Genomic DNA, 55362 nt, shown 5'->3' with positions numbered 1-55362 from the left:
GCCCACGATCACGGGCGTTCTCGAATCCATGCTCAACTTCCTCCTGTGCCCCATGTCGGGGGTTCGGCCGATGCGCCACAATCGATCACGTGCCCCGTCCTTCCAGACCGATCCTGAGCCGCGACTCCATCGTCGAAGGAGCGCTGCGCATCATGGACCGGGATGGTTTCTCCGGATTCACCCTTCCACGCCTGGGACACGAGCTCGGAGTCCGAACACCGTCGCTGTACTACCATTTCCGCGACCGGGCCGAACTGCTTTCGGGTGTGGCCCGCGGAATTGTCGAGCAGACCGCCCTGCCACCGACTCCGACCGAGGGCCATTGGGACGCCTGGTTCGTCGAGCTCGCGGTCAACTTCCGGCGAGCCGCGCTGCGTCACAGCAACGCCGTGCCGGTTCTCCTCCAGTTCCTGCCGCACGACGTCATGACCGATCTGTACGAGAACGCCGCCGCCCTGCTCGACCGCTCGGGAGATCTCGACCCCACGCACCGTCTGCTGCTTCTGGAGGGACTGGAGAAGTTGACCATCGGCGCCATCGTCGTGGAGGCGCTCCGCGCGTCCGACCAGCCCCGGGCGTTCGACAGTGTCGACCCCGCGACCCACCCACGGCTCGCCGAGGCAGGCGCGCAGAGCGCAGATGCGGAGGATCTCTTCCGGCAGACCGCGCGGACGTTCGTCCGGGGCGTGAGGAACCCGTCGAACTGACCACCCCGTGGCATGCCGGGTCGCGCACGCGCCCCGACCGGTGCACATCAAGAGCCGCCGCACGCCGGGCACCATAACCGTACAGCTTTAGATTTTCGTGGCGGGGCACGTAAGGGGCGCCCGCCGGCAGCGCGGTGATCCGCCGCTCCTTGCCCGACCATATCGAGAGTTATAGGTTCCGGCCGACGATCATGACTCCGTCGGCAGAGCGCCGAGTTTGCTCCCCTCGAGGACGTGCATCGCGTCCGCCCTAGCCTCCGTGTAGTGCGCCCGAACGGGAGGTCACGCGAGCACCACGGGTCCAGACCTCCTGCGGCCGGGCACCGCGTACCCTTTCAGGAAGGAACCCGCCGTCATGGACATCAACGGCTCCGTCGCCCTCGTCACGGGTGGCGCCTCGGGCCTCGGCCTGGCCACCACCGAGAAGCTGGTGGACGCAGGGGCGAAGGTCCTCATCGTCGACCTCCCGAGCTCGCCCGGTGAGTCGGTTGCGGCCAAGTTCGGCGACGCGGTGCGGTTCGTCCCCACCGACGTCACCGACGAGGCCCAGGTCATCACCGCCCTCGACGCCGCGGAGGAGCTCGGCACGCTGCGCGTCGCGGTGAACTGCGCCGGCATCGGGAACGCCTACAAGACCGTCGGCAAGGAGGGCCCGTTCCCGCTCGCCGAGTTCCAGAAGGTCCTCCAGGTCAACCTGGTCGGCACCTTCAACGTCATCCGGCTGGCCGCCGAGCGGATCTCCAAGACCGAGCTCGTCGACGGCGAGCGCGGCGTCGTCATCAACACCGCCTCGGTCGCGGCGTTCGAGGGCCAGATCGGTCAGGCCGCCTACTCGGCGTCCAAGGGCGGCATCGTCGGCATGACGCTGCCGATCGCCCGTGACCTCGCGAACCTCGCCATCCGCGTGGTGACGATCGCGCCCGGGCTCTTCGAGACCCCGCTGCTCGGCAGCCTGCCCGAGGACGTCAAGGAAGCCCTGGGCAAGCAGGTGCCGCACCCGTCGCGGCTGGGCCAGCCGTCGGAGTACGGCGAGCTCGCCGCCCACATCGTGTCGAACTCGATGATCAACGGCGAGACGATCCGCCTCGACGGCGCGATCCGCATGACCCCGCGTTAGTCCCCGACCTGGACCCACCCCGACGAGGAGAACTCATGAGCGTGACGACGGAGCGCCACGACGGCGTGGTGACCGTGACCGTCGACCGACCGGGCCGCAAGAACGCCCTGGATCCGGCGGCCTTCGCCACGCTCGCCTCCGAGCTGACCGCGCTCGACGGCGACACGGAGGTGCGGGTCGTCGTCGTCACCGGCGCGAACGGTGACTTCTGCGCGGGAGCCGACCTGTCGGGCGAGGACGAACGTCCGCACCCGCTGGTCGGCATGGAGGCGGTCAACCGGGCAGCGCTCGCGCTGCACCGGATCTCGGTGCCCACCATCGCGAAGGTCGACGGCGTCGCGGTCGGCGCCGGGTTCAACCTGGCCCTGGGCTGCGACCTGGTGGTCGCCTCCGACCGGGCCCGATTCTCGGAGATCTTCTCCAAGCGCGGTCTGTCCGTCGACTTCGGCGGGAGCTGGCTGCTGGTCCAGCGGGTCGGGCTGCACGTCGCCAAGGAGCTGTGCCTGCTGGCCGACGTGCTGCCCGCCGCCCGGGCGGCCGAGATGGGCCTGGTCAACCGCGTGGTACCCGTCGACGAGCTCGACGCCACCGTCAACGCCTGGGCCGGCCAGCTCGCCGCCGGGCCGCCGCGGGCGATCACCCTCACGAAGCGGCTGCTCGACCAGGTCGCGACGCTGTCGTTCGAGGACGCCCTCGACCGGGAGGCGCACGCCCAGGCGGTCAACCTCATGGGGACCGACGCCCCGGAGGCCTTCGCCGCGTTCCGCGAGAAGCGGACGCCGGCCTTCACCGGCGGCTGGGTCCCCGCGCCGCCGACGAGCTCCTGAGACCCCCGATCCCGAGCAACCCCCACCGGAGGACGACGTATGCGGACGCGATTCACCGAGCTGTTCGGGGTCACCCACCCCGTCGCGCAGGGCGGGATGCAGTGGGTCGGACGCGCGCCGCTGGTGGCGGCGGTCGCGAACGCGGGCGGGCTCGGGTTCATCACCGCGCTGACCCAGCCCACCCCGGAGGACCTGCGGGCTGAGATCCGGCGCTGCCGGGAGCTCACGGACGCCCCGTTCGGCGTGAACCTGACGATCCTGCCCGCGATCACCCCACCCCCGTACGCCGAGTACCGCCAGGTGATCATCGACGAGGGCGTGCCCATCGTCGAGACCGCCGGCGCCAACCCGGTCGATCACCTCGAGCACTTCCACGCGAGCGGCATCAAGGTCATCCACAAGTGCACGAGCGTCCGGCACGGCCTCAAGGCCGAGAAGCTCGGCGTGGACGCGCTGTCCATCGACGGGTTCGAGTGCGCCGGGCACCCCGGTGAGGACGACGTCCCCGGGCTGATCCTGCTCCCGGCCGCCGCGGACCAGATCACGATTCCGTTCATCGCCTCCGGCGGGTTCGCCGACGGCCGCGGCCTGGTCGCCGCCCTCGCGCTCGGCGCCGACGGCATCAACATGGGCACCCGGTTCATGGCCACCGTGGAGTCCGGCATCCACGACAACGTCAAGGCCCGCCTCGTCGAAGCCGGCGAGCGCGACACCAACCTGATCTTCCGACAGCTGCGCAACACCGCCCGCGTCGCCGACAACGCGGTCTCCCGGGAGGTCGTGGAGAAGCTCCAGGCCGGCGCCGGTTTCGAGGACATCCGCGACCTCGTCGCCGGCACCCGGGGCGCGAAGGTCTACGAGACCGGCGACCTCGACGAGGGCATCTGGTCGGCCGGCATGGTGCAGGGCCTCATCCGCGACGTCCCGACCTGCCACGAGCTGATCACCCGGATCGTCGCCGACGCCGAGGAGATCATCTCGAGTCGGCTGGCGGGCGCGGTCGGCTTCGGGGTCGGGGTCGGGGTCGGGGTCGGGGTCGGGATCGGCGCAACCACGAGCTGAGGCGGTCGCGTCGATCAGAGCAGCTCGAGAGCGTGGCCCGGGGACGAACCGTTCATGACGGACTGTCTCGGCCGCCCGGCACGAAGTCGTCCGGTGGCGCGGGCCAGTCCGGGACCAGATCGAGGTGGTCCTCGAGCCGGGCGGTGAACTGCGGCGGACGCTTCTCCAGGAAGGAGGTGACTCCCTCCACCGCGTCCGGCCCCCGGCCGAGGGCCGAGATGACCCGGGTGTCGATCCGGTGCGCGTCCCACGGCGACGGCGCGTCGAGCATCGACCACAGCATCCGGCGCGTCAGCGCGACAGAGGTCGGCGACGTGTTCTCGACGATCTCGGCCGCCAGCGCGCCCACGATCCAGCTCAGGTCGGCCGCGGGTTCCACACGGGACACGAGACCGCCCGCCAGCGCCTCCTCCGCGTCGAACACCCGCCCCGTCGTCGCCCACTCCATCGCCCGCGAGATCCCGACGATGCGCGGCAGGAACCAGCTCGACGCCCCGTCCGGGGCGATGCCGCGCCGGGCGAAGACGAACCCGAACCGCGCCCCGTCGGCGGCAATGCGGATGTCGGCGGGCAGCGTCATCGTCGCGCCGACCCCGACCGCAACCCCGTTGATCGCAGCGACCACCGGCTTGCGCGAGGCCGCGATGCGCAGCACGACCATGCCCCCGAGGTCACGTGGCACGCCACCGATGCTGCCGTCGGCCCCAGCGGCCGAGTCGTCGAACGTCGAGCCGCCCCCGGCGAGGTCGGCGCCCGCACAGAAGCCGCGGCCTGCACCCGTGAGCACAACGACCCGGACGTCCTCGTCGGCGTCGCTGCGGTCGAACGCGGCAACCAGTTCCCGACCCATCACCGGTGTGAAGGCGTTCAGCCGGTCGGGCCGGTCCAGCGTCACGGTCGCGATGCCCTCGGCAACCTCATAGTGGATCTCGGTGAATGTCTCCGCCGTCGTTCCGGTCATCCGCGGCCACTCCCGTAGTCGGGTCGACGGCACCGTTAGGCGCCGGGGGACCAGTTGTCACCTGAGGACCTCAGTGTCGTGCCGCTGCAGGTCGGGCCCGTGGTCAGCCCCGGCGGGCCTCCAGCGCACGGTAGTTGCTGATGAGGTCCTTCTTCAGCTGGCCGCGCGGCTTGACCTCGATGCCCTCCTCGACGGCCCAGGCGCGGATCGTCTCCCGCTCGGTGCCGGTCAGGCCGTCCCGGCCGCGGGGCTCCTCGCCCTCGGTCGAGGCGGCGGGCGCGGTCGCGGCTGCCGGCTCGGCCGGAGTCGAGGCCACGGGCTCCGCGGGGGCGGCCGGCGCGCTCGACGACGATCCGCCGGTGGGCAGGAGAGCCGGGTCCCCCGCCTCGAACGCCTGGACCACGCGCGACGGGATCCGGCCGCGCTCGGCCAGCTCCACCCCGTGCTCGGCGGCCCAGGAGCGGATCTCGACGTTGGTGCTGCGCGAGCGCACCGCCCCCGCGCCGGACGGGGAGGCGGGGCGCGCTGCCGCGGCGGCCGGGCGGGAGCTCTGCCGGCCGCCGGTGCGCCGCGCGGCCGCGACGAACGGCGCCAGGATCTCGCGCAGCGCCGCGGCGTGCTCGGTCGTCAGGTCGATCTCGTAACCGACGCCCTCGAGCCCGAAGGAGACGCTCTCGTCCGCCGTCGTGCCGTCCAGGTCGTCCACGAGGGTGACCAGGGTTCTCGTCGCCATCGGTGTCCTGCTCCTCTCGATCTCCGGATAGGAATGGCGTCGAACCGGTGGCCCTCGCCGGCGGCGGGAACGGCCGCCGTCCACTGATCAACGATCCCGGCCGTGATTCGTAGCAGAATCGGCGACGACCGGCGCAGCCGGGACGATGTGTGCGCCATCACGAACCGTCGCGACCGTTTCCGGCGGAGCCCGTCAATCCCCCGCGGGACCCGGTCGACGCAGGAACAATCGGGTCCAGGCGTCGACCAGGTGGCCGGCGAACCGCTCGTGGCTCCATCCGCGTCCGCCGACGAGCAACAGCCAGTACTCCGGCCCGTTCATGCTCCACACGATGTCCGCGACATCGTCGTCGGAGAGGTCGTCGCGCAGTTCGCCGGTGGCGCGCAGATCTGCCGCGAAGTCCCGCATGTTCCGCGCCCGCCGTTCCGTGATCTCAGCCCACAGGGCCGCGGAATCCGGGTCGGTGGTGGCGGCGTCGCGCAGCGCGAGAAACACCGGGGCGAGCCGGGCCTGGATCACGACGAGGGCCCGGGCGTAGGTCTCGATCTTGGCGGTGGCCGAGGAGGCGGCTTGGACGCGCGCGACGTAGTCGCGATCCTGCGCCGGGACGGCGTCGTCGGTCCCCGAGATCGCGGACTCCAGCACCGCGCGCAGCAGCGCGGGCTTGCGCCCGACGCTGGCGTAGACGGTGTCGACCGCGACCCCGGCCCGGCGCGCGACGTCCGCCACGGTGCTGGCCGCGTACCCGGCACCGACGAAGGCGTCGCGAGCGGCGACGAGCACGGCCGCGCGGGTCGCCGCGGCCTGCTCGGCACGCCGCGGCGAGTGGTAGCGCCGAGGAGTCCCTGCCACGCCCGTCCCGTCATGTTCGTCCGATGGCCATTCGGGTCAAAGTTACCGTAGCAGTCCGGTCGCCCCTTGACGGAGGCCGTGACCAGGGGGAACCTCATTTCGTCCGATGCTAGTTCGGACGAAAACCGGACGATGGAGGTCCGCCATGTCGAGCACCGCACCACCCACCCCGGCCGGACCGGGACCCGCGACCGACGACGTCGTCGTCTCCCGCGCGGCCGGCTCCGGCGCCGCGACCTGGGCGATGGGATCGCTGTTCGAACGCCTCGCCGGCGCCTCGGAGACCGGCGGTCAGCTCGGCGTATCGGTGGTGACCCAGCCGCCGGGCGCGGCCAGCCCGCTGCACGTGCACACCCGGGAGGCCGAGGCCTGGTACCTGCTCGAGGGGTCGATGACCTACTGCGCGGGCGAGCAGTTCGTGTCGATGACGGCGGGCGACTTCATCTACCTGCCGCGCGGCGTCCCGCACGCCTTCCGCACCGGCGGACCGGGCCCGGCCCGCTTCGTCGCGCTGACCGTGCCGGGGTCGCTGATGGACCTCTACGACGAGCTGGGACGCCCGGCGACCGAGCGACGCGTGCCCACCGGCGACGTCCCCGCACAGGACATCGCGCGCTGGATGGAGCTCAGCGCCGCCTACGGCATCCAGGTGGTCGGGCCGCCCATCCCGGCGGTCGAGCCGTGACGGCGCGACGGATAGCCGAGTCCCCGCTCGATCTGGCGGGCCGGCTCGTCCGCGACCAGTTCGCCGTCATCGAGACCGGTGACCTGGCGGGGGCCACTGCCACCGTGACCCCGGACTTCGTCAATCACCGCTCGGTGCACGAGCCGTTGTCCGCCCGCGACCGGGGCCCGGACGCGTTGCGGGAGACCGCGACGTGGCTGCGCCGCGCGTTCAGCGACATCCGCTTCGAGATCCACGAGCTCGAGGTCGTCGAGGACCGGGCGGTCGCGTGGGTGACCATGCACGGGCGTCACACCGGACCGCACGTCGTGCACGACTCCCCCGACGGCGCCGTCACCGAGGTGTTCCCGCCGACCGGGCGTGCGTTCGCCGCCCGTCAGGTGCACTGGTTCCGCATCGCCGACGGCGCGATCGCGGAGCACGACGCGGTCCGCGACGACCTGGGCCTCGCCCGGCAGGTCGGCTGGCTCCCGCCCCGGCCGACCTACGTCGTGCGCATGCTCGCCGCCCGACGCCGCGAACGCCGGCTCGCCCGGTCGGGCTAGAGCTCGGCGCGCCGGTCGGCGATCGTCCTCGCGATGTCGCGGATCTTGACGTTGAGGTCCTGCGAGGCCTTCCGGAGGATGTCGAAGGCCTCGTCGGCGTTCGTGCCCCGGCGCTGCATGAGGATGCCCTTGGCCTGGCCGATCACGTCGCGGGACTCGAGGGCCTCGGTGAGCTGGGCCGAGCGCAGCTTCTCGGCCTCCAGACCGCGCGCGGCCTGCACCGCGACCGCGGCGTGCGCGGCGAGCAGGAGCATCGCGTCGCGGTCGACCCCGGCGCACCCCTCGTCGTCGCGGAAGTAGTAATTCAGCGCCCCGAGGCGGGGCGGATCCCCGCCGGGGAACATCCCGGTGGAGCACAACGACCGCATCCCGAGCTCCGCCACCCGCGGCCCGAAGCGCGGGTAGCGGTCGTCGTGCGCGAGGTCCGGGCACGACGTGAATCCGGTGCTCGACGTCGCCGTGGCCTCGACGCACGGACCCTCGCCGGTGCGGTACTGGATCTCGTCCGCCCGCGTGGCGAGCGGATCGGTCTCGACGGGCGTGTGGAAGCGACCGTCCGACTCGAGCAGGGTCACCGACACCATGGCGACGCCCGGCACCAGGCCCGCCGCGCGGTGCACCACCCGCTCCAGGACACCGACGACCCCGGTCTCGGGCGGCACCGTGAACAGGTCGTGGCTCAGGCCGATGAACTCCTCGCCCAGCGGCCCGAGATCGAGCTGCCCCAGGGCGGCGGGACTCCCCTCGCCGTCCACCCGTCCGTGCTCGGCCTCGTGATCGGTGAATCGGGTACGGGCCGCCTGCCACTCCTCCTCGGACGCCATGGCGGTCGCGATACCCCCATCGCCGTGTCGTGTATGCGTGGAACACGCCATCGCCGCGCGACGTGTGGTGGTCCAACCGGACCGGGTACCTCGGTCTCACATCGGCGCGAGTGCCCGGGCGCCCGGCCGGTGCAGGTCCTGGCCGGTGCAGACCGGGCCGCCGGCAGGACCGTCACCACCACCCCACTCCCGACCACCGACCACCGGGCTCGACGAGGTCGTCTATCGGATCCACGCGCTCGAACCGGAACTCGGCGGGTGGAAGCGGCATCTCCCCAACCCAGGAGGCCGGGACGAACGGCGTGAAGCCGAGTCCGTCCGGGCTTAGAATGAAGATCCGCAGAGCTACTCGGCGAATGAAGATCCGCAGAACTACTCGGCGACGACGATCCGGTGACTCCACCGGAACACGCGCAGGGGCCGGTCCCGGTGGACGACGGACTCCCCGGTGCGCCGGAAGTGCTCGTAGTGCGGGCCGCAACAGACCTTCACCGCCTCCTCCGACGGCGGGACGAACCGGATCCGCTCGCTCTCGGGGACGCTCAGGGGTTCGCCGCCGATGAGCATGGTGTTGCCTTCGAACTCGGACATGACCTTCGCTGCCTCCTCGGACGATGTCCACTGCCGCCTTCGAGTGTGATCCGGACAACGGTGGGCGTTTCCCCAGTTCCGCCGCGACCTCATGACCGTCGGGTCGGTGTGGGCGTGAGCGGTAGCCTGGCGACGTGCCGGCCGCCTCGAGCCCTTTCCAGGTGTCGCGCGAGCAGCGGCGGGACATGCTCACCCGGCACTTCGTCGGGGCGGTCGAGGAGCTCCTCGAGGAGCACGACGAGTCGGGCCGGGCGAGGACCTACGGCGAGCTGAGCGTCGAACGGATCATCACGGCGGGCGCCATCTCCCGCTCGACGTTCTACAGCTACTTCGACGACAAGAACGACCTGCTCGAGGCGATGGCGACCGACGTGATCGCCGAGCTCGTCGGCACCGGGGCGTCGTGGTGGCAGCTCGAACCGGGCGCGACGAAGGAGCAGTTGCACGACGGCCTGCGCCCACCCCTGGACACCTACCGCGCCCACCGGGCGATCCTGGGCTCGGTCGTCGAGGTCGCGACCTACGACGCCCGGATCCGCGCCCAGCAGCGGTGGCTCGTCGACAACGTCGTCGACTCGCTGACCACGCACCTGCGCCGCTGGCAGGACGCGGGCGCCGTCGACCCGGCGCGCGACGCCGCCCGGACCGCGCAGTGGATCATCTGGATGCTCGAGCGCGGGCTCTACCAGCTGGTCGGTCCCGCGGACGGCCCGGAGGTGGACCGGCAGCTCGCCGCGCTCACCGACGTCGTCTGGGCCGCGCTCTACGCCTGACCGGCCCGCTGCCGCCGGTCCGGTCATCATCGAGGACGCCGGTCGCCACCCGGCCGTAGGCGAGTCGGCCGACCCGCTCTCATCGCGGGTACCCGCGGGTGCTTCGCGCCGAATGGTCCCGAGCGACCGAGGGAGTAACGGTCGTTCACGCCGGGGCGGCCATGTCCTGGCGCGACTCGCCCCAGGAGCCGCGACGGACCCATCACCACTCGCCGTCGCCGTCGTTGGTCGGACATCGGAGTCCGTCCGCCGCGCGGGGCAGCGCTGGGACGACCCCACGACGTCGGGCGCAGGGAGAGGTCACGAGGATGGCGGCGAAGTTGCCGGGTCGGTGGAAGTCGGTCGTAGCGCTCGGTGGCGCTCTCAGCGGAGCTCTTCTGGCGGGCGGCGGGATCGCGGACGCCGCATCGGCACCCGCCCAGGCGCAGGGCGCCGAGGTCGTGCCCGCCTCCTGCGGGCAGACGGTCACGGCCCGCCAGGGCGACCTCGTGGAGGTCCACCCGGAGGTCGGCCGCGCCCAGCGCTACGTCGTCAGCGGCCAGCCGGGCACGGTGCAGCACATCCAGCCGGGGATCGGGCAGCCGTTCTGCGACGTGGCCATCCAGGTCGCCCAGCCCGTGATGATGGTGGCCCCCGCACCGGCCTACACCGTGCCCGTCGCCCCGGCCGCCGCCCCCGGAGCGGCCGTGGCGCCCGGGACCGCCCCGGCACCGGGCGCCCCGCTCGCGGCCGCAGCGCCCGCCGCCCCCCATGCCGCCGCGCCGGGGATAGCTCCGACCGCCAAGGCCTCGAAGCGCTCCGCCGCGACCCGCGCGCCGTCGGCCGCCGTGTCGGACGTGCCCCTCACCGCCGCCGCGCCGGGGGCGGCGCCCGGCGCGCTGCCGCTCACGGCCCCGGGTGCGTTCACCGGAGCGGCCCCGGCCGCGACCGCCCCGCCGGCCGACCCGGCCGCGCAGGTCCTGCCCGCCAGCGAGGCCTCGAAGCTGACCCCGCCGGCGAACCGCGACGGACTCGGCGTCCCGGTCATCCTGGCGCTCATCGCGGGTGCCGGCGTGGCTGCCGGCGGTGTCCGGGTGGCGATGACCCGCCGGGCCGCCAAGGAGGACGCCGTCCGCGGGGCGGTTCCTCCGCGGCCGGAAGCTCCGTCGGAGCTCTCCCTGCCCGAGGCCGACCTCCGGGCGGCGCACTCCCTCGACGCCGAGCCCACCGGGACGGTCTCGCCCGACGAGTACCCGACCGAGATTCACTCGCCGATACCGCGCTCCTACGTCGGCCGGCACAGCGCGGACGAGTCGGAGACGGCCACTCTTTCCCGCGTCTGAGTCGGGGCGGGGTCCGCCGCCGGAACCACGTCAGACGATCTTCGGTCAGCTGGAGGGCCATCCATCCCGACGATCGTTCGCTCCCGTCAGGGCGTCGCCGGGCGTGCCACGTCGAGGAGGGGCGAGACCGAGCCACTCGTCTCGAAGACGTCGAGAGCCCGTTCGAGGTGATCGGCGATCGTGCCGCCGAGGCGTGCCTGTCGGCGGAGGGCCGCGCGGTAGATCGAGACGATGGCCCCCGCGGCCACCATCGACATGACGTCGTCCTCCGACTCGGCGCCACGGACCTGCTCGAGGTGAGCCGCGATCCCGGCCTGCCACTGCTCGAGGTGCTCTCTGTAGACGCGCGCGAGCGCCGGCTCTCGGTGGATCAGCCGCGTGCGCGTCGCCGCGAAGTCGGGGTCGTCCGCCTCCCAGGCCGTTGCGTGCCGCAGGAGGCCCTCCCGGATCGCGGACCACTCGCCGCCCGCGATCACCGTCGCCATCCGGGTCGAGAGGACGTCCTCGCTGTCGTCGAGGTCGACGAAGAGGGCGTCCTCCTTGCGCTCGAACAGGCGGAAGAAGGTGCTCGCCGAGTAGTCGGCGGCCCCCGCGATCTCCTCCACCGTGGTCGCCGCGAACCCCTGCGTCTCGAAGAGCCGGGCCGCAGCGCGGGCGAACTCCTGCCGCGTGCGGGAACGCCGCCGATCACGAGCGCTCACCGGGCTCTCCTTCCTGGGATCGCCTGCGTAGGGGCATCATGGGAAGCCACCACCATAAGGAGCGTCGCTCGCACGTCTCCGGCCCCGCCTCCAACCCGTGGTCGCGACCGGCACGACGAGGAGCACGGCGATCGAGATGAATCCGCGGATCCCGATACGCTCTGCGCCGCACGACGGTGGAAGCGGGATGCGAGGGGGACGTTCGTGACCGAGAGCCTCGGCTCGTCGGCCGAGTCCACCTCGCGACCCCTCGCGGACGCACGCCGTCCTCGCGGCCGCCCTCGTCGGGACATCGACCGGGACGCGGTGGCCGATGCGGTGGCCGAGCTGTTCGCGGAGGGCGGCTACGACGCCGTGTCCATCGCCGACACCGCCGTGAAGCTCTCGATCTCGCGATCCACGCTGTACCGCACGGTTCCGACGAAGGAGGAGCTCCTCGGCATCCTCTTCGAGCGCGGCACCCGGAAGCTGACCACGGAGGCGCGGGAAGCGGTCGCCCGTCAGCCCGAGTTCGGCGGCGAGCGGCTTCGCGAACTGGTCCGCATCCAGATCACAGCCGCGGTGCAGATGCGCGACTACATCTCGGTGTTCTTCGGAGGTGCCCTGCCCGGCGAGGTCCGCGGCCGTTGGCGGGAGTGCACCCGCGAGTACGAGAACCTCTGGCACGAAGTCGTCGAAGAGGCGATGGCCGCCGGCCTGGTGGAACGCGCCGACCCCGTGGTGACGACCAACCTGATGTTCGGAATGTGCGTCTGGGTGTCGCGTTGGTATCGGCCGCAGGGGTCCCACTCCGCGGACGACATCGCCGATGTCGCGATCGGGCTGCTTCGGCTGGCAGGACCTGCCCGGCCCGGTACCGAGTCGACCTCGTCCTGAGATCGTCCTCACTCGCGCGGTCGATTCCCCGTCCGGCCCGGTGTCGACGTCCGTGTGAACGACCGTGAATGACTGAGCATCGCCGGCGGTCCGGAGGCGATCGTCTGGGGGAGATCGCGTGAGCGGCCACCCGAAGGCGCCACACGCCGACGAGCACTGCACTGAGATGAGCAAGCGTTAACCTGTGACCATGGCGCGCGACGCACTGATTCTCGATGCCGCGGAGCGTCTCCTCGACCTCCACGGTTACGCCGGGGTCGGAGTGGACGCCATCGGCATCGAGGCCGGAGTGAGTGGTTCCGCGATCTATCGGCACTTCTCCGGCAAGGAGGAGATCCTCTCCTCGCTCCTCGATCGTGCTGTCGACGATCTCCTGATACGGCTGGGCTCCCCCAAGACGGACCCGGACGAAGAACTCGAGCACCTGATCGACGTGCACGTGTCGTTCGCCCTCGAACGTCCCCGCCTCGCCGTGATCTGGTCGCGGGAGGAGCGCTGGCTCTCGGATGCGGTCCGCCGGATCTACCGGCGTCGTCAGCGGCCGTACATCGACCGATGGGACTCCGCCCTGGCGGCGTGCTACCCGCACTGCCGCCGGGAAGAACTGACCACCGTGCGGGACGGCCTGTTCTGGCTGTTGCTGTCGTCGGTCCTCACGCCCGCCCGCCGGTCCGAGCCGGGCGCCGAGAGCATCCTGCGCGGAATGGCCCTGGCCTCCCTCACCGCGCTCGTCCCCGAGACCAGTTGATCGGGGAGGGCCGCCACATCCTGTCAACCCGGCGGCACGAGAACGTTCGCTGATGGCCCGGCGACCGGAGGGGAGGCGATGCGCTCCAGCGCCTCGAGGTCGTCGGCCAGCCAGCCGAGCCACCCCCACGCGTCGACCAGCCGCAGCGCGCGGACCGGGTGCTCCGCCCGGTCCGGGAGGTCGGCGACCGCCTCCAGCCCGGCGTGCACCAGTCCCGCGGGCGGGCCCGGGACCGCGTGCGGGTCGTCCTCGCGGCGGAGCACGACGGCCCAGCGGTGGTAGCGGTCGGCGACCACCTCGACGTCTCCGCGCAGCCGCGCGGCCAGGTCGGGCCACGGCACGGCGTCGTCGGGAGCGGGCGGATCGGTGAGGGCGCTGCGCGCGCCGCGGCAGACGCGGTGCACGACGCCGAGCACCGCCATCCAGTCCAGATCGTGGGCGCGGGCGGGACGGCGCTCGGAGCGGAACTGCGTGTACGTGGCCTCGTAGCGGGTGATCTCCGTGCTCATCGCCGACAGTCGGCCGCGGACCACCTGGCGGGAGGTCGTCCCGGCGAGCCACTTGGTCGTGCTGTCGACGAGGTCGGCCGCGACGTCGAGGCAGCGCCCGGCGGCCCGGCGCACCTCCCCGTGACCGCCGGCGGGCCACACCGCGGCGCCGACGACGAGCCCGATCACGGCGCCCAGGACCACGTCGACCACGCGCTCCGGCCCGAGCCGCCACGTCGGCGGCGAGAGCTGGGCGAAGAGCACCGCGACGACGACCGTGAAGCACGCCTGGGAGGCGATCACCCCGGCGAACCGCCCCGAGGCGACGGCCACCACCACGATCACCGGGAGCAGGGCGGCGGTGGCGACCGGGTACGGGCCGACCAACAGCACGAGGCCGATCGCGAGCGTGCCGCCGATCGTGGTGCCGATGATGGCGGGCAGCATCGCGGCCCGGGTGGAGGCGGCCGAGGTCCGCATCAGCGTCAGGGTCGCGAGCAGCACCCAGAAGCCGTGGGCCACGTCCAGTTCGCCGGCCACGAGCCGGGCGATCGCGAGCCCGACCCCGAGGCGCACCGCGTTCTGCAGGTACACCGAGCGCAGCGTGAGATGGCAGCGCAGCCGGCGCCACCACAGCAGCGCCGGCGGCGCCCCGGCGTACCAGAACGGGCCCTCGGCGGGGTCCTCCCCCGGCACGGCCGACGCCGGGACCCCGTGCCGCGGCGCGACGACGACCCGGGCGGCGAGCACCACCAGCCGCTGCTCCTCGGCCACCTGCGCCACCGCCACCGAGGTCTCGGCCCGCCGGACCGTCTGCTCCCCCGGGCCGAAGATCGCCACCGCGTGGACCCGGCGGGCGGTGAACGCGGCGCGGGCCGCATCCAGGTCGTCGAGCCCGGGCAGCGGGCGGCGCCCGTCGAGCGCGGCGGCGACCTCGCGCAGCGACTGCGCCGTCGCCGCGAGCATCGCCGTCGGCGCCTCCGGATCGGGGCCCGAGCGGCCCGTCACGGCGGCCGGGGCGAGGTCCTCGAGCGCCTCGACGCGGCCGTACACCGCCCGCAGCGCCGCGGCCAGATGGGTCAGTCCGCGGTCGGCGGCGCCCGGCCCGGTGGGGCGCTCGTCCACCGGCACCTCGCCGAGGCGGAGACGCTCGGCCGCCCGGGCGGAGTCGCGGCGGGCGCGGGCCAGGGTGTCGCCGCCGACCGGGAGGGCCTCGAGGAGCGCGCCGATCGCCCGGGCGGCGTCGGCGGCCCGGCGGGCGAACGATCGCGGCACCGCCGGCGGCAGCAGGAACCGGTCGGCGAGCGCGAGCAGCGCGATCCCGATGGTCAGGCCGGCGATCCGCAGCGGGATCTCCCCGGGGGTGAACGGCGGGAAGGACGGCAGGATGTAGAGCAGGTGCAGGCCGTTGACCACCCCGGCCGCCCGCGGTCCGCCCAGGGCCAGCAGCGCCACCGCCACCCCGGCCACCAGCACCCCGAGGGTGGCCGCCCAGGTGGTCACCGCGAGCAGCGAGCCGACGGTCACCAGCACCGACCCGAGGAGCCAGCACGCCAGGATCGTCCGGGTGCGCTGCGCCGGGGTACCGCTGACCTCGGAGAACACCCCGAAGCCGATCACCCCGAAGACCGCGTACACCGCCACCGTCGGCTGGTCCAGGGCGTAGCGGCACACCAGGAAGCCGATCGACGCCGCGACCGCGATCCGCACCGCCTTGCGGGTGGCGGTCAGCCCGGGGTCGTGGCGCAGCAGCCACCGCAGGACACGCCGCATCGCGTCATCGTGCGCCCCGGCGCGGCGGGGCGACAGCCCCCGCCAGGCCCAGTCGGTGCCGCCCTCAGCCGACGCGGGGCGGACGGTGGCCGAGGCCCCGCGAGACGGCCAGCGCGGTGGAGCGCACCACCTGCGCGTAGGCGCGCGGCGGCGCCGATCCGGCCGGCACCACGACGGAGACCGCCGCCAGGGTGTGGCCGAGGCTGTCGCGCACCGGGGCCGCGACCGACGACACCGGCGCGGGGGACGACCGCTCGAACACGGCGACCTGGTGGCGCCCGACGTCGTCGAGCCGGCGCCGGACACGCTCGGCCGCCGCGGGCTCGAGGGCCGCGAGGCAGCGGGACCGCACGGTCGCGGGCGCGCCGGCGAGCAGCACGAGGCCGACCCCGGTGTCGTCGAGCGGCATCCGCCCGCCGACGCGGTAGTCGATCTCGACGGCGCCCCGGGACGAGAGCCGCTCGACGAGCAGCGCCTCGTCACCCTCGCGGACCGCGAACAGCACGTGCTGGCCCGAGAGCTCGTGGAGGTCCTCGAGGTAGGGCAGCGCCACCTCCCGCAGCCCGTGGCTGCGCGGCGCGAGCGAGGCGACCTCGAAGAGCCGGAGCCCGACGACGTAGCGGTCGTCGGCGTCCTTCTCGAGCGCGCCCCAGGCGAGCAGGTGCCCGGCGAGCCGGAACGTGGTCGACAGCGGGATGCCGGTGCGGCGGCTCAGGTCGGCCAGGCTGTGGGCGCGATGCTCCGCGTCGAACGCGGCGAGCAGGGCGAGGGCGCGCACCACCACCGGGTCGCCCTCGGCGGGCCGCTTCCCCCGGCGCACCGGCGCGTCCATCGACCGAGCCTGGCATGCCGGTCAATGGAAGGGCCCGGACGGGCGCGCGGCGCAGGTCACACCATGGGCCGCGCCGGACCACCGACGATCCGACGACGAGGAGCCCCGATGACCGCAGAGTTCGTCACCCCTGCCGCGGGCGGCGGATCGCCGCTGCCGGGCAAGCCGCTGCCCTACGTGCTGGAGGCCGGCGAGGGCGAGCGCGCCCACCTGTTCGACCAGCTGTTCACGGTGCTGCTCTCCGGCGACGAGACCGACGGCCAGTTCGGCGTGTTCACGATGGAGGCCCCGCGCGGCCAGGCCATCCCGGTCCACTCGCACGCCGACGTGCACGAGATCTTCTTCGTGCTCGACGGCAAGGTCCGCGTCGTCGTCGAGGACGGCGACGGCGGGCGCGTCGACAAGGTCCTGACCACCGGCGACTTCGGCTACGTCCCGGCCGGGCACCGGCACACGTTCCGCGTCGAGTCCCACCGGGCGCGCACCCTCGGCGTCAACACCGGCGGGTTCGAGCGGTTCTTCGCCGCCGCCGGCGAGCGCACGTCCTCGACGATGCCGCCCGCGCAGCCCGTGGTGCCCTCCCCCGAGCAGCTCGGCGACGCGGCCCGCCGCTACCGCAACGAGTTCCACTTCGATGCCCACCTCATCGACTGACGCGCCGCCCGCGCCCGCAACGGCCCCGCTCCCGCCGGTGGCCCGCGACGGCGGGCTGCTCACCTGGCGGGCCGCCGAGTACGCCGTCGTGCCCGGCTTCCGGCCGCTGCTGCTCGACGTCGTCCGGCCCGACTCGACGGCCGAGGTCCCGCTGGTGGTGTTCGTGCACGGCGGCGGCTGGCGCACCGGGAGCCGATCCGGCATGGGGCCGATGTTCGCCGGGTGGGAACCGTCCCCGTTCGCCGAGCTCGCCGCGGCGGGCTTCGCGGTCGCATCGGTCGACTACCGGCTGTCCGGTGAGGCGTCCTTCCCGGCGCCGCTCGACGACGTCCGCGCCGCGCTGTCCTGGCTGGCGGAGCACCGTGAGCAGTTCGGGCTGACGGGGCGCCGGGCCCTCTGGGGCGAGTCGGCCGGCGGCCACCTCGCCGCTCTGGCCGCGCTGACCGGCCAGGACGTCACCGCGGTCGTCGACTGGTACGGCCCGTCCGACCTCACGACGGTGGCCGCCGACGCCGTGGCTACCGGCCGCTCGATCACCGACCCGGGCGCGGCCGACTCGCGGGAGTCGCTGCTGCTCGGCGGCCCGGCCACCGAGCACCCCGACGCGGCCCGGGCGGCGAGCCCCGTCGCGCACGTCCACCCGGGCGCCCCGGCGTTCCTGCTCCGGCACGGGACCGCCGACCGGTTCGTCCCCACCCGGCAGTCGCAGCGCCTCGCGGACGCGCTGGCCGGCGTCGGCGCCGAGGTCCGGCTGACCCTCGTCGAGGGCGCCGACCACCTCTGGCTCGGCGACCCGCAGGCCGCCCGCACGGCCTTCGACGACGCCGTCGCGTTCCTGCGGCGCCACCTCACCCACTAGGTCCCGACGCACCCGTCGTCGTACGCCCACCCCGTCGTGCCCGCTCCAGGAAGGAGACCGGCCATGCCCCACCACCCCGTGCTGATCGCCGGCGGCGGCCCCAGCGGTCTCGCGGCGGCGCTCGAGCTCGCCCGGCACGGCGTCCGCTGCGTGGTGGTCGAGCCGCGGGTCGACGTGACCACCGACCGGCCCCGCGCCAAGACCACCAGCGCCCGCACCATGGAGCTCTTCCGCCGGTGGGGGCTCGCCGACCGCATCCGGCGGGCCGCTCCCGTCCCGGTCTCCTACGCCCAGGACGCGGTGTTCTGCACCCGGCTCGCCGGGCGGGAGATCACCCGGTTCCGGAACGCGTTCGGGATGCACGCCGGACGGCGCGAGGAGGTCGCCGAGAGCGGGCAGCAGATCCCGCAGCCCGTCGTCGAGCAGGTGCTGCGCGACGCGGTGGCCGCGCTGCCGACCGTGCAGCTGCTGCTCGGGCACCGCGTCGTCGCGGCGCACGACGGCGAGGACGGCGTCGTCGCGACGGTCGAGACCCCGGACGGCGCCGAGATCGAGCTGCGGGCCGACCGGCTGCTGGGCTGCGACGGGGCGAACGGCGTCACCCGCGACGCCGTCGGTGCCCGGTACGAGGGCCGCAGCGGCGAGCTGCCGAACCTCAGCGTCACCTTCAGCGCGCCCGACCTGGAGCGCCTCGTCTGTGCCCGCGCGGCGCACTACTGGGTCCTCGGGACCGACGCCGCCGGAATCGTCGGGCGGATGGATCTCGACGGGACCTGGTGGACCGTCGCACAGGGCGTGCGCTCCGGCGTCGACCCCGAGGCGCTCGTCCGGCGCCTCGTCGGGGTCCACCTGGACGTCACGGTCCGGGCCACCGATCCCTGGTCGGCCCGGATGCTGATCGTGGACCGCTACCGGGGCCGGCGGACGTTCCTCGTCGGGGACACCGCCCACCTCAACCCGCCGTGGGGCGGGCACGGCTACAACACCTGCGTCGGCGACGCCGTGAACCTCGCGTGGAAGATCGCGGCCGTCCACCACGGCTGGGCCGAGGAGGCCCTCCTCGACAGCTACGAGGCCGAGCGTCGCCCCGTCGCCGCCCGCACCATCGACGCCGCGGGCGCGCAGGACTCGCGGCTCGCAGGCTCGTTCGCCCACCTCGAGCTCGACCTCGACGGGCCGGTCGGGGCACGGCGCCGGGCCGAGGTCGCGGACGCCGTGTCGGTGAAGCGCGGCGAGTTCCACTCGCTCGGGCTGGTGCTCGGCTACCACTACGCCGGGTCGCCGGTCGTCGTCGACGACGGCTCGCCGGTGCCGCCGGACGCGCTGGTCGACTACCACGGGTCCGCACGGCCCGGGGCGCGGCTGCCCCATCGCTGGCGGCCCGACGGGTCCTCGCTCTACGACCACCTCGGCCGCGGCTTCACGCTGCTGCGCCTCGACGGGCGATCTGACGTCACCCCCGTCGTCGACGAGGCCGACGCGGCCGGTGTCCCGCTGCGCGTGCTGGACGCCCCCGACCTCCCGGACGCCGAGGCCTACGGCGCCCCGCTGCTGCTGGTCCGTCCCGACCAGCACGTCGCCTGGCGCGGCAGCGAGCCCGCCGCGGCGGCCGCCGCCCTCGCCACCGCCCGCGGCGCCTCCCGCGCGCCGGCCCGCTGTCGCTGACCCCGCACCACCCGTCGTCCCGATCCCGCATCCCGAAGACCCGGAGCCCGTCATGAGCCTCACCTCCGATCCCGCCGGAGCCACCGACCCCGGCGTCGGCGCACCCACCGACGCCGTCGTCGACCCCACGACGTCGGGCCCGCCCCGCGGGCTGCTCGTGGCCCTGGCCGCGGGTGCGGTCACCGCGCCGCTGGCGAACCTCGTCCCCGCGGTGCTCACCCTGCCGCTGGCGGCCGCGCGGATCGATCCGGCGGGGGCGACGTCGCTGCTCTCGCTGGTGGTCGCGATCGGGTCGATCTGCTCGCTCGTCGCGTTCCCGGTGATGGGCCGGCTGTCGGACCGCACGACGAGCCGGCTCGGCCGCCGTCGTCCGTACCTGCTCGGCGGCGCGGCGCTCACCGCCGCGGGCGGGATCGTCACCGCCCTCGCGGGGAGCCCGGCGCTCCTCGTCGTCGGCTACGTCCTGACCTCGATCGGCTTCAGCGCCACCTTCGTCGCCGCGACCTCGGTGATCCCCGACCAGATCCCCGCCGGGCGTCGCGGGCCGGCGTCGGCGATCGTCGGGCTGGCCCTGCCGGTCGGTGTCCTGGTCGGGCTGTTCGCCGCGAACCTGGTCTCGCCGAACCTCACGGCCATGATCCTGCTGCCGGCGGCTCTCGGGTGCGTCGGTTCACTGGTGCTGGCGGCGTTCCTGCACGACCGCCGCATCACCGCCGCCGAGCGGCCCGCGTTCGACCTGCGCGCGTTCCTGCGGACCTTCTACGTCGCGCCGCGCTCCGCGCCGAACTTCGCGTGGGCGTGGTGGAGCCGGTTGCTGATCTTCGTGGGCGTCGCGGCGATCCAGGCGTACCAGGCGTTCTTCCTCATCGCGGTGCTCGGCTTCACGGCGGAGAACGTCGCGGGCGCGGTGTTCCTGACGACGCTGGTGCTCACCGGCCCGTCCGTGCTCGTCGCCCCGGTGGCCGCGCGGGTCTCGGACCGGATCGGGCGGCGCAAGCCGTTCGTCATCGGGGCCGCGCTGATCTTCGTCGTCGGGCTCGTCCTGGCGGCGACCGCGCACACGTTCGCCGCCTTCGTCGTCGCCATGGCCGTCCTCGGGATCGGCCAGGGCATCTACCTCGCCGTCGACATCGCCCTGGTCACCCACGTGCTCCCCGACCCGGCGAACCCGGCGAAGGACCTCGGGATCATGAACCTGGCCAACACCCTGCCGATGTCGATCATCCCCGCGGTGGCGCCGGCGATCCTGCTGATCGGGGCGAGCGTCGCGCACCCGCAGAACTTCCCCGCGCTGTTCGGGTTCGGGGCGGTCGCGGGGCTGGTCGGCGCGCTGCTGATCGTGCCGATCCGGGGAACGCGGTGACCGGCCTCCGAGGTGCGCTCCCGCGCTCGTGAGCAGTAATTGACGCCATGGCGTCACTTACTGCTCACAGGCGCGGAGCGCACCTATGAGCGGTGGAGCCAGCCGTGGACGATCATCGCCGTGCACTCGTCGAGGATCCGCTGCCGTCCGGGATGGGCGTCGGACGGGAAGAGCGAGTCCCCGTACACCGCCAGCGACATGATCATCCCGAAGCACGCCCGCAGCGTGACCTCGACGTCGACCCCGGGGATCTGGAGGTGGCCGAACCCCTCGACCCCGATCCGCTCGTACTCCGCCAGCAACCGGCCCAGCAGGTCGTCGCCGGCCCGGATCCCGTCGACGTCGCCCTGGGACGCGGCGGCGAGGTAGACCCGCAGGATCCGCCGGTTCTCCCAGAGGACCGCGTACATCCCCTCGGTCCACTCGCGGGCCGGCTTCTCCAGGTCGTCCGGCCGGCCCTGGTAGACGTCGTCCCACCGGGCGATGTAGTCGCGCATGAAGCCGGCGACGGTCCCGAGGACGACCCGCTCGAAGAGCTTCGCCTTCGAATCGAAGTGCCGGAAGATGTCCGGCTCCGAGACCCCGGCCCGGGTCGCGATGTCCCTGGTCTTCGCCTGGGCGTACCCGTGCCGGGAGAAGACCTCCAGGGCCGCGTCGAGGATCAGTCGACGGACCTCGTCGCCGCTGCGTCGCTGACGGCGGACCCTGCCCGGCGCCGGGCCGTCCCCGGAGACGTCGGTCGGGTTCGTCGTGCTCACTCCTCGATGTCGTCCCGGAGCAGGAGGCGGCCGAATCGCCGCCGACGATACGCCGACGCGCGGAGTGGATCAGCCGACGGAACCGGGCCACTCCGGCGACAGGTCGCGGGGGCGCCAGATGATCGCGTCGTAGATCTCGGCGGGGTCCCGGCCGGTGAGGACGGCCCCCGCCCACGCACCGAGGAGCAGCCCGTGGGCCTCGGGCTCGTCGAAGGCGCGCGGCTCGGTCGCGTACAGGTTGATCGCGCCGATCGCGTCCGGGGTGGGATCGACGGCGTCGACGCGGCTGCGGGTCCAGGGGATGGCGACGGACACGCAGGAGCGGATCCCGAGCGCGCCGGCGGCGGCGCTGAACCGGGGCCAGGCGCGGCCGGCGTTGTCCCCGGCGAGATCGTCACTGCTGACGACGGCGACCTGGTCCAGCTCCAGGGCGTCGAGACCGGGGCCTTCCCCGAGCGCGTACTGGGCGGCGTCGAGCGAACCGGCCCGGCCGGTGGCCGCGGGCGTCGAGTACCGGCGACGCCCGTCCTCGTCGGCCTCGCCCACCGACGCCACGCTGATCGAGCGGCAGCCGCGGTAGACGGAGCCGGCCGCCTCCAGCAGGCGCGTCAGCACGTCGCGGTGCTCCTCGGGCGGGAGGCCGTAGCGGCCCGGCAGCCCGTCCGCCGCGTGGTTCAGCTGGGCCTCGGCGTGGACGAAGCCCGCGAACGCGGAACCCTCGTGGACACGGGCGCGGTCCTTCGCCCGGGCCATCAGCTTCGACGAGCGGTCCACCATCTCCCGGACCCGGGCGCGCACGAGCGAAAGCTCCGCATCCCGGTCGTGCCCCATCGGAGCACCGTAGGCCAGGGCGGGTCACCCGACCACACCCGTCGTGCGGCTCAGGACCTCAGGGTGCTGCCCGGGCTGACCCCGAACCGGTCGCGGTAGATGGTCGAGAAGCGGCCGGCGTGGGCGAAGTGCCACCGCGCGGCCACGGCGCCCACCGTGACGCCGGCCCCGGGACGGGCCGCGCCCAGCTCGGCGTGGGCGCGGTCGAGGCGGACACCGCGCAGGTACTGCAACGGCGTGACGTCGAGATGGCGACGGAACATCAGCTGCAGGCTGCGGGGACCGACCCCGGCGGCCGCGGCGATGTCGTCGAGGCCCACGTCCTCGATCGCGTGCCCGTCGACGTAGGCCACCGCCCGCCGCAGGGCGGCCGGTTCGTCCCCCGCCGCGTCCTCGACGGGCGCGCGGGGCACGAGCGCCGCGAGCAGCCGTTCCGCGACGTCGAGCACGGGCACACCCGCGGCCCGGGCGGTCTCCAGGAGCGCCTCGAAGGTCTCCTCCGGCTCGATCGCGAGATAGCGGCCGAGGACCGCGCAGGCGCCGTCGACGACGGCCCGGGCCCGGAAATCGACCGAGGTCCGGGACCGCCCGTCGTCGAGCACCGCGGAGGTCACGTGCTCCGCAAGCCGACGCACGACCTCCCGGGTGTCCGGGTCGAGCAGCGCCGACCCGCCGGCCGCGAACACGAGTGCGCCCGGCGTCGTCCCGCGGCCCAGCCGGAGCGCCAGGACGCTGTCGACCCCGACGGAGCCGCAGGCGATGGTGAGCGCGGGCCACCGCGGGTCCTCGCCGTCGACCGCCACCAGGTCCGCCCCGGCGAGTACCAGGGCCCGCGGACCCGTCTCGATCGCGGCCACGGCGTCCGACGGCAGGCGTCCCGACGACCACGTGACGACGCCGCCGCTGGTCGGCACGGACAGCTGCGTCCAGCGCACGGACGGGCTGACGTGCCGGGCGTCCTCGACGAGGCGTTGCGCCCGGGTGGTCTCGGCGCCCGACGACCGCGGTGCGCCGGCAGCGGCGCGGGCCGCCGTGAAGACCCCGAGGTCGGCGAGCGGCGTGCTCGGAGCCGTCGGGGCCAGGTGCGACGACTCGTCGCGCAGCGAGTCCGCGGCGCGGGCCAGCGCCCGGGCCTGCCGGCGGACCTCCCCGACATCGGAGCGGATCTGCTGGGCCTGTTCCCGCGCCAGGCGCGCCCGGCTGCGGAAGATCGTGCGGTTCTCCTGCGCCGCCTCCCCCTCCCCGGCCAGCACGTCGAGGGTGTCCACCCGATCGGAGACCGTCTCGAGCAGCTCGAGCAGGTCGCCGAAGCCGGGCGGCGCGGCAGTCGGAGGGGTGCTCATACCGTCCAGTGTGCCGGGCGGTCAAGCCCCGTGCCCTCGGCGACGGCGTCCCGCATCCGGCGGGCGCAGCGAGTGGTCTCCCGATCGACCTCGGCCTGCTCCCAGGCGCGCTGCCGGCAGGCCCGGTCGTGGAGCAGGGCGGTGCGCTGCGCCCGGACGACCCGGTGGCTCAGGGCCTCCGTCCGGTGACGGGCCAGCCGCGTCCGGATCCAGGCGCGCATCACCGCCGCGCCCTCGGCGACGGCGCGGGCGAGCTCTTCGACCTCGGCCTCGTGCTCGTCGCGACTGTCCATGGAACGACGGTACTGTCCATGGAGCGAGATGTCCCCTGAATCAGGTCGCCGGACGGTCCACCTGGTCCATCAGGACGATCGCCCCCGACGGTTGGCCGTCCCGTCCCGCCATGGGTGAGACGGCGATCGCCAGCTGTACGGTGCGCCCCCGACGGTTGATCGCCTCGACCCGCATGCCCTCGTCACCGGGTGGCGACCCGTTGAGCACCTCGCGGACCAGGGGCCGGAGCCGGTCGGTGGGCAGTCCGATGTCCAGATTGAGCAGGTGCTGACCGACCGCCTCGTCGGCGCGCAGGCCCCACAGGTCGTCGGCGCGACCGTTCCAGGCGCGCACGATCAGACCGTTGTCGACGACGATCACCGCCGTGCGCAGGCTGCCGAGCACCGCCTCGAGGAAGTCGTTGGCGTGGTCGAGCTGGGAGGTGCGGTCCCGCAGCTCGTCGTTCATCGACTGGAGCTCGTCGTTGGTGGACTGCAGTTCCTCGTTGGTCGTCTCCAGTTCCTCGACCGTGGACTGCAGCTCCTCGTTGGTCGTCTCCAGCTCCTCGACCGTCGACTGCAGCTCCTCGTTGGTCGTCTCCAGCTCCTCGACCGTCGACTGCAGCTCCTCGTAGGCGGTCTCGACCTGGCGGTGGGCGGACTGGAGCTCGGCGGTCATGCGGCGGTAGCGGGTGACGTCGGTGAAGAACAGCGCGATCGACGGGCCGTCCTCGCCCTGCACCTGGAGCGGGACGATCTGGATGTCGAAGTACAGCGTCTCCGACGCGGAGCGTGCGAACTCGCCCTCGTGCAACCACAGCGAGGTGCGGTTGCGCCGCACGTCGTCGTAGGACGACCGCAGCCCGGCGATGCGGTGGCAGAGCTCCAGCTCGGTGAAGCGCCGCCCGATCTCGCGCATCGTGATGCCGAGCTGCGCCTCGGCCCGCTGGTTGGCCTTGGCCAGGACCTCGTCCGGGGTCACGACGAGGGTGGCGACCGGACTGAGCAGCAGCGTCTCGTCCTCGAGCTGGACGTCGCTGCGGCCGCCACCCTGGTGCCCGCGGCCCAGCGCGCTCGCGAACCGGGCGGCCGGGTCGACCTGGTCGGCCTTGCGGAAGAAGCGTCGCTTGAGGTCGATCGGCAGGAAGAGCCGGGCGTGGCTGAGCAGCATCTCGGCCTTGCCGAGGAAGAGGACGCCCGAGGTGTTGAGGGCGAAGTGGAACCGCCGCAGCACCTGCGCCTGGGTCTCGGCGTTGAGGTACATCAGGGTGTTCCGGCAGACCAGCAGGTCGATCCGCCCGATCGGCGCGTCCTGCACCAGGTCGTTGCGGCCGAAGATGACACAGCGGCGCAGGTCGCTGCGGAAGGTGTAGCGGCTCCCGGTTCGCTCGAAGTACCGCTCGCGCCACGCCGCCGGCAGGTTCTGCAGCTCCTTGTCGGAGTACGTGGCCTGGCGCGCGGTGGCCAGCGCGTCCTCGTCGACGTCGGTGGCGTAGACCTTCACCCGCTGGCGGAACTCCTCGACGCCGAGCGCCTCGGCGAACACCACCGCGAGCCCGTAGGCCTCCTCGCCGCTCGCGCAGCCCGCCGACCAGACGCGGACCGACTCGCCCCGCGACTTCGGCGCCAGCAGCTGCGGGATGACCTGCTCCTGGAGCTCCTGCCAGGCGTCCGGGTCCCGCAGGAAGCTGGTGACGTTGATGAGCACGGTGTTGAACAGGTGCGTGAACTCGTCGGCGTCCACCTGGAGACGGTCCAGGTACTCGGCGAACGAGACGGCGTCGACCTGCTGCATGCGCCGCGCGACCCGCCGCCGGATGCTCGAGCGCTTGTAGCCGGTGAAGTCGAAGCCGCGACTCTCCTTGAGGAAGCCGAGCAGCGCCTCGAACTCGCCCTCGGCCCCGTCCTCCCCGTCGTCGTCGCCGGCCTCGCCGTCGACACCGTCGCCCTCGACACCGCCGCCCTCGACCTCGATCTCGATCTCGGCACCGACCTCGTCGGTGACGGACTCGTCGTCGGAGCGGCCGGGGTCCTGCACGTCCCCGACGTCATCAGTCACGTGGCTCTCCCACTTCGCGGTTCGACAGCAGATCGCGCACGAGCGCGGCGGACGCCATGGCGTCGTGGGCGGTCTCGCGGGCCCGGCTCGCGACCCGACCCGACCCGGCGGCGCCCGCGGTCGCGGCGATCCGGTGCTGCAGGGCGGACTTCTCCTCGAGGGCCTGGAGGGCGGTGTAGAGCGCCCTCTCGACCCGGTTGTCCTGCTCGGCGCGCAGGCTCTCCTCCGACCAGGCGTGGCCGACCCGGCAGCGGTAGTGCAGGAACTGTTCCTCGCTGAGGTCGAACAGCGGCCCCGAGCAGTCCGGGCACGTCAGTCCGGACGGCGGACCCGGCGGATCGCTCTCGGCGACCGCCCCGGCACCGTCGCGCGCCACCTCGACCTCGTAGGCCAGTTGCCGGCTGGTCCCGTGCCCACCCATCACCGGGCGGGCCGCGAGCTCGGTGAACAGGGCAGCCATGTCCGCCGCGGGCCGGACCAGCGCGCCGGGGATCTGCCGGAGCGCGGCGTGCGGCATCCCCGGGAAGAGCGCATCCTCCGGATCCTGCACCACGGCCGCGCCGCCGTGACGCACGATCCCGAGCAGGCCCGCCGCGCCGTCGTCGAGCATCCCGCTCAGCACCACGCCCACCGCGGCGGGGCCCGCCTCGAGGGCCAGCGAGCGGAAGAGGGGGTCGACGCCGGGCCGGTGCCCGTTCTCGCGCGGGCCGCGGGACACCGACACCCGCCCCTCGTGCACCAGCAGGTGGTGATCAGGTGGGGCGACGTACACGTGGCCGGGTCCGACCTCGTCCCCGTCACGGACGTGCGCGACGGGGAGCGCGCACCGGCGACCCAGCAGCCTCGGGAGCACGGTCGGGGCGTCGGGCGCCTGGTGGAGCACCACGAACAGGGCGGCCGGCAGGTCGGCGGGAAGCTTCGCGACCAGGGCGAGCAACGCCTCGACGCCGCCCGCCGAGGCACCGATCCCGATGTGGATGGTCCTCTGGCGCATGCTCATGGCTGGAACGCCTGCCCCTCGGCACGCTCGGCCGGGGCGTGCGATCGACCTCTGGCGCCACGGCTGATTGACCGTCCGTGGATCGGGGCATCGTAGCGTCGCCGGTCGTGTCGGCCGTGCCGCACCGGGTCGGGACTTGGCATGCTGTCCACCGAACGACCAGAGTGGCCGGAACGGGAGGTGACGATGGACGCGAACGACGTCCCCGACCAGGCCCCGGCCCATACGCAGGCCGAGCACCTGCGTCGACGGATCGCGACGCTCGCCCGGGATCTCGCGGACTCCGAGGAGAACCTCGCGTCGGTCTACGAGCAGTCCGCCCGGCTGCGCCCGCACGTCGCCGACCGGCTCCGGGAGGCGGCACACCAGGCCCGGCTCTACGCGGAGCGCGAGCGCCGCTTCGCCGGGGGGGGGGTCCGCCGCCGGAGGCGGGATGACGCCCCAGGACGCTTGACATAAACATTAGTTCAGGTTCGAGCCTGGACCGATGACAACGCACGCACCCCCGAGGGCCGTGGTGACCGGCGCCTCCCGCGGCCTGGGCCGCGTCCTGACCGAACAGCTCGCCCGTGACGGGTGGCGGGTCGTCGTCGACGCCCGCGACGCGTCCGCCCTGACGTTCGACTCGCCGTCCGTCACCGTCGTGCCCGGGGACGTCGCCGATCCCGGGCACCGTCGCCGCCTCGCCGAGGTCGTCGGGGAGCTCGGGGGGCTGGAACTGCTCGTGAACAACGCGAGCCTGCTCGGCCCGAGTCCGCTGCCGCACCTCGTGGACCATCCCCTCGACGAGCTCTCCGAGGTGCTCGCGGTCAACGTCGTCGCGCCCCTCGCCCTGGTGCAGGCCCTGCGCCCGTTCCTCGGCGCCGGCGCGCGGGTGATCGACGTGACGTCGGACGCCGCCGTCGAGGCCATGGCTGGCTGGGGCGGCTACGGAGCCTCGAAGGCGGCGCTCGACCAGCTCACCGGGGTGCTGGCGGTGGAGGAGCCGCAGTGGCGGGTGTACTCCGTCGACCCCGGGGACATGTGGACGGCCATGCACCAGGCCGCGTTCCCGGGCGAGGACATCAGCGACCGGGCCCTCCCGTCCTCGGTCGTCCCGGCCCTGCGACCCCTGATCGACGGCGACCTGCCGAGCGGGCGCTACCGGGCGGCGGACCTGGTGGTGGCGTCGTGATCCCGCCCGCCACCCGCTTCGTCCTGCCGCCGGACCGGGAGGCCACCGACCCGCCCGAACGGCGCGGGCTGGCGCGCGACGGCGTGCGCCTCCTGGTCGCCGGGGCGGACGGCGTCGCCCATCGCCGGTTCGCCGACCTCGGCGAGTACCTCGGCGCCGGCGACGTGCTGGTGGTCAACACGTCGGCGACGCTGGCCGCCGCCCTCGACGCCCGCGGCCCCGGCGGCGAGCCGACGGTGGTGCACGTGTCGACCTCGCTCGACGACGGGTCGTGGATCGTCGAGCCCCGCCGCCCCGACGGACCGGACCGCTCCGTCGTCGCCGGGGACGTGTTCGCGCTCGCCGACGGTGTGGCGCTCACGCTCGCCGCGCCCTACCCCGATCCGGACGCCGCGCTGACCCGGCTGTGGCGGGCGCGGACCGAGCCCCGCCGGGAGGTCGCGCCGTTCCTGGCCCGGCACGGGCGGCCCATCGGCTACGGCTACCTGGCGGGCGCGTACCCGCTGGCCGAGTACCAGACCGTGTACGCGACGCAGCCGGGCAGCGCCGAGATGGCCAGCGCCGGGCGGCCGTTCACGGAGCGGCTGCTGGTGCGGCTGATGGCGCGCGGGGTGGTCGTCGCGCCGATCGTGCTGCACGCCGGGGTCTCCAGTCCCGAGAAGCACGAGCCGCCCCTGCCGGAGCGCTTCGCCGTGCCCACGACGACGGCGCGGCTGGTCACCTCGACGCGGGCCGCGGGCGGGCGGGTCGTCGCGGTGGGCACCACGGTGGTGCGGGCGCTGGAGAGCGCGGCCGATCCCGACGGGACCGTCCACGCCGCGAGCGGGTGGACCGACCTGGTGCTCGGCCCGGACCGCCCGGCGCGGGCGGTGACCGGCCTGGTCACCGGCCTGCACGCGCCGGAGGCGAGCCACCTGCTGCTGCTCGAGGCGGTGGCCGGCCCCGAGCTGGTCGGGCGGGCGTACGACGCGGCCGTCGCGCACGGCGACTACCTCTGGCACGAGTTCGGGGACTCGACACTGTTCCTGCCCTGACCTGGGGGAAGCCCGTCACCGGGTGGGGGTCGCGGCGCGGAACCCGATGTTCGCCGCGCTCGACTCCGGGGTGTTGGCAGTGCGGGCGGAGGCGCGATAGCGCGCGCAGTAGGAGTGGTGGCAGAGGTAGGAACCGCCGCGCATCACCTTCGCCGACCCGTCGTCGGGACCGGTCGGATTCTCGCGGGGCGAGTGGGCGTAGTAGGTCGGCGAATGCCAGTCCGCGCACCACTCCCACACGTTGCCCACCATCTGGTAGAGCCCGTGGTCGTTCGGTCGGTAGGACTTCACCGGCGCCGTCGTGAGGTAGCCGTCCTCGACGGTGTTGTGGGTCGGGAACGTGCCCTGCCAGATGTTCAACGGCCACCGTCGGCGGGTGTCCAGGTCGTCGCCCCACGGGAAGCGGGCCCCGTCGCGCCCACCGCGGGCCGCGTACTCCCACTCCGCCTCGGTGGGCAGCCGCGCCCCCGCCCACGCGCAGTAGGCCTGCGCGTCGTTCCACGAGACGTGCACGACGGGGTGGTTGGCGCGCGGGGTCCCGTCGTCACCGGGGCCGTCGGGGTGTCGCCATGACGCACCCCGGACGTCGAGCCACCACTCGGCACCGACCACCGAGCCCAGGACATCGTCGCGGGCGCCGCGGAACGCGAGGTGGAAGACCGCCGAGGACCCGAACCGCTCGGCGTCCGTCACGTACCCGGTGTCCTTGACAAAGGTGGCGAACGCCGAGGTGGTCACCGTCGTGGCGTCGAGCCGGAACCCGGACACCGCGACCTCGTGCACCGGGCGCTCGCCGTCGGCGGGGTCGCCGTCGCCGTGGTGATCGCCCATGCGGAACGTCCCGGCGGGGATGGTGACCTGGCCCCGCCTCACTGCGAGGTCAGCACGCGGCGCTCCCGCGCATCCTCGTCGGGCACGACCACATCGTCGCCGACCGCCACGTGCACGGCCCGGATGGTGGCGGTGAACGCGGTGTCGGTCCCGGCGTAGTCCTCGGAGACCGGGGTGCCGAGGTCGACGCCGACGTCGAGGGTCTCGTCGAACGAGAAGTAGTACGGGATCGTCGCCGCCACGCGGGCCTCCCCGACCGGCCGGCCGTCGACGGCGAGGGTCACCTGCCCGCCTCGGGCGACACCCCCGCCGTCGTAGGCGAAGTCCATCCGCACCTCGTGACGACCGGGCGTCAGCGTGTCGTCGGCGCGGACCGTCGAGCGCGCGAGCCCGAAGTAGTTGTACTCGTAGCAGGGCCGCCCGCCGAGGCAGTAGAGCGTCCACCCGCCGAACCGGCCGCCCTGGGAGATGATCACGCCGGCCGCGTCGTCGGCCCCGATCTCGATGTCCGCGGTGACGCGGTGGGAGCGGTTCTTGACGTCGAGGGTGTTCTCCTCGGTGAGGCGCCGGATGCCGGCGTGGTACGTCGTCGACGTGCGGTCCCCGAGCAGACCGATACGCCCGGCCACGGTCGGGTTCTCGCGCTCGGTCACGCGGTCGTCGAGGGGGAAGACCCGGTACCGGGCGGCCTCGACGAGGAAGAGGTCCTGCAGCTCGCGGAGCCGATCCGGGTACGACGCGGCGAGGTCGCGGGACTGGCTCGGGTCGGCGTTCGTGTCGTAGAGCTCCCACACGTCCTCGGCGAACCGCTTCTGCCCGCCCGAGACCATGTCCCAGGGGATGCCGTGGCGGGTCACCGCGGTCCAGCCGTGGTAGTAGATGCCGCGGTTGCCGCACATCTCGAAGTACTGGGTGGTGCGCCGTTCGGCCGCGCCGGGATCGTCGAACGTGTAGCGCATGCTCGTGCCCTCGACGGGCTGCTGGGCGACGCCGTCGACGGTCACCGGGGCCGGGAGCCCAGCGCACTCGAGCACGGTGGGCAGGACGTCGATGACGTGGTGGAACTGGTGGCGCAGCCCGCCGCGGTCGGCGATGCCGCGGGGCCAGTGCACGATCAACCCGTCCCGGGTGCCGCCGAAGTGCGACGCGACCTGCTTGGTCCACTGGTACGGGGTGTTCATCGCGAGCGCCCACCCCACCGGGGCGATGGGGTAGGACTGCGGGCCGCCGATCTCGTCGAGGTGGCCGGCGAGCTCGTGCGGGTCGTCGACGACGCCGTGGCCCAGGCGGTGCTCGACGGTGGTCCCGACGATGCCGCCCTCGCCCGACGCCCCGTTGTCGCCGAGCAGATAGACGAAGAGGGTGTCGTCGAGCTCCCCGAGGGCCTCGAGCTCGTCGACGAACCGGCCGAGCTGGGTGTCGGCGTGCTCGGTGAAGCCGGCGAAGGTCTCCATCAGCCGGTTGGCCACGGCCGCCTGGTCCTCGCCGAGGTCGTCCCAGTGCGGCACGCCGTCGGCCCAGGGGGCGAGCTCGGTCTCGGGCGGGACGACACCGAGCTCCTTCTGCCGGGCGAGGGTGATCTCCCGCTGCCGGTCCCAGCCGTGGTCGAACTCGCCGCGGTAGCGCTCCTGCCACTCCGGCGCGACGTGCAGCGGGGCGTGCGCGGCGCCGAACGCGAGGTAGGTGAAGAACGGCCGGTCGGGGGCCATCGTCCGTTGGGTGCGCACCCAGTCGACCGCGTGGTCGACGAGATCCTCGGAGAGGTGGTAGCCCTGCTCGGGGCGCCGGGTCGGTTCGACGGGGGTGGTGCCCTCGTAGAGCAGCGGCGTCCAGTGGTTCATCTCGCAGGCCATGAACCCGTAGAAGTGGTCGAACCCCTCGCCGGTCGGCCACCGGTCGAACGGCCCGACGGGGCTGACCTCGGGTGCGGGCGTCTGGTGCCACTTGCCGAAGGCGGCGGTGCTGTAGCCGTTGTGGTGGAGCGTCTGGGCGATGGTGGCGGCGCTGCGGGGGCGCACGCCGGTGTAGCCGGGCGCGGCGGTGGCCATCTCGGTGGTGCCGCCCATGCCGACCGAGTGGTGGTTGCGGCCGGTCATGAGCGCCTGGCGGGTCGGCGAGCACAGCGCGGTGACGTGGAAGCGGGTGTAGCGCAGCCCGTCGTCGGCCAGCCGGTCGGCCGTCGGCATGCGGCACGGGCCGCCGAACGCGCTCGACGTCCCGAACCCGAGATCGTCGAGGACGACGAGCACGACGTTCGGGGCGCCGCGCGGCGGTTCGACGGGCCGCACGGGGTCGAACGCCTCGACCTGATCGGAGATCCCGAGTGCGGCGGGGACCGTCGAGGCGGTCTCCGGGAGCGGGAGGACGGTGCGCTCGGGGCTCGAGCCGCTCACGGGGATCGGCCTCCTGTCCAGGGTGACGCGGGCGACGGGACGGCGGGATCCTCCGTGCTCGCACGCCGGCCCGCTGCGTACATATGTACACTAAATGCGGACATACGTCCACACTCGCTGGCGACGTCCGATGTGTGAGTATTCGGGATCGGTGATGGGGGAGGTCGTTCCATGGCGGTCTCCTCGAACACCGGGCAGCGCCGGGCACGGGGCCCGAACGATCCCGGCCGGCGGGACCGGATCGCCGAGGCCGCGATCCGGATCGTCGCCGAGCGCGGCGTGCCGGGACTGACCCACCGCGCCGTCGCCGCGGCGGCCGACGTACCGGTCGGCTCGACCACGTACCACTTCGCGACGCTCGACGACCTGCTCTCGGTCGCGCTGCACGAGGCCTCCCAGCGCAACATCGCCCAGATCCGGGAGTGGGCCGACGACCTCGCCCCGGACGCCGACTTCGCCGCCGAGCTCGCCGCGCTGGTCCGGCTCCAGCTCGACTCCCGGCACAGCGCGACCACCGCCGCCTACGACCTCTACGTCGCCGCGCTGCACTACCCGAGCCTGCGCTCGGCGAGCGCCGCATGGGACGAGGCGCTGGCCGAGATCTTCGGCTCGCGCACCGACCCGGAGATGGGCCGGATCCTCGCGCCACTGTTCGCCGGGCTCGTCCTGCAGGCCTCGCTGGCCGACCCGAGCCCGTCCCGCCGGCAGCTCGAGGCGTGGATTCGCCGCGCGATGGGCGGCTCCCCTGCGCCATGATGTGGCGCGCACCGTCACCGCAGCACGGAGGAACCATGGCCCTGCAGGTCGTCGCCGTCATCACCGCGAAGCCCGGCTCGGAGGAGATCGTGCAGGGCGCGTTGCGGGACCTGGTCGGCGCCACCCGCCAGGAGGAGGGCTGCCTGTCCTACGAGCTCAACCGCTCGGCCGCCGACGGCGCGGTGTTCGTGACGGTCGAGCAGTGGCGGGAGCAGGCGGACCTCGACGCCCACCTTCAGACCCCGCACCTGCAGAAGGCGCTCGAGGTGGCCGGTGAGCACCTCGCGGTCCCGCCGGCGATCCACCCGCTGATGCCCGTCGCCTGATCTTCTGGGGGCCGCTCCCCCGCCTGCAGCAATGGCGCATCGCTGACATCTGACGAGCGGTGGGCGACACTCACCCGCCCGTCGAGTCGGCCGCCCCGGACCCGAACCAGCGTGTGTGCCGCGCACACGGCCAGGCCGGGCGGTGCTCCGCGCCCGAGCACCGTTGCGCCACGCACACGGCCCGGGCGCGCGGCGCTTCGAGTTCGACCGTCGTCGCGTGACGCGCACTGCCGGTCCAGCAAACGCCCGCCGGAGCCGTGTGCGTCGCGCAACGCCGTTCGGTCCGCACCGCGTCGGGCCCAGCCGTGTGCGTGGCGCAACGCCGACCCGGCCGCACACCCAACCGCACCCAGGCCGTGTGCGTCCCGCAACGCCGATCCGGCCGCAGCACTGTGCCATGACGAGCGAACGGCGCCACTCGTCGGCGCGAGCGCCCTGGCCGCGGGCCGATCGAGAATGCGGAGCCACTGACGCCCAGTGTCAGCGACGCCGCATCGCTGACACCGGGGTGACCCCGCACTAGGCCGACCTCGGCCAGAACTCCGCCCACACCCGTCCCGGCTCCTCCACGCGATCGATGTGGAGCTCGTAGCCATGACGCCGAGCGATGAGCGCCGCCTGCTCGCGGTGGTCCGCCGAGATCGTCAGCCCCACCTTGCGATCCCGCGCGACCCGCGCCGCCAACTGCCGCTCCAGCCGCGTCATCTCGGCCTCGAGCTCCACCGCAACCTCGAGTGTCATCGCCTCGTCCTCCCTGCTTCGTCGTGGGCTGCAGGACGCATGTTGACGCTGCAGAACAGCCGTGTCTACAGTCTGCGCCAGCTCATATATCAGTTGTCGCCACACGGTGTGGAGCATGTCGATGTCCCTGGTCGCCACCCCCCGAGGAACCACCGTCCTCGATCGATCACTCGCCGAGACCGACCCCGAGGTCCATGCCGCGATCGGGCGCGAGGTCCTCCGCCAGCAGCGGACCCTCGAGATGATCGCCAGCGAGAACTTCGCCCCCCAGGCCGTGATGGCCGCCCAGGGCTCGGTGCTCACGAACAAGTACGCCGAGGGCTATCCGGGCCGGCGCTACTACGGCGGCTGCGAGCACGTCGACGTCGTCGAGCAGCTCGCGATCGACCGCCTCAAGGACCTGTTCGGCGCCGAGTACGCGAACGTGCAGCCGCACTCCGGCGCCCAGGCCAACGCCGCCGTCATGGCCGCGCTGCTGGAGCCCGGAGACGCGATCCTCGGCCTCGACCTCGCGCACGGCGGCCACCTCACGCACGGCATGCGCCTCAACTTCTCGGGCCGGCTCTACGACGTCGCCGCCTACCACGTCCGCTCCGACGACCACCGCGTCGACATGGACGAGGTCGCGCGGCTCGCCCACGAGCACCGGCCGAAGCTGATCGTCGCGGGCTGGTCGGCCTACCCCCGCCAGCAGGACTTCGCGGCGTTCCGGCGCATCGCCGACGACGTCGGGGCCTTGCTCATGGTCGACATGGCCCACTTCGCCGGGCTGGTCGCGGCGGGCCTGCACCCCTCCCCCGTGCCGCACGCGCACGTCGTCACCTCGACCACGCACAAGACGCTCGGCGGTCCCCGCGGCGGCGTGATCATCAGCGCCGACCGGGACCTCGCGAAGAAGCTCAACTCGAGCGTCTTCCCCGGTCAGCAGGGCGGGCCGTTGGAGCACGTCATCGCGGCCAAGGCGGTCGCGTTCAAGCTCGCGGCCACCCCCGAGTTCCGCGAGCGCCAGCAGCGCACCCTCGACGGCGCCCGCATCCTCGCCGAGCGCCTGCTCACCGAGCCCGACGTCGGCGTCGTCTCCGGTGGCACGGACGTGCACCTGGTGCTGGTCGACCTGCGCAACCACCAGCTCGACGGCAAGCAGGCCGAGGACCGGCTGCACCGGGTCGGGATCACCGTGAACCGCAACGCCGTCCCGTTCGACCCGCGCCCGCCGATGGTCAGCTCCGGGGTCCGCGTCGGGACCGCCGCCCTGGCCACCCGCGGGTTCGACGCCGAGGCCTTCCGCGACGTCGCGGACGTCGTCGCCCGCGCCCTGCGGCCGGACGCCTCGGAGATCGAGCTCGACGCCCTGGGCTACCGCGTCGCCGCGCTGGCCGACCGCCACCCCCTCTACCCGGAGCTGCTCCCGTGACGACCACCGCCACCGCCGCCCCCGGCGCGCACCTGCCCGAACACCTGGACTTCCTCTGGCGGAGCCCCGAACCGGAGAAGGCCTACGACGTCGTCATCGTCGGCGGCGGCGGGCACGGCCTGGCCACCGCGCACTACCTGGCCCGCAACCACGGCATCACGAACGTCGCGGTACTCGAGAAGGGCTGGCTCGCCGGCGGGAACATGGCCCGCAACACCACCCTGATCCGCTCGAACTACCTCTGGGACGAGTCCGCGGGGATCTACGAGCACGCCCTGAAGCTGTGGGAGGGGCTCGAGGAGGACCTCGGCTACCCGATCCTGTTCAGCCAGCGCGGCGTGCTCAACCTCGCCCACACCGAGCAGGACGTGCGCGACTCCGTCCGCCGCGTCGAGGCCAACAAGCTCAACGGGATCGACGCCGAGTGGCTCGGCCCGGACGAGGTCGCGAAGGTCTGCCCGATCGTCAACGTCTCGTCCGACATCCGCTATCCGGTGCAGGGCGCGACGTACCAGCCGCGGGCGGGCATCGCGAAGCACGACTACGTCGCGTGGGGCTTCGCCCGCCGCGCCGACGAGGCCGGGATCGACCTCATCCAGCACTGCGAGGTCACCGGCTTCCACGTGGGAGGTCGAGACGGCGACTCCGTGACCACCGTGCGCACCACCCGCGGCGACATCGCCTGCGGCACCCTCGCGCTCTGCGCCGCCGGGCACTCGTCGACGCTGCTCGACCAGCTCGGGATCGCCGCGCCGCTGCAGTCGCACCCGCTGCAGGCCCTGGTCTCCGAGCTCCTCGAGCCGGTGCACCCGACGATCGTCATGTCCAACGCGGTGCACGTGTACGTCTCGCAGGCCCACAAGGGCGAGCTCGTGATGGGCGCCGGCGTCGACTCCTACGTCGGCTACGGGCAACGCGGCGCGTTCCACGTCATCGAGCGCCAGATGGCCGCCGCCGTCGAGCTGTTCCCGGTGTTCGCCCGGGCGCACCTGCTGCGCAGCTGGGCCGGCGTCGTCGACGTGACCCCCGACGCCAGCCCGATCGTCGGCCGCACGCCCTACGACAACGTCTTCCTCAACTGCGGCTGGGGCACCGGCGGGTTCAAGGCGACTCCGGGGCTGGGCTGGGCATTCGCCGACACCGTCGCGCACGGCCGCCCGCACCCGCTGATCGCGCCGTTCGGCCTGGACCGCTTCGTCACCGGCGCCCTCGTCGACGAGCACGGCGCCGCCGCCGTGGCCCACTGAGTCACCGCCCCCGAACCGGAGCGACACCGATGCAGCTCATCCTTTGCCCGCACTGCGGTCCCCGCGAGGAGACCGAGTTCTGCTACGGCGGCGAGGCCGGCGTGCCCTATCCCGACGACCCCTCGGTGCTCGACGACGAGCAGTGGGCCCGGTTCGTGTTCGTCCGCGCCAACCCGAAGGGCGCCTTCACCGAGCGGTGGTCGCACGCCGCGGGATGCCGGCGGTGGTTCACCGCCGTCCGCGACACCCGGACCCACCGCTTTCTCGACGTCGAGTCGATCGGCGCCTCCCAGCCCCCGACCACACCCCGGCGGTGACCCCGTGACCCGAATCGACGGCTACGGCCATGCCCTCGACCGCACCCGCACGTCGACCGTCACCGTGAACGGCCGGCGCTACACCGGTCACCCCGGCGACACCCTCGCCTCGGTCCTGCTCGCCCACGACGTCGGGGCGATCGGGACCGGTGTCAAGTACGGCCGCCCCCGCGGGATCACCGCGGCGTGGACCGAGGACCCCACCGGCCTGGTCCAGATCGAGGAGCCGTTCCCCGAGCCGATGCTGCTCGCGTCCACCGTCGAGATCACCGAGGGGCTGGTCGCCCGCGGGGTCAACGGCCAGGGCCGGCTCGCCCAGGTCCCCGACCATGCCCGCTACGACCGCAGGCACACCCACTGCGACGTGTTCGTCGTCGGCGCCGGCCCGGCGGGACTGACCGCCGCCCGACGGGCGGCGCGGGACGGCAGCAGCGTCGTCCTCGTCGACGACCGCCCGACGCCGGGCGGCACGCTCACCGGCACCGAGCGGATCGACGGGAAGCCCGCGCTCGCGTTCGTCGACGACGTCGTCGCCGAGCTCGCCGCGCATCCCGACGTCACCCACCTGCAGCGCACCACCGCGTTCGGCCACTACGACGACGGGTTCGTCCTGGCTCTCGAGCGGCGCACCGATCACCTCGGATCGGAGGCGCCCGCAGGCCGCTCGAGGCAACGCGTCCACCGCATCCGCGCCGCACGGATCGTTCTCGCCACCGGCGCGATCGAGCGCCCCGTCGTGTTCGAGGACAACGACCGGCCGGGCGTCATGCTCGCCTCCGCGGCCCGCGACCTGCTGCACCGTCACGGCGTGCTGGCCGGCCGCGACGTCGTCGTTGCCACCACGACCGACTCCGCCTACGCGGCGGCCCTGGATCTGGCCGCGGCCGGCGCCCGGGTGCAGGTCCTCGACGCCCGCGCGGAGGTGCCGCCGTCCTGGGCCGACCGCTGCGCGGCGGCCGGCGTCGCCGTCACCGCGGGCACGACGGTGCGCGGCACCGTCGGCGAGCATCGGGTCCACGGCGTGCTGGTCGGCGACGACCGGGCCGAGATGCCGTGCGACCTGCTGCTGGTCAGCGGCGGTTGGACCCCGACGTCGCACCTGGTCAGCCACGTCGGCGGCACCCTGGCCTACGACGAGGCCCTGGGCGCGTTCGTGCCCGGGGAGCAGCTCGCCGGCGTGGACGTCGTCGGCGCCGCGAAGGGCACCTTCGGCCTGGCCGCGGCACTGCGCGAGGCGGGCGGCGACGACGCACCCACGGCGCCGGAAGAACCGAGCACGCCGTCGCTCGTCGTCTGGCGCACCGACGGCGACCCGTCGCGGCAGTTCGTCGACATCGCCCGCGACGCCACCGTCGCCGACGTCGCCCGCGCGGTCGGGGCGGGCATGACCCACCCCGAGCACGTCAAGCGGTACACGACCATCGGCACCGCCCACGACCAGGGCAAGACCTCCGGGATGCTCGCCGCCGGGATCATCGCCGAGCTCACCGGCCGTCCGATCACGGCGCTGAGCCCCACGACGTTCCGGCCGCCGTTCACCCCGGTCGGCTTCGCCGCGCTCGCCGGATGCCAGCGCGGCGAGCTGTTCGACCCGGTGCGCACCACCGCGATCCACGATCGGCACGTGCGCGCGGGCGCCGAGTTCGAGGACGTCGGCCAATGGCGCCGGCCCCGCTACTACCCGCAGCCGGGCGAGGACATGACCGCGGCCGTGCTGCGCGAGTGCGTCGCGGTGCGCACCCGGGTCGGCATCATGGACGGCTCGGCCCTCGGCAAGATCGACGTCCAGGGTCCGGACGCCGCGGTGCTGCTCGACCACCTCTACACGAACCTGATGAGCAGCCTGAAGGTCGGGCGCGTGCGCTACGGCGTGATGTGCGGCCACGACGGGATGGTGGTCGACGACGGCACGGTGCTGCGCCTCGCCGAGGACCGGTTCCTGGTCACGACGACGACCGGCAACGCCGCCCACGTCCTCGACTCGATGGAGGAGTGGCTCCAGACGGAGTGGCCGCACCTGCGGATCCGGCTCACGTCGGTGACCGAGCACTGGTCGGTGTTCGCCGTCGTCGGGCCCCGCTCCCGCGCGGTCATCGCCCGCGCGTTCCCCGGGCTGAACGTCTCCAACGCCGGGTTCGGCTTCATGACCTGGCAGGACACCGGCCTCGACGGGGTGGACGTCCGCCTCGCCCGGATCTCCTTCTCGGGGGAGCTCGCCTACGAGGTGAACGTCGCCTCCTGGTACGCGTCCGCGCTGTGGGACCACCTCGTCGCCGCGGGCGAGCCGGAGGGCATCACCCGCTACGGCACCGAGACGATGCACGTCCTGCGGGCCGAGAAGGGCTTCCCGATCATCGGGCAGGACACCGACGGAACGGTCTCCCCGCACGACCTCGGCATCGGCTGGGCGGTCTCGACGAAGAAGGCCGACTTCGTCGGGAAGCGCTCGTTCGCGCGGGCGGTGAACCACGACCCGATGCGCAAGCAGCTGGTGTCACTGCTGCCCACCGACGCGACGACGAAGCTGCCGGAGGGTTCGCAGATCGTCGCCTGGTGCGACGACGGGGCGCTCCCGCCGCCCCCGGTGCCGATGCTCGGCCACGTCACGTCGAGCTACCTCAGCGCCGAGCTCGGTCGGCCGTTCGCGCTCGCGCTGGTCACGGGCGGGCGCGAGCGGATCGGCGAGGTCGTGGGAGTCCCGGTCGGGACCGCGCTGGTGCCCGCCCGCATCGGCGGGTCCGTCCTGGTCGACCCGGAAGGAGCCCGCCGCGATGGCTGACACCCTCACCCGTACCCATCCGCTCGAGGCGTGGCGGACGGCGTTCGCCGCCCTGTCCGAGGAACTGGACCCCGGCCTCGCGATCGAGCTCGCGCCGCTGACGACCGCGCTCGACCTGCGGGTCGATGCCACCGGCGTCTTCCCGTTCGCTGATGTCCTCGGCGGTCCGCTGCCGACCGCGCCGAACACCTGGACGCCGATCCGCGACGGCCGGGCAGTGTGGCTCGGTCCCGACGAGTGGCTGGTCACGAGCACCACGGCGTCCGGGCCGCGGTGGGAGGACGAGGTCCGCGCGGTGGCCGGACCGCACCGCGGCGCCGTCGTCGACGTCTCGGCTCAGCGCACCGGGGTCCGGCTGCGCGGCCGCGACGCCCGGGAGCTGCTGTCCTTCGGCTGCGCGCTCGACCTGCGCCCGGCGTCGTTCCCGGCCGGGTCCTGCGCGCAGACGCTGCTCGGCCAGTCCGGGGTGCTGTTGCTCGCCGACGACGACGGCGGCCCGGCGCTCGACGTCGTCGTCCGCGCCTCCTTCGCCGGCTACGTCGCCGGCTGGCTCCTCGACGCCGCCGAGGAGCTGCGACCGCTCCCCCACAACTCCGACCAGGAAGGAGACGAGACATGAGCACCACCACTCCGCGCGTCGTCATCATCGGCGCCGGCATCGTCGGCGCGAACCTCGCCGACGAGCTCACCGAGCGCGGCTGGACCGAGGTCACCGTCCTCGATCAGGGCCCGCTGCCCCTGACCGGCGGCTCGACGTCCCACGCTCCCGGCCTGGTGTTCCAGACCAACGCGTCGCGGACCATGAGCGCCTTCGCCTCCTACACCGTCGAGAAGTTCCTTGCACTCGGTGGCGCCCCGGACGACGGCGAGTGGTGCTTCAACCAGGTCGGCGGGCTCGAGGTCGCGACGACCCCCGAACGGCTCGCCGACCTGGACCGCAAGCACGGCTGGGCGATGGCGCGGGGCATCCCCGCCGAGATCGTCGACATCGAGGAGTGCGTGCGGCTGCACCCGCTGCTCGACCCGTCGCGGATCCTCGGCGGCCTCCACACCCCCACCGACGGGCTCGCCAAGGCCGCCCGCGCGGTCACCGCGCTGATCCGGCGCGCCGAGAGCCGCGGCGCGGTGTTCCGGGGCTCCACCCGGGTCACCGGCATCTCCCAGCACGGCGGCCGGGTCACCGGGGTGACGACCGACCACGGCGAGGTGCCGGCCGACGTCGTCGTGTCCTGCGCGGGGTTCTGGGGACGCCGGCTGGGCGCGATGGTCGGGATGCGGGTGCCGCTGCTGCCGCTGGCCCACCAGTACGCGTTCACCGGGCAGGTCGCCGAGCTGGTCGGACGCAACGACGAGGCCGTCGAGGCCCGGCTGCCGATCCTGCGCCACCAGGATCAGGACCTCTACTACCGCGAGCACCACGACCGCCTCGGCATCGGCTCCTACGCGCACCGGCCCATCCCGGTCTCGCTGGACGAGCTCCCCGAGGTCGACGACGTCTCCGAGGCCCGGCAGCCCTCGATGCTGCCGTTCACCGACGAGGACTTCGCCCCCGCCTGGGAGCAGAGCCGGCTGCTGCTGCCCGCGCTCGACGACGCCAAGGTCGAGACCGGCTTCAACGGCGTCTTCTCCTTCACCCCCGACGGCGGGCCGCTGGTCGGCGAGTCCTCCGACGTGTCCGGGTTCTGGATCGCCGAGGCGGTGTGGGTGACCCACTCCGCCGGGGTCGCCCGCTCGGTGGCCCAGCTGCTCGTCGACGGCTGCAGCGAGATCGAGCTGCACGGGTGCTCGGTGCACCGGTTCGCCGAGCACGAGACCACCGACGCCTACGTCTCCGAGACCGCCCAGCAGAACTTCGTCGAGATCTACGACGTCGTCCACCCGCTGCAGCCGCGGCTCTCCCCCCGCGACGTGCGGGTCAGCCCCTTCCACGCCCGGCAGCGTGATCTCGGGGCGGTGTTCGGCGAGGCCCACGGCTGGGAGCGGCCGCAGTGGTACGAGGCGAACGCCGGGTTGGTCGGCGAGCTGCCCTACGAATGGCAGCCCCCGTCCCGCGACTCCTGGTCGGCGCGGTTCCACTCCCCGATCGCGGCCGCCGAGGCGTGGAAGACCCGCACCGGGGTGGCGATGTACGACATGACGCCGCTGACGCGGATCGAAGTCGCGGGGCCGGGCGCGGTGGCGTTCCTGGACCGGCTGACCACCGGGAAGATGGACAAGTCGGTGGGGTCGGTGACCTACACACTGATGCTCGACGACGCCGGCGGGATCCGCAGCGACCTCACCGTGGCCCGCCTCGGCGACGAGCTCTTCCAGGTCGGCGCGAACGGCACCATCGACGTCGAGTACCTGCGCCGCGCGGCACCGACCGACGGCAGCGTCACCGTCCGGGACATCACCGGCGGGACGTGCTGCATCGGCGTCTGGGGCCCACTCGCCCGCGACCTGGTCCAGCCGCTGAGCCCAGACGACTTCTCGCCCGAGGGGCTGAAGTACTTCCGGTGCCGGCGGGCCGACATCGGCGGGGTCCCCGTCGTCGCGATGCGGGTCTCCTACGTCGGCGAGCTCGGCTGGGAGATCTACACCGGCGCCGAGTACGGGCAGCGGCTCTGGGACGTGCTCTGGGAGGCGGGCCGCGAGCACGGCGTCATCGCGGCCGCGCGCGCGGCGTTCAACAGCCTGCGCCTGGAGAAGGGCTACCGCGCCTGGGGCACCGACATGACGACGGAGCACGACCCCTACGAGGCGGGCGTGGGCTTCGCGGTCCGCCCGGCCACCAAGGGGGAGTTCGTCGGCCGGGACGCGCTCGCGGGTCGGGACGCCTCGACGGTGACGCGCCGCCTGACGTGCCTGACCGTCGACAACGAGCGCAGCGTCGTGCTCGGCGGCGAGCCGGTCCTCGTCGACGGGGAGCCGGCCGGGTACGTCACCTCGGCGGCCTTCGGGCACACCGTCGGCCGCCCGATCGCGTACGCGTGGTTGCCCGCGTCGCTCGAGGTCGGGGACCCCGTCGACATCCGGTACTTCGGCCAGGACGTCCGGGCGACGGTAGCCGCGGAGCCGCTGGTCGACCGGGAGATGACCCGCATCCGCCGGTGAGCCGGCCGGACACCCCGGGGCGTGTCGCTCCGGGGTGTTCGGCTGTCACTGCTGTCCGGCCGACGCGGCTGTCCTGCTGTGGACGCAGCTGTCCGGCCGCGAGGGCCCGGCCCGGCGCCTTGTCGTGGCCTTCCACGCCGGCCCGGCTCGCTTGTCGTTCGGATTCACAACGACAAGGCGGGCCGGCGACCGCAGGAGGCCGCGACAAGACGGCGCCGGCGCGGGGAGGCACGCCGCCAGCGTGGTGCTGGACGGCGCCGTCGCCGGGAGGCACGCCACGCAGGCGACCGCGAGCCGGTGGTGCGCTGATCAGCCACCCGCGGGTCCGCGAGGGGAGGATCCGGCCGCTCTAGGCGCCCGAGGGTTCCCCTCGTGCCGGGGAGCGCCGGCAGTCGCGAGGGGAGGATCCGGCCGCTCTAGGCGCCCGAGGGTTCCCCTCGTGCGGGCTGGGGGTCAGGCCAGGGCGCGCGCGAGCTCGGCGAGCAGGACCGCGAGCTGACCGGCGCACCGCGGGCAGACGCACTCGGCGCCGTGCACGGCCAGCCGGTCGGTCACGTGGAAGGCCGCGTCGAACGACGGCGTGTCCAGCTCGTCGAGCACGCGGTCCGGGGTGTCGGACTCGTCGGGGATCATGGGCTCGTCGCTCTCTCGTGAAGGAGTGGGTGGGGCGGTCAGCCGACGCGGTCGCGGACCCAGTCGTGGAACTCGCCGATGTGGTGCTCGCTGGGCACGAGGACGCCGCCGCGGGCGTAGGAGCGGGAGTCCATCGAGACCTGGCAGCGCTCGCAGGCGTCGAAGTCCTGCTGGTTGACCCGGTGGAAGAGCTCCACGGAGCGGTCCAGGTCGGCGCCGCTCGCGACCACGCCGGGCAGGTAGAGCCAGTCGCAGCGCACGATCGTGCGGTCGGCGGCGACCGGGAACATCCGGTGGAACACGACGTGGTCCGGGACGAGGTTGATGAACACCTGCGGGCGGACGGTGATCGCGTAGTAGCGCCGGTCCTGCTCGGCTCCGACCCCCGGGAGACGCTCGAGCCCCTCGGACCCGTCGACGGTGAAGCCCCGGACGTCCTCGCCGAACTCGGCCCCGTGCCCGACGAAGTACTGCGCCGCCAGACCGTCCGCGAACTCGGGGAGGACCTCGGTGAGCTCGGGGTGGATCGTCCCGCAGTGGTAGCACTCCATGAAGTTCTCGACGATCTGCTTCCAGTTCGCCGCCACGTCGTAGGTGATCCGGCGGCCGAGCGCGAGGTCGGCGACCTGGTAGCCGACGATCGCGTCGGGCGAGCCGAGGCGCCCGGTCACGTCCGCGATCACGGTGTCGGAGAACGACGGCGGCTCCTCGGCGAGGCAGAGCCAGACGTAACCGAGCCACTCGCGGACGTGCACCCGGTGCAGCCCGTAGCGCACGCGGTCGATGTCGGGCATCTCGGTGAGGTTCGGCGCCGCCGTGAGCCTGCCGTCCAGCCTGTACGTCCAGGCGTGGTATGGGCACTGGAAGGACCGGCGCACCGATCCCGTCTCCTCGGTGCAGAGCCGGGCGCCGCGGTGCCGGCACACGTTGAGGTAGGCGTTCACCTCGCCGGCCCGCCCGCGCGCGACGATCACGCTCTCGCGCCCGACGTCGACGGTCTCGAACATCCCCGCCGTCGGGATGTCCGCGGCCAGCACCGCGCAGAACCAGCCGGTCTCGAAGATCAGCGCCTGTTCGGCGGCGAAGATCGTCGGGTCGGTGTAGTAGCGGCCCGGGAGCGTCTCTCGCAGGCTCGCCGGCAGGGGTTCGCTCGCGGCGGCTGCGGACAGCTCGCTGGTGGTCATGACGGCGGGCTCCTAGATGTGCCGATCGCCCCGACTGTGTACGCGGTGCTACGTGGTGCGTATCGCGCAACAGATTGCTTGATACGCAACACAAACGATGGAAGACGGCAGAGCCCCATGTCAAGCGCCTCTTCGGTGCCGTGCCCGACGCGATTCGAACCCCGGCCACACCTGCCGGACCTCTTGACAGCGGGCGCCGTCAGCTCCACCGTGAGCGTTGCGCATTGAGGATCGTGGCGCGCAATACGCAACGATGCTCTCGGATCTCTTGAGTTCTCGGGCACGCCGAGTCACCCCGCGTGCACCCACCGTCAGTACCCGTCCGGTGGGAGGAACGACGTCGTGGCCTCCCGCCGACCCATCTCTTCTGGAGAGAGACATGATCCGACTCTGCGACGTCGACGAGATCCCCGAGGGCGAGGGCGTGCGCTTCGCCGGGCCGACCGCGGTCGCCGTCTTCCGCACCGATGACGAGGTCTTCGTCATCGACGACGCGTGCAGCCACCAGGGCGCCTCGCTCTCCGACGGCTACCTCGAGGGGTGCTGGGTCGAGTGCCCCCTGCACGAGGCCTTCTTCTCCCTGCGCACCGGCGAACCCAGTGGTCCGCCGGCCAAGAAGCCGGTGCGCACCTACACCGTGATGATCGCCGACGGCGTCGTCTGGGCCGACCTGGAGCACGCGGGCGTCGAGGTGCTCGCCCCGATCGCGCAGGGCGGCGTGGCGTGAGGACCATCGCCGTCGTCGGGACCTCCGTCGCCGGGGCGCGGGCCGCGCGGTCGCTGCGCGACGCCGGGTTCGACGGCCGGCTCGTCCTCGTCGGGGACGACGCCCACCGCCCCTACGACCGCCCGCCGCTGTCCAAGGACTTCCTCGCCGGCACCGTCGACGCCCCGGACATCGCCCTGCTCGACGAACAGGACGAGGCCGACCTCGCCGTCGAGCTGCACCTCGGGGTGCGCGTGGAGCGCCTCGACCCCGCCGCGGCCCGGCTGCGCTGTTCCGACGGCCGCGAGATCCCGACCGACGGGGTCGTCATCGCCACCGGGGCCCGGCCGCGCCGGCTGCCCGGCAGCGAGGGCGTCGAGGGTGTGCACGTCCTGCGCACCCTCGACGACGCCGTCGCCCTGCGGTCCGCACTGCACGACGGCTCGCCGCGGGTGGTGGTGGTCGGGGCCGGGTTCATCGGCGCCGAGGTCGCCTCGACGTGCCGCCGCCTGGGCCTCGAGGTCACCGTGCTCGACGCCGCAACACTCCCGCTCGAGCCCCTGCTCGGGGAAAGGATCGCGCGGTGCTGCGTCGAGCTGCACACCGACCACGGCACCGAGGTGCGGCGCGGCACGTCGGTGGCCCGGCTGCGCACCGGCCCCGGTCCGCGGGTCACCGGGGTCGAGCTCGACGACGGCAGTGTCCTGCCGGCCGACGTCGTCGTGACCGGGATCGGGATCGTGCCCAACACCGAGTGGCTCGAGGGCGCGGGCCTGTCGGTCGCGAACGGCGTGCGCACCGACGAGGGCATGGTGTGCGACCTGCCGAACGTCGTCGCGGTCGGCGACGTCGCCCGGTACCGGACCGGGGACGGCGCGCACCGTCACGAGCACTGGACGAGCGCGGGCGAGCAGGCGGGCGTCGCCGCGACGAACCTGCTGGCGGGCCGGACCACCACGGCGTTCCGGCCCTCCGGGTACTTCTGGTCCGACCAGTACGGGCGCACCCTGCAGCTGGCGGGGCACCCGGGGCGCGAGGACCGGGTCGAGATCGTCGACGGCGACACCGGGGACCGGACGTTCACCGCCCGTTGGACCGACGCCTCGGGGGCGACCACCGCGGTCTTCGGCATGGGGAGCCCCCGGGCCTTCGGCCGGCTCCGCCGCGACCTGCGGCGCGCCCGGCAGGCGGCGTGACGACCGGGCACGCGCGGTCAGATGATCGCGCGGACCGCCTTCTCGAACCCGATGACGTGCTCGTGGGACAGGGTCGCGGCGAGCTCGCCGTCGCCGGCGGCGATGGCGCGCAGCAGCCCCACGTGCTCGCCCACGTGCCGGTCGAAGTCCGGCATCCGGTCGAGGAACAGGCAGAAGATGCGCGTCGCCAGGTTGTCGTAGCGCACCAGGGTGTCCTCGAGGTGCGGGTTGCCCGACGCCTGGTAGATCGAGCGGTGGACCCGCATGTCCCAGCGCATGAGCTCGTCGCGCCCGAGCGTCGGGACGTCGAGCGCCTCGGTGGCGTCCGCGAGCTCACCCAGTCCGGCGCGCAGCGAGGTGCCGCCGGCACCCTCCGCGGCCCGGCGCGCGGCGAGCGGCTCGAGCTGGGTCCGGATCTCGGAGATGTACGCGAGGTCGGTGATGTCGACGGCCGTCGCGAACGTGCCGCGACGCGGGTAGGACACGACCAGCCGGTCGACCTCGAGCCGCTTGAGCGCCTCACGGACCGGAGTCCGTCCGACCTCCAGCTCGTCGACGAGGGAGAGCTCGTCGACGGGGGCCATCGGCGGGATCTCCAACATGATCAGCTTGTCCTGGATCGCGCCGTAGGCACGCTCGGAGAGCGAGAGCGGTGCGGCTTCCTGTGGCTGGACGGTCACGGCGAGCAGCATACCGCGACCACATCAACCCTTCACCCTAGCGTCGACGACTAATATATTAGTCGCGGTACGCCTCGCTCGGTGCTTCGGGAGCGCCCATGACCCTGTCGGTGCTGGACCTGTTCAAGGTCGGGATCGGGCCGTCGAGCTCGCACACGGTCGGACCGATGCGGGCCGCCTTCCTGTTCGTCTCGCGCCTGGCCGACGCCGGCCTGCTCGAGCGGACCGCCCGGGTGCGCTGCGAGCTGTTCGGGTCGCTCGGCGCCACCGGGCACGGCCACGGCAGCGTGCCCGCCGTCGTGCTCGGCCTGGCCGGGGAGCAGCCGCACCTGGTCGATCCGGTGGCGGCCGGACCCGCCGTCGAGCACGCCCGGGTGCACCGCCGGCTGCTGCTGGGCGGGAAGCACGAGATCGACTTCGCGCCCGACGACGACGTCGTGCTCCATCGCCGTCGTCGGCTGGAGTTCCACAGCAACGGGATGCGCTTCGTCGCGTCCGACGCCGGGGGCGTGCTCCTCGAGCAGCGGGAGTACTACTCGGTCGGCGGCGGGTTCGTCGTCGACGAGGACGAGACCGGGCAGGCGGTGCTCGTCGAGGACCCGACCCCGGTCCCGTTCCGCTTCGACACGGCCGCCGAACTGCTGGCCCTCACGCGCTCCGCGGGCCTGCCGATCAGCGGCGTCGTGCTGGCCAACGAGCTCGCCCGGCGCCCCGAGCCCGAGGTCCGCGCGAGCCTGCTGCACCTGTGGGCGGTCATGCGCGAGTGCCGGGAGCGGGGCTGCACGACCGAGGGCGTGCTGCCGGGCGGGCTGCGGGTGCGGCGGCGGGCGGCGGCGCTGCGGCGGCGTCTCGAGAGCGGGGTCGACCTGCCGGACTCGCTGCACGCCATGGAGTGGGTGACGCTCGTGGCGCTGGCGGTGAACGAGGAGAACGCGTCCGGCGGGCGGGTCGTCACGGCACCGACCAACGGGGCCGCCGGGATCGTGCCCGCGGTGCTCTCCTACGCGGCGCGTTTCCTGCCGGGCTTCGGCGACGACGACGTGGTGCGCTTCCTGCTCACCGCGGGGGCGGTCGGGCAGCTGCTCAAGCGGAACGCCTCGATCTCCGGCGCCGAGGTGGGGTGCCAGGGCGAGGTGGGATCGGCCTGCTCGATGGCCGCCGCCGGCCTGGCCGAGGTCCTCGGCGGCACCCCGGAGCAGGTGGAGAACGCCGCCGAGATCGGGATCGAGCACCACCTGGGGCTCACCTGCGACCCGGTCGGCGGGCTGGTGCAGATCCCCTGCATCGAGCGCAACGCCGTCGCCGCGGTCACCGCGATCACCGCCGCCCGGATGGCCGTGCGCGGCGACGGCACGCATCACGTCTCGCTGGACACCGCGATCCGGACCATGCGCGAGACCGGGGCCGACATGTCGGTGAAGTACAAGGAGACGGCCCGGGGCGGGCTCGCGCTCAACGTCGTGGAGTGCTGAGGGGGCGATCGGGTCCGGGCGGTCGCCGCTCGCGCGGGCGAGGGAGTCACTGCGGGTCGACCGGATCTCCGATCACCCTCGTAGCGACTCCCTGATCTTCAACGGGGCACCGCCGACACCTGGTGGGCCCAGGCGGTGACCGGCGGGCCGGGCGAGGGCGTGACGACGGGCCTGCGACGGCGGGTCCACGGTTCTTACCGGCTTCCGAACCGAGCTGGGCACACGCGTTACCCACGCCGACCACTCTGGTCCTCACCAGATCGACACCCCGCCCGGCACCCGTCGGGACCACCGGGCGCACGATCCGTTCTCAGAAGGTGGCCGATGGACCGCGAGGAGGACTCCCCCACCCCCGCCGACGACGCGACGGCGGGCGCGCACGGGCACAGCGGCTCGCGCTGGGAGTCGCAGCCCGACGACCCGGAGACGCAGGTTCCGGCGGCGTACGGCCCGGAGACGCAGGAGATGCCGGCCGGGCAGTCCGAGGAGGCCGGCGACACGACGGCCACCGCGGCCGCGGCGATGCCGCCCGCGGGGACCTCGTCCCGGAGCGACGACGATGACGCGGCGCCGGCCCGGCCCCGACGGCGGGGGCTGAAGGTCGCGGCCGCGGTCGGTGCGGCCGTGGTGCTGGCCGGGGGCGGATTCGCCGTCGGTCACGCGGTCGGCGACTCCGGGCCGGACGGCGGTCCGGGCCTGACGTCCGGGCACCACCGCGACCACGACGGCGCGGCCGGTGGCTTCGGCGACCGGGGCGGCGCGGCCGCGCAGGGTCAGCCCGGGCAGAGCGGGACCGGCGGTCAGCCCGGGCAGAGCGGAACCGGCACCGGCACGACGCCGGGCGGCAACACCAGCACCGGGCAGGGCCAGACCGGTACCGCCCAGGGCAACAACACCTCCGCGAGCACGAGCGCGATCCTCGGCGGGCTGTTCACGTGACCGCCCTCGCCGACCGCCCCGCACATCGCGCGGGCACCCATCGGGCCGCCCCCGCCGGCAGCCCACCGAGCGCCCGGCCGAGCACGCCGCGCAACCCCGTCGCCGTCCGCGACCGCTGGATCCGTACGGCAGCCGAGGCGCTGCTCGTCGTCGCGCTGACCCTGGTCACGTACTGGTGGGCCACCGGGGGCGGGTTCTCCGACCTCGGCGGCTGGGCCTCCGGGCTGACCTCGGTGGGCCGGCTGACCGGCCTGCTCGCGACGGTCCTCCTGCTCGCCCAGGTGCTGCTCATGGCCCGCGTGCCGGTCCTGGAGCAGGCCTTCGGGCAGGACCGCCTCGCCATGACCCACCGGCTCGTCGGGTTCACGTCGTTCACCGCGATGATCGCCCACGTCGGGCTGATCACCTGGGGCTACGCCGCCGGGGACCTGCTCGCCAGCCCCGGCGAGCTCTGGACCCTGAGCACCACCTACCCGGGCATGCTGCTCGCCGTCGCCGGGACCGCGTGCCTGGTCATGGTCGTCGTGACGAGCATGAAGGCCGCCCGGGCGTCGATGCGCTACGAGTCCTGGCACCTGCTGCACCTCTACGCCTACCTGGGCGTCGGGCTCTCGCTGCCCCACCAGCTCTGGACCGGGCAGGAGTTCCTCGCCTCGACCGCCCGCACGGTGTTCTGGTGGACGGCCTACGCCCTGGCCGCCGGCGCGGTCCTCGTCTGGCGGGTCGGCCTCCCGCTGGCCCGGAGCCTCCGTCACCGGGTGACGGTCACCTCGGTGCGCGCCGAGGGCGACGGGTGCGTGTCGGTGTACCTGACCGGCGAGCACCTCGACGAGCTCGGGGCGCGGGCCGGCCAGTTCCTGCAGTGGCGCTTCCTCACCCGCCGCGGCTGGAGCCGGGCGCACCCCTACTCGCTCTCGGCGGCCCCGGACGGGCGCAGCCTGCGCATCACCGTCAAGGACCTCGGCGACGGCACCGCGGAGGTGCCCGGACTGCGCCCGGGGACGAAGGTGCTGATCGAGGGCCCCTACGGCCGGCTCACCGCCCGGGCCCGCACCCGGCCCGGCGTCGCGCTGATCGGCGCCGGGGTCGGCATCACCCCGCTCCGGGCGCTGGCCGAGGCCCTCGACGGCGACGTCGTCGTCCTCCACCGCTTCTCCACGCAGCCGATCTTCGCCCGCGAGTTCGCGGTCCTCGCCCGGGAGCGCCAGCTCGGCCTGGTCCCGCTGCCCGGCCGGCGCCGCGGCCCGGACTCCTGGCTCGGGGCCGGCGTCGGGCCGGTCGACGACCTCGCCGCCCTGCGCGCCCGGGTCCCCGACATCGCCGAGCGCGACGTCTACGTCTGCGGCCCCACCCCCTGGACCGGCCTGGTCCAGCGCACGCTCCTCGCGGCCGGCACCTCCGCCGACCGCATCCACACCGAGACCTTCGGATGGTGACCACCGTGCCGCCCGCCCGCTTCGACCGCGGCGCCCGCCGCATCGCGCTGTGGGGTCTGACCACCGTCAGCACCGTGGTGCTGCTCTTCTCCTACCGCACGTCCACCTCCTCGACGATGCCGGCAGCGACCGGCACCACCACCGGCACGACGACCTCGGCGGCCGGGGCCACCACCTCGGCCGCCGCGAAGACCTCGAGCACCTACACCGGCACCGTCACCGGGACCGCCGCCGACACTCGCTGGGGCCCGGTGCAGGTGAAGGTGACGCTCGCCGCCGGGAAGATCACCGCGGTCGACGTCGTCCAGGAACCCGACTCCAACGGCCGCGACCAGGAGATCAACGCCGACGCCGTCCCGCAGCTGGTCTCCGAGACGCTGTCGGCCCAGAGCGCACAGATCGACATGGTCAGCGGCGCGACCTACACCTCCGACGGCTACGTGACGTCGCTGCAGAGCGCCCTCGACCAGGCCGGTGTGGCATGACGACGGCCACGGCGGCCCGGGTGGCACGGCGGGTCGAGCACGTGATGGGGATGCCGATCAGCCTCGCGCTGCGCGGCCGCCACGCCGACGACGCCGAGGCCGACGCGGCCTGGGCGGCCGTGCTCGGCTCGCTGCGTGAGGCCGACCGGACGTTCAGCACCTACCGCGAGGACTCGGTCGTCACCGCGATCCGCCACGGCGAGCTCGCCGTCGCCGACGCCCCTGCCGAGGTGCACGAGGTGCTCGCCATCGGGGCGCGCGCCGAGCGCGCCACCGACGGCGCCTTCTCGGTGTGGCGCGACGGCGGACTCGACCCCAGCGGCGTCGTGAAGGGCTGGGCGGTGCAGCGCGCCTCGGCGTTCCTGGGCGGCCTCGACGACACCGACTTCTGCCTCTCCGCGGGCGGCGACATGGTCTGCCACTCCGACGGCGACCCGTGGCGCATCGGCATCGAGGACCCCCGCGATCCGGGCCGCGTGCTCGCCGTCGTGCCCGTGCGCGACGGCGCGGTCGCCACCAGCGGCACCGCGCACCGCGGCGCGCACCTGGTCGACGCCCGCACCGGTACGGCGCCCGCCGCGGTCGCCCAGGTGACCGTGATCGCGCGTTCGCTCACCGACGCGGACGTCGACGCCACCGCCGCCTACGCCCTCGGGGCGCAGGCAGCAGAGTGGCTGGGACGACGGGTCGGTCGCGGCGGCCTCGTCGTGTGGGACGACGGGACCACCACGACCGTCACCGCCTAGAGCTCGAGCCCGGCCGGCTTCCCGGACAGCGCCACCTTCGCGCGCTCGCTGGGCAGGTCGGCCAGCACCTCCTCGCCGCCGTCCTCGACCGCGTCCAGGGTCTGGCGGGCCACGTCCTCCGGGGCGATCTTCGGGACGTCGAGGTGGGCGACCATGTCGGTGTCCATGTAGCCGAGGTGGACCCCGACGACCTGGGTGCCCTGCCCGCGGAGCTCGGCCCGCGCGGAGCCGGTGAACGACCAGGCGGCGGCCTTCGAAGCGCTGTAGGAGCCGGTCAGCGGCGAGGTCAGCCAGGACAGCGCGGAGAGGACGTTCACGACCGCGCCACCGCCGTTGCGGGCGAGCACCGGGGCGAACGCCCGGAGCACCGTCACCGGGCCCCAGAAGTTGGTCTCCAGCTCGGCCCGCGCCCGCTCGGGGTCGCCGGTCAGCAGCGAGCCGTTGCCGGCGATCCCGGCGTTGTTGATCAGCAGGTCCACGTCGCCCGCCCGCTCGGCGGCGCCCCGGACCGAGGCCGGGTCGGTGACGTCGAGGCGGAGCGGGATCACGCGCGGGTCCTTGTTCTCCGCATCGCGCGGGTCCCGCGCGCCGGCGTAGACGGTGGCGGCGCCGCGGGCGAGCAGGGCCTCGACGAGCGTGGCCCCGAGCCCCCGGCCCGCGCCGGTGACGAGTGCGGTCGATCCGGCGATCCTCATCGGGCGATCCTCTCCACGATGGTGGCGTTGGCGGTGCCACCGGCCTCACACATGGTCTGGAGGCCGTAGCGGCCCCCGGTCTGGTCGAGCACCCCGAGCAGGGTGGTCGCGATGCGGGCGCCGCTGGCGCCGAGCGGGTGGCCGATCGAGATCGCGCCCCCGTTGACGTTGGTCTTCCGCGGGTCGGCGCCGGTCTCGGCGAGCCAGGCGAGCACGACCGACGCGAAGGCCTCGTTGACCTCGAACGCGTCGATGTCGTCGATCGTCAGCCCGGCTCGGGCGAGGACCTTGGCGGTCGCCGGGATGATCCCGGTGAGCATGTAGACCGGGTCGTCGCCGGTGACGGTGGCGGTGTGGACGCGCGCCCGGGGCGTCCAGCCGCGCGCCGCGGCGATCTCCGAGGTCGTGACGAGCAGGGCCGCCGCGCCGTCGTTGTAGGGGCTGGCGTTGCCGGCGGTGACGGTCCAGTCGATGTCGCCGAAGCGCTCGGTCCAGCGGTCGTCGGCAAAGGGCGTCTTGAGGCCCGCCAGGGCGTCCGGCGTGGTGCCCGGCCGGATCGTCTCGTCGGTCTCGAGCTGGGCGATCGTGCCGTCCGCCCGCGTCGTCTTGAGCGGCGCGACCTCGGCGGCGAACCGTCCCTCCCGCCACGCGGCGGCCGCCTTCTGATGGCTGGCCAGCGCGAACTCGTCGGCCTGGGTCCGGCTCAGCCCCCATCGCCGCGCGATCAGCTCGGCGCTGACCCCCTGCGGGATGAGCCCGGGCGCGTAGCGCTCGCGGACCGACGGGCCGGCCACGTCCTGCGCGACGCCGTTCACCTCGGTCTGGCTGCCGATGCGGATGCGCGACATCGACTCCACGCCGGACGCGATCGCGATGTCGTACCCGCCGGCGACGACGCCCTGGGCGGCGAAGGTCAGGGCCTGCTGGCTCGACCCGCACTGCCGGTCCACCGTCACGCCCGGCACCGACTCCGGGAAGCCGGCCGCGAGGGCCGCGAACCGGGTGGTGTTGCCGCTCTGCTCGCCGACCTGCCCGACCGCGCCGCCGATCACGTCGTCGACCTCGCCCGGCTCGAGGCCCGGTACGCGCTCGACGAGGCTGCGCAGCGCGTGGGCGTGCAGCTCCACCGGATGGACCTCGGCGTACGCGCCGCCCGGCTTGCCCTTGCCGACGGGCGTCCGGACCGCGTCCACGATCACCGCGTCCCGCATGGCGCTCCTCCTCCGCTCGGCGATCCTGTTGACGGACCGATCGGTCCCGGACCGCATGGTCCGAGATTGCGCCGCGTTGGGCCCGGCGTCAAGCGAGCTGCGTCACGCCCCGGCGGCCACCGCCGCCTCGGTGCGCCGCGCGAGCGCCACCTCGGCCGCGTACATGACGCCGAGGGTGAAGCCGTGGGCCACCTCGCCCGCCGCCAGCTCCAGCAGGGTCGCGCGGGTGACGACGGTGTCCTGGTGGACGCCCAACTGCTCCTGCCGGGCCGCCATGCGGCGGATCCCCTTCCGCGCGGAGTCGTCCAGGACCGGGCGGGCGGCCTCGCTCGCGTAGCGCAGGCGCTTGGCTGCCTTGCGGGCCTCGTGCAGGTCGGTGTCGAGCTCCGCCCCCGGCGCGATCCCCCGCGCCGCCGCGATCGCCGCGTCCACCCGACGTCGGGCGCGGGCCACCTCGCCGGGGAGCACGTGGTCCGCGTCGTCCAGGGCGCGGCGGGCGAGGGGCGGCTCGGCCAGCAGCGCGTCGAGCGCCGCGAGCAGGGCGAGGTACCGGGTCCCGTCGAGGGCGGCGAGCGCCCGGTCCCGCGCCGCGGCCGCTCGGCGGGCGAACGCCGCGGCGAGCTCGGCGTGCACCGGACCGAGGACCAGCT

At 73.7% G+C, this 55362-nt stretch carries 56 protein-coding genes (2 of these 56 only partly in view); 32 read left to right on the top strand and 24 right to left on the bottom strand.

Annotation, left to right across the window (positions count from 1 at the left end):
* On the bottom strand, nucleotides 1–30 hold the 5' portion of the coding sequence (locus LQ327_RS15255) for an acetyl-CoA acetyltransferase (RefSeq protein WP_230734963.1). Its footprint begins 1458 nt before the window's first position; 30 of the gene's 1488 nt are visible here — the first part of the coding sequence; its start codon is at nucleotides 28–30; the stop codon falls past the left edge of the window.
* Between the two features lie 59 nt (nucleotides 31–89).
* Here LQ327_RS15255 and LQ327_RS15250 point away from each other — a divergent pair, with 59 nt between their 5' ends.
* The 4 genes from LQ327_RS15250 (at nucleotide 90) to LQ327_RS15235 (ending at nucleotide 3713) form a co-directional block, all read left to right on the top strand.
* On the top strand, nucleotides 90–707 hold the full coding sequence (locus tag LQ327_RS15250) for a TetR family transcriptional regulator (RefSeq protein WP_230734961.1): 618 nt from the start codon (nucleotides 90–92) through the stop codon (nucleotides 705–707).
* Between the two features lie 355 nt (nucleotides 708–1062).
* The gene (locus LQ327_RS15245; RefSeq protein WP_230734959.1) at nucleotides 1063–1824 is read left to right on the top strand and encodes a 3-hydroxyacyl-CoA dehydrogenase; all 762 of its coding nucleotides are present in this window, start codon (nucleotides 1063–1065) and stop codon (nucleotides 1822–1824) included.
* A 35-nt stretch (nucleotides 1825–1859) separates the two neighbouring features.
* Nucleotides 1860–2651: an enoyl-CoA hydratase/isomerase family protein gene (locus LQ327_RS15240; protein ID WP_230734957.1), complete on the top strand. Its 792-nt coding sequence runs from the start codon at nucleotides 1860–1862 to the stop codon at nucleotides 2649–2651.
* Nucleotides 2652–2690: 39 nt separating this feature from the next.
* Nucleotides 2691–3713 (top strand): NAD(P)H-dependent flavin oxidoreductase, encoded by a 1023-nt coding sequence (locus LQ327_RS15235; protein ID WP_230734955.1) that lies wholly within the window; start codon nucleotides 2691–2693, stop codon nucleotides 3711–3713.
* Between the two features lie 52 nt (nucleotides 3714–3765).
* Here LQ327_RS15235 and LQ327_RS15230 read toward each other — a convergent pair whose 3' ends face one another.
* The 3 genes from LQ327_RS15230 to LQ327_RS15220 all read right to left on the bottom strand — a co-directional run bounded on the left by LQ327_RS15230 (nucleotide 3766) and on the right by LQ327_RS15220 (nucleotide 6259).
* Nucleotides 3766–4674, bottom strand: a complete 909-nt coding sequence (locus LQ327_RS15230) for an enoyl-CoA hydratase-related protein (protein WP_230734953.1) — start codon at nucleotides 4672–4674, stop codon at nucleotides 3766–3768.
* A gap of 103 nt (nucleotides 4675–4777) precedes the next feature.
* Nucleotides 4778–5407 carry a histone-like nucleoid-structuring protein Lsr2 gene (locus tag LQ327_RS34780; RefSeq protein WP_308286318.1) on the bottom strand — a complete coding sequence of 210 codons (630 nt, stop codon included), beginning with the start codon at nucleotides 5405–5407 and terminating at the stop codon, nucleotides 4778–4780.
* 192 nt (nucleotides 5408–5599) lie between these two features.
* Complete coding sequence (locus LQ327_RS15220) at nucleotides 5600–6259, bottom strand: TetR/AcrR family transcriptional regulator (protein ID WP_230734951.1); 660 nt, start codon at nucleotides 6257–6259, stop codon at nucleotides 5600–5602.
* 145 nt (nucleotides 6260–6404) lie between these two features.
* Between LQ327_RS15220 and LQ327_RS15215 the strand changes: the two genes are divergently transcribed.
* Both LQ327_RS15215 and LQ327_RS15210 read left to right on the top strand, forming a co-directional pair.
* Nucleotides 6405–6944, top strand: coding sequence for a cupin domain-containing protein (locus LQ327_RS15215; protein WP_230734949.1), 540 nt, complete (start codon nucleotides 6405–6407; stop codon nucleotides 6942–6944).
* On the top strand, nucleotides 6941–7489 hold the full coding sequence (locus tag LQ327_RS15210) for an ester cyclase (protein ID WP_230734947.1): 549 nt from the start codon (nucleotides 6941–6943) through the stop codon (nucleotides 7487–7489). Before LQ327_RS15215 ends, LQ327_RS15210 begins: the two co-directional genes overlap by 4 nt.
* Here the strand turns inward: LQ327_RS15210 and LQ327_RS15205 are convergent.
* Together LQ327_RS15205 and LQ327_RS15200 are read right to left on the bottom strand one after the other, a co-directional pair.
* Nucleotides 7486–8313, bottom strand: coding sequence for an ANTAR domain-containing protein (locus LQ327_RS15205; protein ID WP_230734945.1), 828 nt, complete (start codon nucleotides 8311–8313; stop codon nucleotides 7486–7488). The two genes, LQ327_RS15210 and LQ327_RS15205, sit on opposite strands and share 4 nt — an antisense overlap.
* 372 nt (nucleotides 8314–8685) lie before the next feature.
* On the bottom strand, nucleotides 8686–8904 hold the full coding sequence (locus LQ327_RS15200; RefSeq protein WP_230734943.1) for a DUF5988 family protein: 219 nt from the start codon (nucleotides 8902–8904) through the stop codon (nucleotides 8686–8688).
* Between the two features lie 134 nt (nucleotides 8905–9038).
* On the opposite strand from LQ327_RS15200, the gene LQ327_RS15195 reads away from it, so the two are divergent.
* On the top strand, nucleotides 9039–9677 hold the full coding sequence (locus LQ327_RS15195) for a TetR/AcrR family transcriptional regulator (protein WP_230734941.1): 639 nt from the start codon (nucleotides 9039–9041) through the stop codon (nucleotides 9675–9677).
* A 308-nt stretch (nucleotides 9678–9985) separates the two neighbouring features.
* Entirely contained in the window at nucleotides 9986–10999 is a 1014-nt protein-coding gene (locus LQ327_RS15190; protein WP_230734939.1) for a hypothetical protein, read from the top strand.
* Between the two features lie 86 nt (nucleotides 11000–11085).
* Here the strand turns inward: LQ327_RS15190 and LQ327_RS34775 are convergent, their stop codons facing one another.
* Nucleotides 11086–11700, bottom strand: coding sequence for a TetR/AcrR family transcriptional regulator (locus LQ327_RS34775; protein WP_230734937.1), 615 nt, complete (start codon nucleotides 11698–11700; stop codon nucleotides 11086–11088).
* Nucleotides 11701–11904: 204 nt separating this feature from the next.
* On the opposite strand from LQ327_RS34775, the gene LQ327_RS15180 reads away from it, so the two are divergent.
* Nucleotides 11905–12576 carry a TetR/AcrR family transcriptional regulator gene (locus LQ327_RS15180; RefSeq protein WP_230734935.1) on the top strand — a complete coding sequence of 224 codons (672 nt, stop codon included), beginning with the start codon at nucleotides 11905–11907 and terminating at the stop codon, nucleotides 12574–12576.
* 190 nt (nucleotides 12577–12766) lie between these two features.
* Nucleotides 12767–13324, top strand: coding sequence for a TetR/AcrR family transcriptional regulator (locus LQ327_RS15175; protein ID WP_230734933.1), 558 nt, complete (start codon nucleotides 12767–12769; stop codon nucleotides 13322–13324).
* Between the two features lie 23 nt (nucleotides 13325–13347).
* Here the strand turns inward: LQ327_RS15175 and LQ327_RS15170 are convergent, their stop codons facing one another.
* The gene (locus tag LQ327_RS15170) at nucleotides 13348–15585 is read right to left on the bottom strand and encodes an FUSC family protein (protein WP_230734931.1); all 2238 of its coding nucleotides are present in this window, start codon (nucleotides 15583–15585) and stop codon (nucleotides 13348–13350) included.
* A 64-nt stretch (nucleotides 15586–15649) separates the two neighbouring features.
* Nucleotides 15650–16417, bottom strand: a complete 768-nt coding sequence (locus LQ327_RS15165) for an IclR family transcriptional regulator (protein ID WP_230734929.1) — start codon at nucleotides 16415–16417, stop codon at nucleotides 15650–15652.
* 108 nt (nucleotides 16418–16525) lie between these two features.
* Here LQ327_RS15165 and LQ327_RS15160 point away from each other — a divergent pair, with 108 nt between their 5' ends.
* The 4 genes from LQ327_RS15160 to LQ327_RS15145 all read left to right on the top strand — a co-directional run bounded on the left by LQ327_RS15160 (nucleotide 16526) and on the right by LQ327_RS15145 (nucleotide 20958).
* Entirely contained in the window at nucleotides 16526–17071 is a 546-nt protein-coding gene (locus LQ327_RS15160) for a quercetin 2,3-dioxygenase (RefSeq protein WP_230734927.1), read from the top strand.
* A 37-nt stretch (nucleotides 17072–17108) separates the two neighbouring features.
* Nucleotides 17109–17930, top strand: coding sequence for an alpha/beta hydrolase (locus tag LQ327_RS15155; protein WP_230734925.1), 822 nt, complete (start codon nucleotides 17109–17111; stop codon nucleotides 17928–17930).
* A gap of 63 nt (nucleotides 17931–17993) precedes the next feature.
* Entirely contained in the window at nucleotides 17994–19595 is a 1602-nt protein-coding gene (locus LQ327_RS15150; protein WP_230734924.1) for an FAD-dependent monooxygenase, read from the top strand.
* A gap of 52 nt (nucleotides 19596–19647) precedes the next feature.
* A complete protein-coding gene (locus LQ327_RS15145; RefSeq protein ID WP_230734921.1) occupies nucleotides 19648–20958 on the top strand; it encodes an MFS transporter in 1311 nt (436 codons plus the stop codon).
* Nucleotides 20959–21041: 83 nt separating this feature from the next.
* Here the strand turns inward: LQ327_RS15145 and LQ327_RS15140 are convergent, their stop codons facing one another.
* The 6 genes from LQ327_RS15140 to LQ327_RS15115 all read right to left on the bottom strand — a co-directional run bounded on the left by LQ327_RS15140 (nucleotide 21042) and on the right by LQ327_RS15115 (nucleotide 27221).
* Nucleotides 21042–21716, bottom strand: a complete 675-nt coding sequence (locus LQ327_RS15140) for a TetR/AcrR family transcriptional regulator (protein WP_230734919.1) — start codon at nucleotides 21714–21716, stop codon at nucleotides 21042–21044.
* A gap of 69 nt (nucleotides 21717–21785) precedes the next feature.
* Nucleotides 21786–22547, bottom strand: coding sequence for a hypothetical protein (locus LQ327_RS15135; protein WP_230734917.1), 762 nt, complete (start codon nucleotides 22545–22547; stop codon nucleotides 21786–21788).
* A 50-nt stretch (nucleotides 22548–22597) separates the two neighbouring features.
* A complete protein-coding gene (locus LQ327_RS15130; protein WP_230734915.1) occupies nucleotides 22598–23890 on the bottom strand; it encodes a helix-turn-helix domain-containing protein in 1293 nt (430 codons plus the stop codon).
* Nucleotides 23887–24183, bottom strand: coding sequence for a hypothetical protein (locus tag LQ327_RS15125; protein ID WP_230734913.1), 297 nt, complete (start codon nucleotides 24181–24183; stop codon nucleotides 23887–23889). Before LQ327_RS15125 ends, LQ327_RS15130 begins: the two co-directional genes overlap by 4 nt.
* A gap of 40 nt (nucleotides 24184–24223) precedes the next feature.
* On the bottom strand, nucleotides 24224–26041 hold the full coding sequence (locus tag LQ327_RS15120; protein ID WP_230735116.1) for a CheR family methyltransferase: 1818 nt from the start codon (nucleotides 26039–26041) through the stop codon (nucleotides 24224–24226).
* A 172-nt stretch (nucleotides 26042–26213) separates the two neighbouring features.
* Nucleotides 26214–27221 (bottom strand): chemotaxis protein CheB, encoded by a 1008-nt coding sequence (locus LQ327_RS15115; protein WP_230734911.1) that lies wholly within the window; start codon nucleotides 27219–27221, stop codon nucleotides 26214–26216.
* Between the two features lie 186 nt (nucleotides 27222–27407).
* Between LQ327_RS15115 and LQ327_RS15110 the strand changes: the two genes are divergently transcribed.
* Genes LQ327_RS15110 through LQ327_RS15100 form a run of 3 tightly spaced genes read left to right on the top strand, consistent with a single transcriptional unit; the run spans nucleotide 27408 to nucleotide 29429 of the window.
* Nucleotides 27408–27680, top strand: coding sequence for a hypothetical protein (locus LQ327_RS15110; protein WP_230734909.1), 273 nt, complete (start codon nucleotides 27408–27410; stop codon nucleotides 27678–27680).
* A 28-nt stretch (nucleotides 27681–27708) separates the two neighbouring features.
* Entirely contained in the window at nucleotides 27709–28395 is a 687-nt protein-coding gene (locus tag LQ327_RS15105) for an SDR family NAD(P)-dependent oxidoreductase (protein WP_230734907.1), read from the top strand.
* Nucleotides 28392–29429, top strand: coding sequence for an S-adenosylmethionine:tRNA ribosyltransferase-isomerase (locus tag LQ327_RS15100; RefSeq protein ID WP_230734905.1), 1038 nt, complete (start codon nucleotides 28392–28394; stop codon nucleotides 29427–29429). The genes LQ327_RS15105 and LQ327_RS15100 overlap by 4 nt, the downstream gene beginning before the upstream one ends.
* A 15-nt stretch (nucleotides 29430–29444) precedes the next feature.
* On the opposite strand, the gene LQ327_RS15095 is transcribed toward LQ327_RS15100, so the two are convergent.
* Both LQ327_RS15095 and LQ327_RS15090 read right to left on the bottom strand, forming a co-directional pair.
* Nucleotides 29445–30260 (bottom strand): formylglycine-generating enzyme family protein, encoded by an 816-nt coding sequence (locus LQ327_RS15095; RefSeq protein WP_230734903.1) that lies wholly within the window; start codon nucleotides 30258–30260, stop codon nucleotides 29445–29447.
* Nucleotides 30261–30298: 38 nt separating this feature from the next.
* Nucleotides 30299–32653 (bottom strand): arylsulfatase, encoded by a 2355-nt coding sequence (locus LQ327_RS15090; protein ID WP_230734901.1) that lies wholly within the window; start codon nucleotides 32651–32653, stop codon nucleotides 30299–30301.
* 171 nt (nucleotides 32654–32824) lie between these two features.
* Here LQ327_RS15090 and LQ327_RS15085 point away from each other — a divergent pair, with 171 nt between their 5' ends.
* Together LQ327_RS15085 and LQ327_RS15080 are read left to right on the top strand one after the other, a co-directional pair.
* Nucleotides 32825–33409, top strand: coding sequence for a TetR/AcrR family transcriptional regulator (locus LQ327_RS15085; RefSeq protein ID WP_230734899.1), 585 nt, complete (start codon nucleotides 32825–32827; stop codon nucleotides 33407–33409).
* A gap of 35 nt (nucleotides 33410–33444) precedes the next feature.
* Nucleotides 33445–33735 carry a putative quinol monooxygenase gene (locus tag LQ327_RS15080; protein WP_230734897.1) on the top strand — a complete coding sequence of 97 codons (291 nt, stop codon included), beginning with the start codon at nucleotides 33445–33447 and terminating at the stop codon, nucleotides 33733–33735.
* Nucleotides 33736–34254: 519 nt separating this feature from the next.
* Here LQ327_RS15080 and LQ327_RS15075 read toward each other — a convergent pair.
* A complete protein-coding gene (locus LQ327_RS15075) occupies nucleotides 34255–34476 on the bottom strand; it encodes a hypothetical protein (RefSeq protein ID WP_230734894.1) in 222 nt (73 codons plus the stop codon).
* Between the two features lie 115 nt (nucleotides 34477–34591).
* Here LQ327_RS15075 and glyA point away from each other — a divergent pair, with 115 nt between their 5' ends.
* Genes glyA through LQ327_RS15045 form a run of 6 tightly spaced genes read left to right on the top strand, consistent with a single transcriptional unit; the run spans nucleotide 34592 to nucleotide 43329 of the window.
* Nucleotides 34592–35890 carry a serine hydroxymethyltransferase gene (glyA, locus tag LQ327_RS15070; protein WP_308286315.1) on the top strand — a complete coding sequence of 433 codons (1299 nt, stop codon included), beginning with the start codon at nucleotides 34592–34594 and terminating at the stop codon, nucleotides 35888–35890.
* Complete coding sequence (locus tag LQ327_RS15065; RefSeq protein WP_230734892.1) at nucleotides 35887–37137, top strand: sarcosine oxidase subunit beta family protein; 1251 nt, start codon at nucleotides 35887–35889, stop codon at nucleotides 37135–37137. Before glyA ends, LQ327_RS15065 begins: the two co-directional genes overlap by 4 nt.
* Nucleotides 37138–37166: 29 nt before the next feature.
* Nucleotides 37167–37454 carry a sarcosine oxidase subunit delta gene (locus LQ327_RS15060; RefSeq protein ID WP_230734890.1) on the top strand — a complete coding sequence of 96 codons (288 nt, stop codon included), beginning with the start codon at nucleotides 37167–37169 and terminating at the stop codon, nucleotides 37452–37454.
* A 4-nt stretch (nucleotides 37455–37458) separates the two neighbouring features.
* Nucleotides 37459–40233 (top strand): FAD-dependent oxidoreductase, encoded by a 2775-nt coding sequence (locus LQ327_RS15055; RefSeq protein WP_230734888.1) that lies wholly within the window; start codon nucleotides 37459–37461, stop codon nucleotides 40231–40233.
* Complete coding sequence (locus LQ327_RS15050; RefSeq protein ID WP_230734886.1) at nucleotides 40226–40852, top strand: sarcosine oxidase subunit gamma; 627 nt, start codon at nucleotides 40226–40228, stop codon at nucleotides 40850–40852. The genes LQ327_RS15055 and LQ327_RS15050 overlap by 8 nt, the downstream gene beginning before the upstream one ends.
* On the top strand, nucleotides 40849–43329 hold the full coding sequence (locus LQ327_RS15045; protein ID WP_230734884.1) for a GcvT family protein: 2481 nt from the start codon (nucleotides 40849–40851) through the stop codon (nucleotides 43327–43329). Before LQ327_RS15050 ends, LQ327_RS15045 begins: the two co-directional genes overlap by 4 nt.
* A 453-nt stretch (nucleotides 43330–43782) precedes the next feature.
* On the opposite strand, the gene LQ327_RS15040 is transcribed toward LQ327_RS15045, so the two are convergent.
* Together LQ327_RS15040 and LQ327_RS15035 are read right to left on the bottom strand one after the other, a co-directional pair.
* Nucleotides 43783–43962: a hypothetical protein gene (locus LQ327_RS15040; protein ID WP_230734881.1), complete on the bottom strand. Its 180-nt coding sequence runs from the start codon at nucleotides 43960–43962 to the stop codon at nucleotides 43783–43785.
* 38 nt (nucleotides 43963–44000) lie between these two features.
* Nucleotides 44001–45146, bottom strand: a complete 1146-nt coding sequence (locus LQ327_RS15035) for an aromatic ring-hydroxylating oxygenase subunit alpha (RefSeq protein ID WP_230734879.1) — start codon at nucleotides 45144–45146, stop codon at nucleotides 44001–44003.
* A gap of 379 nt (nucleotides 45147–45525) precedes the next feature.
* On the opposite strand from LQ327_RS15035, the gene LQ327_RS15030 reads away from it, so the two are divergent.
* Both LQ327_RS15030 and LQ327_RS15025 read left to right on the top strand, forming a co-directional pair.
* On the top strand, nucleotides 45526–45873 hold the full coding sequence (locus tag LQ327_RS15030) for a bifunctional 3-phenylpropionate/cinnamic acid dioxygenase ferredoxin subunit (RefSeq protein WP_230734877.1): 348 nt from the start codon (nucleotides 45526–45528) through the stop codon (nucleotides 45871–45873).
* Nucleotides 45870–47048: an NAD(P)/FAD-dependent oxidoreductase gene (locus tag LQ327_RS15025; RefSeq protein WP_230734875.1), complete on the top strand. Its 1179-nt coding sequence runs from the start codon at nucleotides 45870–45872 to the stop codon at nucleotides 47046–47048. Before LQ327_RS15030 ends, LQ327_RS15025 begins: the two co-directional genes overlap by 4 nt.
* 17 nt (nucleotides 47049–47065) lie before the next feature.
* Here the strand turns inward: LQ327_RS15025 and LQ327_RS15020 are convergent, their stop codons facing one another.
* Nucleotides 47066–47740 (bottom strand): GntR family transcriptional regulator, encoded by a 675-nt coding sequence (locus LQ327_RS15020; RefSeq protein WP_230734874.1) that lies wholly within the window; start codon nucleotides 47738–47740, stop codon nucleotides 47066–47068.
* Nucleotides 47741–47826: 86 nt separating this feature from the next.
* On the opposite strand from LQ327_RS15020, the gene LQ327_RS15015 reads away from it, so the two are divergent.
* The 5 genes from LQ327_RS15015 to LQ327_RS14995 all read left to right on the top strand — a co-directional run bounded on the left by LQ327_RS15015 (nucleotide 47827) and on the right by LQ327_RS14995 (nucleotide 52806).
* The gene (locus LQ327_RS15015; RefSeq protein ID WP_230734871.1) at nucleotides 47827–49200 is read left to right on the top strand and encodes an L-serine ammonia-lyase; all 1374 of its coding nucleotides are present in this window, start codon (nucleotides 47827–47829) and stop codon (nucleotides 49198–49200) included.
* A gap of 324 nt (nucleotides 49201–49524) precedes the next feature.
* The gene (locus LQ327_RS15010; RefSeq protein ID WP_230734869.1) at nucleotides 49525–50139 is read left to right on the top strand and encodes a hypothetical protein; all 615 of its coding nucleotides are present in this window, start codon (nucleotides 49525–49527) and stop codon (nucleotides 50137–50139) included.
* Nucleotides 50136–51575: a ferredoxin reductase family protein gene (locus LQ327_RS15005; protein ID WP_230734867.1), complete on the top strand. Its 1440-nt coding sequence runs from the start codon at nucleotides 50136–50138 to the stop codon at nucleotides 51573–51575. The genes LQ327_RS15010 and LQ327_RS15005 overlap by 4 nt, the downstream gene beginning before the upstream one ends.
* The gene (locus LQ327_RS15000) at nucleotides 51572–52060 is read left to right on the top strand and encodes an FMN-binding protein (protein WP_230734865.1); all 489 of its coding nucleotides are present in this window, start codon (nucleotides 51572–51574) and stop codon (nucleotides 52058–52060) included. Before LQ327_RS15005 ends, LQ327_RS15000 begins: the two co-directional genes overlap by 4 nt.
* Nucleotides 52057–52806, top strand: coding sequence for an FAD:protein FMN transferase (locus LQ327_RS14995; RefSeq protein ID WP_230734863.1), 750 nt, complete (start codon nucleotides 52057–52059; stop codon nucleotides 52804–52806). The genes LQ327_RS15000 and LQ327_RS14995 overlap by 4 nt, the downstream gene beginning before the upstream one ends.
* Here the strand turns inward: LQ327_RS14995 and LQ327_RS14990 are convergent.
* From LQ327_RS14990 to LQ327_RS14980, 3 genes are all read right to left on the bottom strand, one after another.
* Nucleotides 52803–53501, bottom strand: a complete 699-nt coding sequence (locus LQ327_RS14990; protein ID WP_230734861.1) for an SDR family oxidoreductase — start codon at nucleotides 53499–53501, stop codon at nucleotides 52803–52805. The two genes, LQ327_RS14995 and LQ327_RS14990, sit on opposite strands and share 4 nt — an antisense overlap.
* A complete protein-coding gene (locus LQ327_RS14985) occupies nucleotides 53498–54712 on the bottom strand; it encodes a thiolase family protein (RefSeq protein ID WP_230734859.1) in 1215 nt (404 codons plus the stop codon). The genes LQ327_RS14990 and LQ327_RS14985 overlap by 4 nt, the downstream gene beginning before the upstream one ends.
* Before the next feature lie 102 nt (nucleotides 54713–54814).
* Nucleotides 54815–55362, bottom strand: the 3' portion of a protein-coding gene (locus LQ327_RS14980; RefSeq protein ID WP_230734857.1) for a CYTH and CHAD domain-containing protein. The gene runs 922 nt beyond the window's last position; only the last 548 of its 1470 coding nucleotides appear in the window; its start codon lies beyond the right edge, outside the window; its stop codon occupies nucleotides 54815–54817.

Source organism: Actinomycetospora endophytica, assembly GCF_021026375.1.
Classification (GTDB): domain Bacteria; phylum Actinomycetota; class Actinomycetes; order Mycobacteriales; family Pseudonocardiaceae; genus Actinomycetospora; species Actinomycetospora endophytica.
This window is presented reverse-complemented; position numbering and strand designations above follow the sequence as displayed.

Bases quoted from the DNA above. Each gene is read 5' to 3' on its own strand.
- LQ327_RS15145 (WP_230734921.1), top strand. From the start codon at position 19,648: ATGAGCCTCACCTCCGATCCCGCCGGAGCCACCGACCCCGGCGTCGGC.
- LQ327_RS15020 (WP_230734874.1), bottom strand. From the start codon at position 47,740: ATGCTGCTCGCCGTGACCGTCCAGCCACAGGAAGCCGCACCGCTCTCG.
- LQ327_RS15035 (WP_230734879.1), bottom strand. From the start codon at position 45,146: ATGACCACCAGCGAGCTGTCCGCAGCCGCCGCGAGCGAACCCCTGCCG.
- LQ327_RS15130 (WP_230734915.1), bottom strand. From the start codon at position 23,890: ATGAGCACCCCTCCGACTGCCGCGCCGCCCGGCTTCGGCGACCTGCTC.
- LQ327_RS14990 (WP_230734861.1), bottom strand. From the start codon at position 53,501: ATGAGGATCGCCGGATCGACCGCACTCGTCACCGGCGCGGGCCGGGGG.
- LQ327_RS15235 (WP_230734955.1), top strand. From the start codon at position 2,691: ATGCGGACGCGATTCACCGAGCTGTTCGGGGTCACCCACCCCGTCGCG.
- LQ327_RS15165 (WP_230734929.1), bottom strand. From the start codon at position 16,417: ATGGACGCGCCGGTGCGCCGGGGGAAGCGGCCCGCCGAGGGCGACCCG.
- LQ327_RS15170 (WP_230734931.1), bottom strand. From the start codon at position 15,585: ATGCGGCGTGTCCTGCGGTGGCTGCTGCGCCACGACCCCGGGCTGACC.
- LQ327_RS14985 (WP_230734859.1), bottom strand. From the start codon at position 54,712: ATGCGGGACGCGGTGATCGTGGACGCGGTCCGGACGCCCGTCGGCAAG.
- LQ327_RS15010 (WP_230734869.1), top strand. From the start codon at position 49,525: ATGGACCGCGAGGAGGACTCCCCCACCCCCGCCGACGACGCGACGGCG.
- LQ327_RS15200 (WP_230734943.1), bottom strand. From the start codon at position 8,904: ATGTCCGAGTTCGAAGGCAACACCATGCTCATCGGCGGCGAACCCCTG.
- LQ327_RS34780 (WP_308286318.1), bottom strand. From the start codon at position 5,407: ATGGCGACGAGAACCCTGGTCACCCTCGTGGACGACCTGGACGGCACG.
- LQ327_RS15060 (WP_230734890.1), top strand. From the start codon at position 37,167: ATGCAGCTCATCCTTTGCCCGCACTGCGGTCCCCGCGAGGAGACCGAG.
- LQ327_RS15110 (WP_230734909.1), top strand. From the start codon at position 27,408: ATGGACGCGAACGACGTCCCCGACCAGGCCCCGGCCCATACGCAGGCC.
- LQ327_RS15115 (WP_230734911.1), bottom strand. From the start codon at position 27,221: ATGAGCATGCGCCAGAGGACCATCCACATCGGGATCGGTGCCTCGGCG.
- LQ327_RS15075 (WP_230734894.1), bottom strand. From the start codon at position 34,476: ATGACACTCGAGGTTGCGGTGGAGCTCGAGGCCGAGATGACGCGGCTG.
- LQ327_RS15105 (WP_230734907.1), top strand. From the start codon at position 27,709: ATGACAACGCACGCACCCCCGAGGGCCGTGGTGACCGGCGCCTCCCGC.
- LQ327_RS15160 (WP_230734927.1), top strand. From the start codon at position 16,526: ATGACCGCAGAGTTCGTCACCCCTGCCGCGGGCGGCGGATCGCCGCTG.
- LQ327_RS15215 (WP_230734949.1), top strand. From the start codon at position 6,405: ATGTCGAGCACCGCACCACCCACCCCGGCCGGACCGGGACCCGCGACC.
- LQ327_RS15050 (WP_230734886.1), top strand. From the start codon at position 40,226: ATGGCTGACACCCTCACCCGTACCCATCCGCTCGAGGCGTGGCGGACG.
- LQ327_RS15085 (WP_230734899.1), top strand. From the start codon at position 32,825: ATGGCGGTCTCCTCGAACACCGGGCAGCGCCGGGCACGGGGCCCGAAC.
- LQ327_RS15080 (WP_230734897.1), top strand. From the start codon at position 33,445: ATGGCCCTGCAGGTCGTCGCCGTCATCACCGCGAAGCCCGGCTCGGAG.
- LQ327_RS15150 (WP_230734924.1), top strand. From the start codon at position 17,994: ATGCCCCACCACCCCGTGCTGATCGCCGGCGGCGGCCCCAGCGGTCTC.
- glyA (WP_308286315.1), top strand. From the start codon at position 34,592: ATGTCGATGTCCCTGGTCGCCACCCCCCGAGGAACCACCGTCCTCGAT.
- LQ327_RS15135 (WP_230734917.1), bottom strand. From the start codon at position 22,547: ATGGGGCACGACCGGGATGCGGAGCTTTCGCTCGTGCGCGCCCGGGTC.
- LQ327_RS15245 (WP_230734959.1), top strand. From the start codon at position 1,063: ATGGACATCAACGGCTCCGTCGCCCTCGTCACGGGTGGCGCCTCGGGC.
- LQ327_RS15095 (WP_230734903.1), bottom strand. From the start codon at position 30,260: ATGGGCGATCACCACGGCGACGGCGACCCCGCCGACGGCGAGCGCCCG.
- LQ327_RS15205 (WP_230734945.1), bottom strand. From the start codon at position 8,313: ATGGCGTCCGAGGAGGAGTGGCAGGCGGCCCGTACCCGATTCACCGAT.
- LQ327_RS14995 (WP_230734863.1), top strand. From the start codon at position 52,057: ATGACGACGGCCACGGCGGCCCGGGTGGCACGGCGGGTCGAGCACGTG.
- LQ327_RS15015 (WP_230734871.1), top strand. From the start codon at position 47,827: ATGACCCTGTCGGTGCTGGACCTGTTCAAGGTCGGGATCGGGCCGTCG.
- LQ327_RS15040 (WP_230734881.1), bottom strand. From the start codon at position 43,962: ATGATCCCCGACGAGTCCGACACCCCGGACCGCGTGCTCGACGAGCTG.
- LQ327_RS15175 (WP_230734933.1), top strand. From the start codon at position 12,767: ATGGCGCGCGACGCACTGATTCTCGATGCCGCGGAGCGTCTCCTCGAC.
- LQ327_RS15125 (WP_230734913.1), bottom strand. From the start codon at position 24,183: ATGGACAGTCGCGACGAGCACGAGGCCGAGGTCGAAGAGCTCGCCCGC.
- LQ327_RS15190 (WP_230734939.1), top strand. From the start codon at position 9,986: ATGGCGGCGAAGTTGCCGGGTCGGTGGAAGTCGGTCGTAGCGCTCGGT.
- LQ327_RS15045 (WP_230734884.1), top strand. From the start codon at position 40,849: ATGAGCACCACCACTCCGCGCGTCGTCATCATCGGCGCCGGCATCGTC.
- LQ327_RS15240 (WP_230734957.1), top strand. From the start codon at position 1,860: ATGAGCGTGACGACGGAGCGCCACGACGGCGTGGTGACCGTGACCGTC.
- LQ327_RS15030 (WP_230734877.1), top strand. From the start codon at position 45,526: ATGATCCGACTCTGCGACGTCGACGAGATCCCCGAGGGCGAGGGCGTG.
- LQ327_RS15230 (WP_230734953.1), bottom strand. From the start codon at position 4,674: ATGACCGGAACGACGGCGGAGACATTCACCGAGATCCACTATGAGGTT.